The sequence below is a fragment of the Nocardiopsis listeri genome (assembly GCF_020741345.1).
GTDB lineage: Bacteria > Actinomycetota > Actinomycetes > Streptosporangiales > Streptosporangiaceae > Nocardiopsis > Nocardiopsis listeri_A.
This window is the reverse complement of the sequence record NZ_DYZD01000292.1, coordinates 1-49,392: the sequence shown is the minus strand read 5'-3', so window position 1 is coordinate 49,392 and position 49,392 is coordinate 1. Positions and strand designations below refer to the sequence as shown.

49 protein-coding genes and 1 pseudogene are annotated in these 49,392 nt (G+C 69.8%); 22 read left to right on the top strand and 28 right to left on the bottom strand.

Annotation, left to right across the window (positions count from 1 at the left end; genetic code table 11):
* The first annotated feature begins 53 nt into the window (after positions 1–53).
* Positions 54–770 carry a TNT domain-containing protein gene (locus tag K8V84_RS15710; RefSeq protein ID WP_304075573.1) on the top strand — a complete coding sequence of 239 codons (717 nt, stop codon included), beginning with the start codon at positions 54–56 and terminating at the stop codon, positions 768–770.
* On the opposite strand, the gene K8V84_RS15705 is transcribed toward K8V84_RS15710, so the two are convergent.
* On the bottom strand, positions 767–2,314 hold the full coding sequence (locus tag K8V84_RS15705; RefSeq protein ID WP_304075570.1) for an MFS transporter: 1,548 nt from the start codon (positions 2,312–2,314) through the stop codon (positions 767–769). The two genes, K8V84_RS15710 and K8V84_RS15705, sit on opposite strands and share 4 nt — an antisense overlap.
* Positions 2,315–2,383: 69 nt before the next feature.
* Here K8V84_RS15705 and K8V84_RS15700 point away from each other — a divergent pair, with 69 nt between their 5' ends.
* Positions 2,384–2,980 (top strand): TetR/AcrR family transcriptional regulator, encoded by a 597-nt coding sequence (locus K8V84_RS15700; protein WP_304075568.1) that lies wholly within the window; start codon positions 2,384–2,386, stop codon positions 2,978–2,980.
* A gap of 66 nt (positions 2,981–3,046) precedes the next feature.
* Here the strand turns inward: K8V84_RS15700 and purE are convergent, their stop codons facing one another.
* Positions 3,047–3,580 (bottom strand): 5-(carboxyamino)imidazole ribonucleotide mutase, encoded by a 534-nt coding sequence (gene purE, locus K8V84_RS15695; protein ID WP_304075565.1) that lies wholly within the window; start codon positions 3,578–3,580, stop codon positions 3,047–3,049.
* Complete coding sequence (locus K8V84_RS15690; RefSeq protein WP_304075562.1) at positions 3,577–4,734, bottom strand: 5-(carboxyamino)imidazole ribonucleotide synthase; 1,158 nt, start codon at positions 4,732–4,734, stop codon at positions 3,577–3,579. Before K8V84_RS15690 ends, purE begins: the two co-directional genes overlap by 4 nt.
* Positions 4,735–4,927: 193 nt before the next feature.
* Between K8V84_RS15690 and K8V84_RS15685 the strand changes: the two genes are divergently transcribed.
* Complete coding sequence (locus K8V84_RS15685) at positions 4,928–5,410, top strand: GtrA family protein (protein WP_304075580.1); 483 nt, start codon at positions 4,928–4,930, stop codon at positions 5,408–5,410.
* On the opposite strand, the gene K8V84_RS15680 is transcribed toward K8V84_RS15685, so the two are convergent.
* Positions 5,407–6,417, bottom strand: coding sequence for a CPBP family intramembrane metalloprotease (locus K8V84_RS15680; RefSeq protein WP_304075560.1), 1,011 nt, complete (start codon positions 6,415–6,417; stop codon positions 5,407–5,409). The two genes, K8V84_RS15685 and K8V84_RS15680, sit on opposite strands and share 4 nt — an antisense overlap.
* A 401-nt stretch (positions 6,418–6,818) precedes the next feature.
* On the opposite strand from K8V84_RS15680, the gene K8V84_RS15675 reads away from it, so the two are divergent.
* Entirely contained in the window at positions 6,819–7,958 is a 1,140-nt protein-coding gene (locus K8V84_RS15675; RefSeq protein ID WP_304075557.1) for an Mrp/NBP35 family ATP-binding protein, read from the top strand.
* A 162-nt stretch (positions 7,959–8,120) separates the two neighbouring features.
* Here the strand turns inward: K8V84_RS15675 and K8V84_RS15670 are convergent, their stop codons facing one another.
* From K8V84_RS15670 to sigE, 4 genes are all read right to left on the bottom strand, one after another.
* Positions 8,121–9,677, bottom strand: coding sequence for a S1C family serine protease (locus K8V84_RS15670; RefSeq protein WP_304075555.1), 1,557 nt, complete (start codon positions 9,675–9,677; stop codon positions 8,121–8,123).
* A gap of 62 nt (positions 9,678–9,739) precedes the next feature.
* On the bottom strand, positions 9,740–10,783 hold the full coding sequence (locus tag K8V84_RS15665; RefSeq protein ID WP_304075552.1) for a transcriptional regulator: 1,044 nt from the start codon (positions 10,781–10,783) through the stop codon (positions 9,740–9,742).
* Positions 10,780–11,439: an anti-sigma factor gene (locus K8V84_RS15660; RefSeq protein WP_304075578.1), complete on the bottom strand. Its 660-nt coding sequence runs from the start codon at positions 11,437–11,439 to the stop codon at positions 10,780–10,782. Before K8V84_RS15660 ends, K8V84_RS15665 begins: the two co-directional genes overlap by 4 nt.
* 2 nt (positions 11,440–11,441) lie before the next feature.
* Positions 11,442–12,035, bottom strand: a complete 594-nt coding sequence (gene sigE, locus K8V84_RS15655; RefSeq protein WP_304075549.1) for an RNA polymerase sigma factor SigE — start codon at positions 12,033–12,035, stop codon at positions 11,442–11,444.
* 287 nt (positions 12,036–12,322) lie between these two features.
* On the opposite strand from sigE, the gene K8V84_RS15650 reads away from it, so the two are divergent.
* Positions 12,323–12,913, top strand: a complete 591-nt coding sequence (locus K8V84_RS15650; protein ID WP_304075546.1) for an O-methyltransferase — start codon at positions 12,323–12,325, stop codon at positions 12,911–12,913.
* Positions 12,914–13,100: 187 nt separating this feature from the next.
* Here the strand turns inward: K8V84_RS15650 and K8V84_RS15645 are convergent, their stop codons facing one another.
* The 4 genes from K8V84_RS15645 to K8V84_RS15630 form a co-directional block, all read right to left on the bottom strand.
* Positions 13,101–14,615 carry a leucyl aminopeptidase gene (locus K8V84_RS15645; RefSeq protein ID WP_304075543.1) on the bottom strand — a complete coding sequence of 505 codons (1,515 nt, stop codon included), beginning with the start codon at positions 14,613–14,615 and terminating at the stop codon, positions 13,101–13,103.
* A 115-nt stretch (positions 14,616–14,730) separates the two neighbouring features.
* Positions 14,731–14,898 carry a DUF3117 domain-containing protein gene (locus K8V84_RS15640; protein WP_014909697.1) on the bottom strand — a complete coding sequence of 56 codons (168 nt, stop codon included), beginning with the start codon at positions 14,896–14,898 and terminating at the stop codon, positions 14,731–14,733.
* Positions 14,899–15,396: 498 nt separating this feature from the next.
* Positions 15,397–15,978, bottom strand: a complete 582-nt coding sequence (locus tag K8V84_RS15635; RefSeq protein ID WP_304075537.1) for a hypothetical protein — start codon at positions 15,976–15,978, stop codon at positions 15,397–15,399.
* 195 nt (positions 15,979–16,173) lie between these two features.
* Positions 16,174–16,743, bottom strand: coding sequence for a hypothetical protein (locus tag K8V84_RS15630; RefSeq protein ID WP_304075534.1), 570 nt, complete (start codon positions 16,741–16,743; stop codon positions 16,174–16,176).
* 62 nt (positions 16,744–16,805) lie between these two features.
* On the opposite strand from K8V84_RS15630, the gene K8V84_RS15625 reads away from it, so the two are divergent.
* On the top strand, positions 16,806–17,237 hold the full coding sequence (locus K8V84_RS15625) for a hypothetical protein (protein WP_304075532.1): 432 nt from the start codon (positions 16,806–16,808) through the stop codon (positions 17,235–17,237).
* 10 nt (positions 17,238–17,247) lie between these two features.
* On the opposite strand, the gene K8V84_RS15620 is transcribed toward K8V84_RS15625, so the two are convergent.
* From K8V84_RS15620 to K8V84_RS15610, 3 genes are all read right to left on the bottom strand, one after another.
* A complete protein-coding gene (locus K8V84_RS15620) occupies positions 17,248–18,024 on the bottom strand; it encodes a TIGR00730 family Rossman fold protein (RefSeq protein ID WP_304075529.1) in 777 nt (258 codons plus the stop codon).
* A 114-nt stretch (positions 18,025–18,138) separates the two neighbouring features.
* Entirely contained in the window at positions 18,139–19,203 is a 1,065-nt protein-coding gene (gene dapE, locus K8V84_RS15615) for a succinyl-diaminopimelate desuccinylase (RefSeq protein ID WP_304075526.1), read from the bottom strand.
* A 231-nt stretch (positions 19,204–19,434) separates the two neighbouring features.
* Complete coding sequence (locus K8V84_RS15610; RefSeq protein WP_304075524.1) at positions 19,435–20,271, bottom strand: 2,3,4,5-tetrahydropyridine-2,6-dicarboxylate N-succinyltransferase; 837 nt, start codon at positions 20,269–20,271, stop codon at positions 19,435–19,437.
* Between the two features lie 255 nt (positions 20,272–20,526).
* Here K8V84_RS15610 and K8V84_RS15605 point away from each other — a divergent pair, with 255 nt between their 5' ends.
* Positions 20,527–21,399: a hypothetical protein gene (locus K8V84_RS15605; RefSeq protein WP_304075521.1), complete on the top strand. Its 873-nt coding sequence runs from the start codon at positions 20,527–20,529 to the stop codon at positions 21,397–21,399.
* Positions 21,400–21,433: 34 nt separating this feature from the next.
* Positions 21,434–21,934 (top strand): VOC family protein, encoded by a 501-nt coding sequence (locus tag K8V84_RS15600; protein WP_369696638.1) that lies wholly within the window; start codon positions 21,434–21,436, stop codon positions 21,932–21,934.
* On the opposite strand, the gene dapC is transcribed toward K8V84_RS15600, so the two are convergent.
* Both dapC and fdxA read right to left on the bottom strand, forming a co-directional pair.
* Positions 21,844–22,953, bottom strand: coding sequence for a succinyldiaminopimelate transaminase (gene dapC, locus K8V84_RS15595; RefSeq protein ID WP_304075515.1), 1,110 nt, complete (start codon positions 22,951–22,953; stop codon positions 21,844–21,846). The two genes, K8V84_RS15600 and dapC, sit on opposite strands and share 91 nt — an antisense overlap.
* 144 nt (positions 22,954–23,097) lie before the next feature.
* A complete protein-coding gene (gene fdxA, locus K8V84_RS15590) occupies positions 23,098–23,418 on the bottom strand; it encodes a ferredoxin (protein WP_067603547.1) in 321 nt (106 codons plus the stop codon).
* Positions 23,419–23,600: 182 nt separating this feature from the next.
* Here fdxA and K8V84_RS15585 point away from each other — a divergent pair, with 182 nt between their 5' ends.
* From K8V84_RS15585 to K8V84_RS15575, 3 genes are all read left to right on the top strand, one after another.
* Positions 23,601–23,846, top strand: a complete 246-nt coding sequence (locus tag K8V84_RS15585) for a hypothetical protein (protein ID WP_304075513.1) — start codon at positions 23,601–23,603, stop codon at positions 23,844–23,846.
* Between the two features lie 163 nt (positions 23,847–24,009).
* On the top strand, positions 24,010–25,371 hold the full coding sequence (locus tag K8V84_RS15580; RefSeq protein ID WP_304075510.1) for a hypothetical protein: 1,362 nt from the start codon (positions 24,010–24,012) through the stop codon (positions 25,369–25,371).
* A 102-nt stretch (positions 25,372–25,473) separates the two neighbouring features.
* Positions 25,474–26,538: a site-2 protease family protein gene (locus K8V84_RS15575; RefSeq protein WP_304075507.1), complete on the top strand. Its 1,065-nt coding sequence runs from the start codon at positions 25,474–25,476 to the stop codon at positions 26,536–26,538.
* A gap of 39 nt (positions 26,539–26,577) precedes the next feature.
* Here K8V84_RS15575 and K8V84_RS15570 read toward each other — a convergent pair whose 3' ends face one another.
* Both K8V84_RS15570 and mshB read right to left on the bottom strand, forming a co-directional pair.
* Positions 26,578–27,147, bottom strand: a complete 570-nt coding sequence (locus K8V84_RS15570) for a hypothetical protein (RefSeq protein WP_304075505.1) — start codon at positions 27,145–27,147, stop codon at positions 26,578–26,580.
* Between the two features lie 59 nt (positions 27,148–27,206).
* Positions 27,207–28,073, bottom strand: coding sequence for an N-acetyl-1-D-myo-inositol-2-amino-2-deoxy-alpha-D-glucopyranoside deacetylase (gene mshB, locus K8V84_RS15565; protein WP_304075502.1), 867 nt, complete (start codon positions 28,071–28,073; stop codon positions 27,207–27,209).
* 110 nt (positions 28,074–28,183) lie between these two features.
* Here mshB and K8V84_RS15560 point away from each other — a divergent pair, with 110 nt between their 5' ends.
* The gene (locus K8V84_RS15560) at positions 28,184–30,379 is read left to right on the top strand and encodes a prolyl oligopeptidase family serine peptidase (RefSeq protein ID WP_304075499.1); all 2,196 of its coding nucleotides are present in this window, start codon (positions 28,184–28,186) and stop codon (positions 30,377–30,379) included.
* A gap of 347 nt (positions 30,380–30,726) precedes the next feature.
* Here K8V84_RS15560 and K8V84_RS15555 read toward each other — a convergent pair whose 3' ends face one another.
* Positions 30,727–31,386: a hypothetical protein gene (locus K8V84_RS15555; RefSeq protein WP_304075496.1), complete on the bottom strand. Its 660-nt coding sequence runs from the start codon at positions 31,384–31,386 to the stop codon at positions 30,727–30,729.
* A 359-nt stretch (positions 31,387–31,745) separates the two neighbouring features.
* On the opposite strand from K8V84_RS15555, the gene K8V84_RS15550 reads away from it, so the two are divergent.
* The 4 genes from K8V84_RS15550 to K8V84_RS15535 all read left to right on the top strand — a co-directional run bounded on the left by K8V84_RS15550 (position 31,746) and on the right by K8V84_RS15535 (position 34,314).
* Positions 31,746–32,141, top strand: a complete 396-nt coding sequence (locus K8V84_RS15550; protein ID WP_304075494.1) for a DUF3054 domain-containing protein — start codon at positions 31,746–31,748, stop codon at positions 32,139–32,141.
* A 67-nt stretch (positions 32,142–32,208) separates the two neighbouring features.
* Positions 32,209–32,910, top strand: coding sequence for an RNA methyltransferase (locus tag K8V84_RS15545; RefSeq protein ID WP_304075491.1), 702 nt, complete (start codon positions 32,209–32,211; stop codon positions 32,908–32,910).
* 53 nt (positions 32,911–32,963) lie between these two features.
* Entirely contained in the window at positions 32,964–33,599 is a 636-nt protein-coding gene (locus K8V84_RS15540) for a GNAT family N-acetyltransferase (RefSeq protein WP_304075488.1), read from the top strand.
* A 79-nt stretch (positions 33,600–33,678) separates the two neighbouring features.
* Positions 33,679–34,314 carry an N-acetyltransferase gene (locus K8V84_RS15535; RefSeq protein WP_304075486.1) on the top strand — a complete coding sequence of 212 codons (636 nt, stop codon included), beginning with the start codon at positions 33,679–33,681 and terminating at the stop codon, positions 34,312–34,314.
* A 143-nt stretch (positions 34,315–34,457) separates the two neighbouring features.
* Here the strand turns inward: K8V84_RS15535 and K8V84_RS15530 are convergent, their stop codons facing one another.
* From K8V84_RS15530 to K8V84_RS15520, 3 genes are read right to left on the bottom strand one after another with little or no spacing between them, the layout of a single operon-like run.
* Positions 34,458–35,204, bottom strand: a complete 747-nt coding sequence (locus tag K8V84_RS15530) for a succinate dehydrogenase/fumarate reductase iron-sulfur subunit (RefSeq protein WP_067603574.1) — start codon at positions 35,202–35,204, stop codon at positions 34,458–34,460.
* Positions 35,201–37,147, bottom strand: a complete 1,947-nt coding sequence (locus K8V84_RS15525; protein ID WP_304075482.1) for a fumarate reductase/succinate dehydrogenase flavoprotein subunit — start codon at positions 37,145–37,147, stop codon at positions 35,201–35,203. The genes K8V84_RS15530 and K8V84_RS15525 overlap by 4 nt, the downstream gene beginning before the upstream one ends.
* On the bottom strand, positions 37,148–37,798 hold the full coding sequence (locus K8V84_RS15520) for a succinate dehydrogenase cytochrome b subunit (RefSeq protein ID WP_304075577.1): 651 nt from the start codon (positions 37,796–37,798) through the stop codon (positions 37,148–37,150).
* 131 nt (positions 37,799–37,929) lie between these two features.
* Between K8V84_RS15520 and K8V84_RS15515 the strand changes: the two genes are divergently transcribed.
* The 3 genes and pseudogenes from K8V84_RS15515 (at position 37,930) to K8V84_RS15505 (ending at position 40,728) form a co-directional block, all read left to right on the top strand.
* Positions 37,930–38,931, top strand: a complete 1,002-nt coding sequence (locus K8V84_RS15515) for a LysR family transcriptional regulator (RefSeq protein WP_304075480.1) — start codon at positions 37,930–37,932, stop codon at positions 38,929–38,931.
* A gap of 203 nt (positions 38,932–39,134) precedes the next feature.
* Positions 39,135–39,323 (top strand): annotated as a pseudogene (locus K8V84_RS15510) (succinate dehydrogenase/fumarate reductase iron-sulfur subunit); the annotation flags it as partial.
* A gap of 283 nt (positions 39,324–39,606) precedes the next feature.
* A complete protein-coding gene (locus K8V84_RS15505; protein ID WP_304075478.1) occupies positions 39,607–40,728 on the top strand; it encodes a DNA alkylation repair protein in 1,122 nt (373 codons plus the stop codon).
* A 68-nt stretch (positions 40,729–40,796) separates the two neighbouring features.
* On the opposite strand, the gene K8V84_RS15500 is transcribed toward K8V84_RS15505, so the two are convergent.
* The 5 genes from K8V84_RS15500 to K8V84_RS15480 form a co-directional block, all read right to left on the bottom strand.
* Entirely contained in the window at positions 40,797–41,432 is a 636-nt protein-coding gene (locus K8V84_RS15500) for an MBL fold metallo-hydrolase (protein ID WP_304075475.1), read from the bottom strand.
* A 95-nt stretch (positions 41,433–41,527) separates the two neighbouring features.
* Complete coding sequence (locus tag K8V84_RS15495) at positions 41,528–42,523, bottom strand: adenylate/guanylate cyclase domain-containing protein (protein ID WP_304075473.1); 996 nt, start codon at positions 42,521–42,523, stop codon at positions 41,528–41,530.
* A gap of 131 nt (positions 42,524–42,654) precedes the next feature.
* Positions 42,655–43,176, bottom strand: coding sequence for a PH domain-containing protein (locus K8V84_RS15490; RefSeq protein ID WP_304075471.1), 522 nt, complete (start codon positions 43,174–43,176; stop codon positions 42,655–42,657).
* 88 nt (positions 43,177–43,264) lie between these two features.
* Positions 43,265–44,107 carry a biotin--[acetyl-CoA-carboxylase] ligase gene (locus K8V84_RS15485; protein ID WP_304075469.1) on the bottom strand — a complete coding sequence of 281 codons (843 nt, stop codon included), beginning with the start codon at positions 44,105–44,107 and terminating at the stop codon, positions 43,265–43,267.
* Positions 44,108–44,215: 108 nt separating this feature from the next.
* On the bottom strand, positions 44,216–46,777 hold the full coding sequence (locus K8V84_RS15480; RefSeq protein ID WP_304075575.1) for a phosphoenolpyruvate carboxylase: 2,562 nt from the start codon (positions 46,775–46,777) through the stop codon (positions 44,216–44,218).
* A 347-nt stretch (positions 46,778–47,124) separates the two neighbouring features.
* Here K8V84_RS15480 and K8V84_RS15475 point away from each other — a divergent pair, with 347 nt between their 5' ends.
* The 3 genes from K8V84_RS15475 to K8V84_RS15465 form a co-directional block, all read left to right on the top strand.
* Positions 47,125–48,735 carry an acyl-CoA carboxylase subunit beta gene (locus tag K8V84_RS15475; RefSeq protein WP_304075467.1) on the top strand — a complete coding sequence of 537 codons (1,611 nt, stop codon included), beginning with the start codon at positions 47,125–47,127 and terminating at the stop codon, positions 48,733–48,735.
* Positions 48,732–48,971: an acyl-CoA carboxylase subunit epsilon gene (locus K8V84_RS15470; RefSeq protein WP_304075464.1), complete on the top strand. Its 240-nt coding sequence runs from the start codon at positions 48,732–48,734 to the stop codon at positions 48,969–48,971. Before K8V84_RS15475 ends, K8V84_RS15470 begins: the two co-directional genes overlap by 4 nt.
* Before the next feature lie 88 nt (positions 48,972–49,059).
* A partial coding sequence (locus K8V84_RS15465; RefSeq protein ID WP_304075461.1) for a biotin carboxylase N-terminal domain-containing protein occupies positions 49,060–49,392 on the top strand: 333 nt, incomplete at its 3' end.

Sequence of the window (49,392 nt, the reverse complement as noted above, 5' to 3'; positions counted from 1 at the left end):
ACACAGAGCCCCAGGGCGACAACCCTGTGTAGTCGATCATCGAACGGAGTCCGATGTCCCTCTTCCGCGTGGTGGCCGCCACGAGCCTGACCCTCGCGCTCGGCGCCTCCCCTGCCCTGGCCGACGAATCCCTTCCCACGCCGCCGCTCACATCGACCGGCGAGTGCCCCGTGCTGGACCCACCACCCGGCGAAGAAGAGCTGGAGCGGTACCTGTGCGGGGACCCGAGGCTGGGACCGACCGAGCCGCCCACCGACGGCCCCGTCGGCGAACTGGTGCAGGGCTACGATCGGTTCGGGGGCCTCTCCCCCGCCGAGTTCCTGGACCGGTGGGCCACCGAGGACGGCTGGGACTACCCCGAGCACGACGGCTTCGTCGTGGACAACGGCGGCCCGCTGAAGGAACTCCAGGAACTGCCCGAAGGGTGGATGCTGGACCGTTTCGGCTCCCCCTGGGGTTCCTTCCTCGCCCCGGCCGGTGCCCCGTTCTCCGAGCGGGCCCTGCCGCCGGACTCCCTGAACACCTGGCCCGACGGGGCCGAGCACAACTACAACTGCTACGAGGTCGTCCTTCCGGTCGACGCCTGGGTGGGTCCGATCGCCCCGCACTTCGAACAGCCCGGCGGCGGTGAACAACTCCTGGTCCCTGCCGAGAGCGTTCCCGAGGCCGACGTCGAAGGCTACGTTTCCGTCAACGACCTCCTGGAATGGGACTACCTCGACCGGCGTCCCGCCGAGGAGTGCGTCTTCCCCGAGGAGTACGCCGCCTAGGAGCCGACCCGGGTGGACTCTGTTTCCGACTCGTGGTGCTCGGGTGCATCGACACCCGCCGGGATCCGACGCAGGGCCACCAGAACGGAAACGGCCAACACCACCAGCACGGTCGCGCCGGTGAGCGCGGCGGCGTTGAGGCCTTGCGTATAGGCGTCGAAGGCCGCCGCCAACAGGTCACCCGCCTCGGCCTCCGACAGGTGGGGCGCGGTGGTGACCGCGCCGGTCACGGTCTCCCCCGCAGGGCCCTCGACCCCGCTCATCGCCGAACGGTAGATACCCGTGGCCACCGTGCCGAGGGCGGCGATGCTCAGGGCCGCGCCGAGCTCCGCGCTGGTCTCCGACACCCCCGCGGCGGCACCGGCGCGCTCGGGCGGTGCGGTGGCCAGCACCAACGTGTTGGCCAGGGTTCCCACCACGCCGGCGCCCATGCTGATCAGCCCGTAGGCTCCGATGAACAGCGGCAGCGGCGTGTCCGGGCCAACCAGGGCGATCATGGCGAACCCGAAGGCTCCCACCGCCAGGCCGGTCGCCATGAGCGGAGCGGGGCGCACCCGAGGCGCCGACACGCTCCCCAGGGCCGCGCCCAAGGCGGTGGTGGCGAAGGTGGGCAGGGCCCACAAAGCGGCGTTCAGCGGGCTGAGCCCGTGCACGCTCTGTAGGAAGGTGAAGGTCAGCAGTCCCATCCCGGCCGCGGCGAAGGACACCGCGGCGTTGCCGCCGACCGACGCGCTGAAGGCGGGCCGGGCGAACAGTGTCAGGTCGATGAGCGGGTGCGCGGCGCGGCGTTGCCGCACCACGAACAGGGCGAGGAAGGCCGCGCCGAGCACCAGGGCCGCTCCACCCTGGGGCTCGACCCCGTGTTCGACGAAGCGCTTGGCCGCATGGACCAGGCCCAGCACCGCCACCAGGGACAACACCGCTCCGGGCAGGTCGAACCGGGCACCTCGGGGGTCACGCGTCTCCGGCACCAGGAAGGGCGCGCTCACCAGGAGCAGCACCATGAGCGGCAGGTTGATGAGGAACACCGAGCCCCAGGCGAAGAACTCCAGCAGGACTCCGCCGAAGATGGGCCCGGCGACCGCGCCACCGGTGAAGGCGATGGTCCAGGCGCCCACGGCGGTGGTCCGCTGCCCGACATCGGTGAACATGCCTCGGATCAGGGAGAGCGTGGAGGGCGCCAGGGTGGCCCCGGCCAGACCGAGCAGGGCGCGACCGGCGATGAAGAGTTCACTGCCCGGAGCGAAGGCGAGCAGGGCGGAGGCGACTCCGAAGAGCAGGGCTCCGGCGAGGAGCAGCCTCCGCCGCCCGATGCGGTCTCCGAGCGAGCCCATGGTGACCAGGAGCCCGGCCAGGACGAAGCCGTAGACGTCCATCATCCACAGCCACTGGGTGGCGGTGGGCTGGAGATCCCGGGCGATGGCGGGTGCGGCGACGAAGAGCACCGACAGGTCCATGGCGACCAGCAGCGCGGGGATGAGCAGGACGACCAGTCCGACCCAGGTCCGGGCGGTGGCGCGCGGTGGTGTGCGGTTCGCGTCCATGAGCCAGATCGTACGTACGTCAAAATCCACCGTCAATATGTACGTACGTCAAAATGCTACGGTGTGCGCATGAGTCAACGTGAGGACCTGCTGGCCGGCGCGAAGAAGTGCCTGGTCGAAAAGGGTTACAGCAAGACCACGGCCCGCGACCTCGCCGCCGCGTCGGGCGCCCACCTGGCCTCCATCGGCTACCACTTCGGGTCCAAGGACAACCTCATGAACACCGCCCTGATCGAGGCCAGCAGCGACTGGGGCGACGCCTTCGAGAAGGCCGTCCGCGACGCCGGACCCACCACCGCGGAGAACCGGACCCGCCTGCTGCTCGCCTCCCTGTTCGACACCCTCCCCGAACACCGCGATCTCATGGTGGCGAGTGTCCAGGCCTTCGCGCACTCCCAGTTCGACGAAGGGCTGCGCACCACCCTGGCCGCGGGGATCGTCGAGGGCCGACGCGAGCTCGGCGCCCTCATCCTCGGGATCCCCTCGGAGGAGGTCGACGACGCCACCGCGGCGGGGCTGGGCTCCATGGTCTACAACCTCGTCACCGGCTACGTACTCCAGTACCTGGTCGCCCCCGACTCCCTGCCCTCCGTCGATCAGGCCGTGGAGGGGATCCGCGCCCTCCTCCCTCAGGAGGACCGACCGCGCGAACGGACCACCCCATGAGAACCGGCTCCGGTCACACGAGCGCCCCGGTGTCCTCGTGGAACACCGGGGCCGGGCGAGCACCCGCTACATGCTGAAACCCATGGGCCTGTCGCCCTCGGCGACCTCGCGACGCAGCCGCTCGCCCTTGGCGTGCGCCTGCGACTTCAGCTCCTCCTGGAAACGGGCCATGCGCTCGGCCAGCTTCGGATCGTGCGCGGCCAACTGCCGCACCGCCAGCAGCCCGGCGTTGCGGGCCGCGCCCACCGCCACGGTCGCCACCGGCACCCCGGCGGGCATCTGCACGATGGACAGCAGGGAATCCATCCCGTCCAGGTACTTCAACGGCACCGGCACACCGATCACCGGCAGTGTGGTCACCGAGGCCAGCATGCCCGGCAGATGCGCCGCGCCGCCCGCCCCGGCGATGATCGCCTTCAGCCCGCGTCCGGCCGCCTCACTCCCGTAGGAGATCATCTCGTGCGGCATGCGGTGCGCCGAGACCACGTCGGCTTCGAAGGGCACGTCGAACTCACGCAGCGCCTCGGCCGCCTCGCGCATCACCGGCCAGTCGGAGTCGGAACCCATCACGATGCCCACCAGGGGCTCACCTTCGGTCACTTCTGGTCTCCTCGCAGGTAGTCGGCGGCGTCGCGGGCGCGCTCCAGCAGGTCCTCATGATCGTCGCCCATCACGGTGACGTGCCCGATCTTGCGGCCCGGACGCACGTCCTTGCCGTAGAAGTGCACCTTCACCTCGGGGTCCTTGGCCATGACGTGCAGGTAGCGACGGTAGATCTGCGGATCCTCACCGCCCAGCAGGTTGGCCATGACGGTGTAGGGGGCGTTGGTGCGCGGCGACCCCAAGGGCAGGTCGAGGACGGCGCGCAGGTGCTGTTCGAACTGGGAGGTGCGGGCACCCTCGATGCTCCAGTGACCGGAGTTGTGCGGACGCATCGCCAGCTCGTTGACGACCACGCCGGCGGCGGTCTCGAACAGCTCCACGGCGAGCACGCCGGTGACGTCCAGCGCGTGCGCGATCTCGATGCCCAGTTCCTGGGCGCGGGTGGCCTTCTCCTCGTCCAGCCCGGGGGCCGGCGCGATCACCTCGTGACAGACACCGCCGCGCTGCACGGTCTCCACGACCGGGTAGACCGCGACCTGACCATGCGGGGAGCGGGCCACCTGCACGGCGAGTTCACGGGAGAAGTCCACCTTCTCCTCCACCAGCAGCGGCACCTCCTCGGCGGCGGCGCGTTCCACGACCTCGCGGGCCTGGTCGGGGTCGGCCGCGACCCACACGCCCTTGCCGTCGTAGCCGCCGCGCGCGGCCTTGAGCACGACCGGCCAACCGGCCTCCTCCGCGAAGGCGGTGACGTGCTCCAGGGTGGTCACCGCCCGCCATCTCGGCGAGGGCGCGCCCAGTTCGGCCATGCGGGTGCGCATGCGCAGCTTGTCCTGGGCGAAGCGCAGGGCGTCACGGCCCGGGCGCAGCAGACCACCGGCCTCCTCGACGGCGCGCAGGACGGGTTCGGGCACGTGTTCGTGGTCGAAGGTGACGACGTCGTGCGCCTTGGCGAACGCCAGGACGTCGTCGAGCCCACGGTCGTCACCCAGGGTGACGTCGCCGCAGACCAGGGCCGCGCTGTCGGCGGGGTTCGCCGCCAGGACCGAGAAGTCCACCCCGAGACCGATGCCGGCCTGGTGCGTCATCCGGGAGAGTTGGCCTCCGCCCACCATTCCCACGCGAGGGACGATGCGGTTACGCTCGCTCACAGTTCCTCAACTCAATGCTCGTCAACCGCGGATGCGGGGCGGTCCCACACACGGTGGAACCTGGCCGTTCGGCTCGGAACCCGCGGCCGGGGTCTTCATCACGGCCCCGGCTAGAGTCTAGGGCGTGCGGACGGGCCGCCCGAGGGCCGCTCCCCGCGCGGCGAGACACCCCCAAGGACTGGAGGCGCAGCTCGTGCGCGAGTTCCTCACCCGGCACCCTCGCATCGCCGAGCCGGCGGCCGAGGTGGGCAAGTTCGGCTCGGTGGGCGCCCTGGCCTACGTGGTGCAGTTGGCCGTCACCAACCTGATGTGGGGTCTGTCCGACCTGCCCCTGCTGGTCGGACAGATCATCGGCACCTCTTGCGCGATCGCGGTCGCGTTCGTCGGCAATCGGTTCTGGACCTTCCGCGACCGGGCCCGCACCGGATACGGCAGGGAGACCCTCCTGTTCTTGGTGATGAACGGGGTCGGCATGCTCATCCAGGTCGGCTGCCTGGGCTTCGCGGTGTACGTGCTGGGCCTGGAGGGACAGTCGGCGAGCAATGTCGCCGGCAACGTCGTGGGGGTGGGTCTGGGCACGCTCTTTCGGTTCTTCTCCTACCGGACGTGGGTGTTCCCACCGGCCCCCGAGCCCGATCCCGCCCCGGGCCCCGAGCCCGATCAACGGTTCGGCTAGGAACGGACGACGCTGCGGGCGACGGCCCCGAAGCGGGGGGCGCAGCGCACCGCGAGGAACGAGTACAGCCCCACCTGGACGGCCGTGACGGCGAGGGTCAGCGGGGTGTCCACGCCCATCGGCAGCCCCGCTCCGATGACGACGCCGGTGCCCACCTCGGAGAGTCGACCCTCCAGGGCGCACCGGGTGAACTGGAACAGGCTGTTGACCATGTGCAGCCCGATCGCGGCCTCCAGGCCACCGGTGCGCCAGGTCAGCCAGGACATCCCCGACCCGAACACCACCAGGGACGCCGTGGTCCAAAGATGGCCCGGATGGGTGGAGGCGTACAGGGCGGCGAACAGGGTCCCGCCGGCGAGGATGGCCGGCCACGGCGAACGCATCACCTTGGAGAACGAGCTCCGACCATCGGAGGAGCCCAGCGAACCGACGAGCTGCATGACGAGCCCGCGCAGCGTGAACTCCTCGGCCGCCGACTGCAACGGCACCAGCAGGACGATGACCGCCATGGCCGCGAGCAGGACCTGGATCCCCTCACCGGTCCCGGCGGGTTCGGCCTCCACCGCCGCCGCGTCCGCCGCGGCCGCGGGCAGCAGCGGCACCAGGAACGCGCACACCAGCGCCAGGGCGAAGGCGATCAGTACACAGGCCCCCAGCCAGCGCCAGCGCATGCGACCGGTGACCGAGATGAGCGACCCGGTCCGGCGCCACTGCACCACACGGGTCACGAAGAACGCGAGCGGGATCAGTAGCGCTATCGACGCCAGCCCGAAGGCGAGACCGGCGATCTCGCCCAGGTTGGCCGATTCCAGCGCCAGACCACTGCCACCGAGGATGGCGACGATGGTCATCACGACCACGACACCGACCCACAGGAAGAACGACAGGACCGCGAAGACCCCGATCACCACGAGCGGCACCCACCACCGGAAGAACCGGTTGCGGGCCAACCTGTGGTAGGACTCACCCTCGGGGATCTCCGAGCGCGCGAACTCGTTCGTACGCACTGGACGCGGAGGTGGCCAAGCCCACACCGAGGGGTCCGGGGTCAGCGCCGGATGCCCCCCGGGCGGAGTCTGCCTCGCGCCCCCGGGAGGGCAGGCCCAGGTCTGCTCCCGGGACTGTTCGAGACCACCGGAAGCCCGCCCCTCCGGCCCCTCGGGCGCGGCGGGCCAGGACGAACCAGGCGGTGGCGGCACATTTCCCATCGTGCGCAGAGACTACTATCCGGCCGTGTATCGCCCGCGTTAAGTCCACGCCGTTATCTCCTGGTCACCGTACGGATCGGTGGGAACGTCACCCGTGCCCGCGTCGGAATAGCGGGACGCCGTGCGTCTGTTGAAAAGAATGGACCTGGGGGTCACACCACAGGCCGACCACCCCATCCCGCTGACCTACGATTGAGCACATGTCCTCCACACCATCCACCGAGCAGGTAAACGCAGCCCTGGCCACGGTGCAAGACCCGGAGATCCACCGTCCCATCACCGACCTCGGCATGCTCAAGAGCGTCGACATCGCCGACGACGGTGCCGTGCACGTCGGTATCTACCTCACGGTGGCCGGCTGCCCGATGAAGGGGCGCATCGAGAAGGACGTGACGGCAGCGGTGACCAAGGTCGCCGGCGTCACTTCCGTCAAGGTCGAACTCGACGTGATGAACGAAGAGCAGCGCAAGGAGCTCCAGACCAAGCTCCGCGGCGGCCAGGCGGAGAAGGAGATCCCCTTCGCCAAGCCCAGCTCGCTCACCAAGGTCTACGCCGTCGCCTCCGGCAAGGGCGGCGTCGGCAAGTCGTCCGTCACGGTCAACCTGGCCGCGGCCCTGGCCGCCGAGGGTCACAAGGTCGGTGTGGTCGACGCCGACATCTACGGTCACTCCGTGCCGCGCATGCTGGGCGCTTCGGACTTCCCGACCAAGGTCGAGGACATGATCCTCCCGCCCACCGCCCACGGCATCAAGGTCATCTCGGTGGGCATGTTCACCGAGGGCAACACGCCCGTCGTCTGGCGCGGTCCCATGCTGCACCGCGCCCTGCAGCAGTTCCTCTCCGACGTCTTCTGGGGCGACCTGGACGTCCTGCTGATGGACCTGCCCCCGGGCACCGGTGACATCGCCATCTCCGTGGCCCAGATGCTGCCCTCCGCCGAGTTGCTCGTGGTCACCACCCCGCAGCAGGCCGCGGCCGAGGTCGCCGAGCGCGCCGGCGCCATCACCGCGCAGACGCACCAGCGCATCGCCGGTGTCATCGAGAACATGTCGTACTACCAGCCCGACCCGGACTCCGAGCCGGTGTACCTGTTCGGCCAGGGCGGTGGCCAAAAGGTCGCCGACGCCCTCACCAAGACCCTCGGCGCGGAGATTCCGCTGCTGGGTCAGGTGCCGCTGGACACCCGTCTGCGCGAGGGCGGCGACGAGGGGCAGCCCCTCGTTCTGAGCACGCCCGAGGCCGAGGCCAGCAAGATCATCACGAAGATCGCCGACGGCCTGGTCGCCAAGCCGCGCGGGCTCGCGGGAATGCAGCTGGGCATCTCCCCCGCCGGTCGCTAGGGATCGGTTCCCGAACGGCTGGAGGACTGACGTACGGCCCCCGGGTCACCCGACCCGGGGGCCGTCGTGCCGCCGGGGGTCCGTAAGCGGACGCCCCCGCCATCGAAGATGGCGAGGGCGTCCCGACGTTCCTCGAACCGGAACCGTTCGGATCTTCCGTGACTACTCGTCGGGGCCCAGGGTGACCGTCACGGTCTCCCGATCCCGGTCGCGCTCGTACTCCAACTCGACCTCGTCGCCCGGGGCCTTGTCGCGCACCATCGCCTGCAGTTCACCGCCGGAGTTGACCCGACGGCCGTCGAAGGACACGACCACGTCCCCCGGTTCCAGTCCGGCCTGATCGGCGGCGCCACCCGACTCGACGGCGTCCGGGTCGTCCGCGATCACCGCGCCCACGACCGTGCTCTCGTGGTCGTAGGTGACGCCCAGTTCGGCGTAGGTCGTGGACTCCTCGCCGTGGTCGACCATCCGTCCGATGACCGTCTCCGCCTCGGTGGAGGGGATCGCGAAGCCCAGTCCGATGCTGCCCACCGGTTGGTCGCCGAGAGGTCCGCCGCCCATGCTATAGATCATCGAGTTCACCCCGATGACCCGACCCTGCATGTCGACCAGCGGCCCACCGGAGTTACCGGGGTTGATGGCCGCGTCCGTCTGGAGCGCGAAGAACTGGGTGTCGCCACCGTCCGGGCTCACCGGCCGGTCCAGTGCGCTGATGATGCCCTGGGTGACGGTGCCCGCCAGCCCCAGCGGAGCACCGATCGCGATGACCTCGTCGCCGACGATGGCCTCGTCGGAGTCACCGAACTCCAACGGATCGACCTCGCTGGGCTCCTCCAGTTCCAGGACCGCCAGGTCAGAGCTGGGGTCTGAGCCCACCACGTCGGCACCGCTGCTGCTGCCGTCGCTGTACTCGATGACGATCCCGTCGGCCTCCAACTCCGAGGACACGTGGTCGTTGGTGACGACGTAGTCGCCCTCGATGACGAAGCCCGAACCACCACCGCCGATCCTCGGGTCCGCGCTGCGCAACGACACCACGCTGGGACTGACCCGCTGGGCCACGCCCGCCACCGAGTCCGGGGCGCGCTCCGGCGCTTCGGGCGGGGGCTCGTTGATGTTCGGCCCCTGCTGTTCGGGTTTCTCAGAGGAGGAGTCGCCGAAGGGACCGACGAACGTGCCGATCACCCCGCCCGCCCCACCCGCGATCAGGGCGACCACGAGCATGCCGCTCAAGGCCATCCACGCGGGGATCCCGCGCCTGGGTCTGCCGGGTGCGGCGGCCGGCTGGTAGGCCTGCTGCGATGCGCCCGGAGGGACGGCGAAGTGACCGGGGCCCGAGGGGTTCTGATGGTGCGTCGTGCCCTGTCCGGACACCTGGCCCTGCCCCGGCGCCTGGAAGCGTTCCTGGTACGGGCCGGGGTTGTGGAAGGAACCTCCGTGACCGGTGGGGCCGCCCGGGGTCGGGCGACCACCGGGGTTGCCGGGTCCCGGAGGCGGGCCGGGGCTGCCCGGGGGCGGCGGGTTGCCCGGAGCCGGTGGTTTTCCGGGGCCCGAGGGTCGTCCCGCGTTGCCGACCGGAGGCGGGCCCTGGGGAGCACCCTGCCCCGGGGCGGACGCCGGAGGCTCCGACGCGCCCTGCTCGGGCGGTGCGCCGTTCGGGCGAGAGGTGGGCCGGTCCCATCCCCGGGTGGGTTCCGAACGGTCGTTCTCCTGGCTCAAGACCTGCTCCGTATGTCGCTTGGCTTTCCGCTCGGCACACAACGCGCCGACCGGGGCGGGACCTACACCAGCCCCAGCCGAGACAGACCTCGCTGAACCCGCGACCAGAACCCGGAGGCACCCTCCGGCCCGGGCAGCGCCGTCACCGCCGAGGAGGCCAGGTCGGCGGGGGCGTCGGCCAGCAGCGTGTAGACGAAGCCGTTCGCCTGCCACATGCTCTGGTACTGACCCACGTCTCCACCGAAGATCGTCTCGTGCCCTGTTGTGACGCCTGTTCCCCCCGAACCGGTTCCGACATATCCGTTCTGATCCGCCGAGAGGTGTTCCTCCCCCAGTTTCCCACGTTGTGCGAACACGGAGATCCGGGAGAGCCCGTCGGAGTAGACGGTGTGCACCACCCGTTGTTCCTCGTGGTGGGTCGACCTGGCGTCGACCAGGCGAAGGTTCCAGGTCAGGTGCTCCGGAAGCACCCAACCCTCGGTCCGCAGTTCCTCGCGTTCGGTGTGGTCGAGCGCGTCGCCCCAGGGTTCGTCGCCCAGGGTCCCCTCTGGCCAGTCCCGGTCACCGAGACTCAGTTCGGTGAGCCTGCTGCTGAAGGACGGCTCGCCGGCGGGATCGTAGACATCGCGGCCCAGGAGCAGGTCGGTCGCGTCGTCCACCCAGAACCGCCCCGCGACGGAGTCGTCGGCACGTCGGGCCTCCACCACCTTGGCGGTGCGCCCGTCGAGTTCCTCGGGTTCGGCCTCCACCACCCGGTAGGTGTGCTGGAGCATGCCCAGGAGACGCTCGTCGAGGGTCTCCAACGCGGAGGAGGAGCGCACCACGAACGGTTGCTCCTCCGCGCCCAGGGGGGCCATGGCCAGGCCCTCGCCCGGTCTGCTGACCACCCGCACGGCCAGATCCCCCTGAGGGCCCCGCAACCCGCGGACCGCCGTATAGGCCACCCTGCCGTCGGCCTCGGCGGCGCCGCGCAGCACCGCCATGCCGTCGTCCCCGCCGTCCGCGGGGATCTCGGACGCCTCGGGATGTACCGCCGCACTGCACAGCAGGACGCACAGCACCACGACGAGGGCGAAGACGGCGGAGCGGGTGCCCCCGCGCCTCACCGGGTCGTTTCGTTCGGGTCCGATGGTCGCTCCGAGGCCCTCGGCACTCCGGCGGGCCATGCGACGACCGGATCCGTGGCCGGGTCGACGACGGGGATCTGTCGGCTGGTCACCGCGTGTTCCACCGCGTAGTCGGACAGACGGGGCTCGACCACCGGAGCGTTCTCCGGGTTCTCACCACCGGCGACGAAAGCGCTGCCCAGCAGGGCGGTGGCCACCGCCAGACCCGCCACGGCGTAGCGACCGCCGGAGAAGTACGGCAACCGGACCGAGCCACCGTCCTCCGGTCGACGCACGGGGACGTACCGTTCGGGGCTGGTGCGCGGCTCGCGGCGCTCCGGGACGTTCTGGGGCGGTTCCTCGGGAGGGTTCCGGGTCGGTTCGCCGGGGAAGCCCCCGATCGGTCGGGACGAACCCAGTGGTGCGCTGGACCCGAAAGGGCCGTCCATCCCTGGTCCGGCCATGAGCCGGCCCATGAAGTCCATGTCCGGTTCAGGTTCGCCGAGACCGGTCAGGCGGCGCTTGAGTCGGCGCATCATGTCGGCCTCGAACCGGCATGGTTCGCACTTGGCCAGGTGGATGAGGGCACGTTCGTGTTCGGCGGCGCCCAGTTCCCCGTCGATGAGCGCCGAAAGACGCTCTCCGAGGTGGTCCATGCTCACTCCGCCTCCTTGTTCACGTTCGCCTGTGCCGCCAGGGAACGCCGGTGTTCGAGAGCACGACGCAGCTGCGCCCGACCTCGGTGGATGCGGCTGCGGACGGTACCGAGCTTGACGTCGAGCGTGGCGGCGATCTCCTCGTAGGAGAGCCCTTCGATGTCGCACAGCACGACGGGGGCACGGAACTCGGCGGGAAGGGCGTCCAGCGCGCTCTGGATGTCGGCGTCGAAGTGCCGGTCGTCGTAGCGCTGGGCGGGTGAGGGCTCACGGCCCTCAAGACGTTCGTCGGCGTTGTCGGCCAGGCCCTCGAAGCGGATCCGGGCCTTGCGCCGGGCCATGTCCAGGAAGAGGTTGGTGGTGATCCGGTGGAGCCACCCCTCGAAGGTTCCGGGGGTGTAGTTGGCGAGGGAACGGAACACCCGGATGAAGACCTCCTGGGTGAGGTCCTCGGCGTCGTGCTTGTTTCCGCTGAGTCGGTACGCCAGGCGGTACACACGGGGGGAGTGCACCCGAACGACCTCTTCCCAGCTCGGGGGTTCCCATGCCTCGAACTCGACGGCAGGGCCGGTCTCTGGCACCGCGGCTCCCTTCATCCCCGAGGCTTCGTGGCGATCAACGTGTTCAACGTCGAAAGGCACCGATTAAGTTCCCGCCGTCACGCTCGGAACTTCGCACTCGTTCAGGCTAGTCTTTTGACCAGGAAGAGCACCTGACCGCGACCATCATTCTACGGTGAGTGACGATCCCACCGGTCAGAGCGCAGGACCGTAAGGGAAACGCATGACCGTAAGAGAAATGGGAGGCCGTCATCAGCGCTGAAGAGAGCGTCGCTCGGACCGCGTGGGTTCGGACCGAACAGGCACGGTTCGAGCAGAACGCCATGGGCGACGGTCCCCTGGCGGACGCCTACGACACGGGACTGCGCTCCGCGGCCCCGCCGGTGGACGCCGCGACCGGAGCCGCCCTGCGGTTCCTCACCGCGGCCATCGGCGCGCGCTCGGTCGTGGAGCTCGGCACGGGCTGTGGTACCTCGGGCATCTGGCTGCTCCGCGGCATGGCGCCGGACGGAATCCTCACCACCGTGGACGTCAACGCCGCCTACCAGGACTACGCTCGCGCCGCCTTCGCCCGGGCCGGGTTCGGGGCCGGTCGCGCCCGACTGATCCGTGGATCGGCCCTGGAGGTGCTTCCCCGGCTCACCGACGGCGGCTACGACATGGTGTCGGTCGACGCCGACCAGGCGTCCTACCCCACCTACCTCGACGAGGCGCTGCGACTCCTGCGGCCGGGCGGCGTGGTGGTCTTCAACAACGTCATGGTCACCTCCAACGAACCCGACGGGCCGCTGCGCGTGCCCGACCAGGCGGAGGTCGCGGTGCGCGAGGTCATGCGCCGCATGCGCGAGGACGAGGAGTTCATCCCGCTCCTGATTCCGGTGGGCGAAGGTCTCCTGGCGGCGATCCGGCCCTGACCGCGGCTCGGACCGGGAGGCTTTCGGGCGGCGCGATGTCGATGGAACCGGAGTTGCCCCGATCACGGGAAGAGCATGCAGGGCTCGCCCGGCGCCACCACCGGTCCCTCGACCCGTGGAAAACCCACCCGCGCACGCTCACGCGTCGCGCAGGTGGGTTCGGTACGGCCCGTGTGAGGCGGAACGTCTACCTCTGGGCGAGCCAGCGCAGGAGGGTCCGGGTGCTGAAGGCGGTGCCGCCCTTGCTGAGCAACCCGCTCTCCTGCGTCGAACGGCCCGGACCGGCGATGTCCAGGTGCGCCCAGGGCAGGCCCCCGGTGAACTCGCGCAGGAACAGCGCGGCGTCCGTGGCTCCCGCCGGGCCGAACTCCGTGCCACGCGTACCGATGTTGGCGAGGTCTGCCACCCGGGACTTGGTGGTGGGCACGTACTCCTCGGTGAGGGGCATCCGCCACAACGGCTCCCCCGACGCTTCGCCGGCCTCGATCAGTTCCCCGGCCACGGCGTCGTCCGTGCTGTACAGGGCCCCCATACCGGTTCCCAGCGCGACCTTGGCCGCACCGGTCAGGGTGGCCACGTCGACGATGAGGTCCGGCTCCAGTTCCGAGGCGGCGTAACCCATGGCGTCGGCCAGGACCAGGCGGCCCTCCGCGTCGGAGTTGAGCACCTCGACGGTCTTACCCGTGTAGGTGGTGAGCACGTCGCCGATGCGGGTGGCGTCGCCGGAGAAGGAGTTCTCGGCCAGCGCGAGCAGACCGGTGACCTTCACCCGGGAGCCGACCGACGCCAGGGCGGAGAGCACCGCCAGGACGATCGCCGACCCGCTCATGTCGGTCTTCATCAGCGACATGTTGGCGTTGGGCTTGAGGGACAGACCACCGGTGTCGAAGGTGATGCCCTTGCCGACCAGCACCACGTGTGCGGCGGGTCCCGCCGCCCCGGACAGATCCTCGGGGGTGTAGGACAGCTGCACCATTCGCGGCGCGCGGGACGAACCCTGGCCGACGGCGAGGATCGCGCCGAAGCCCTCGTTCTGCAGGTCCTTCTCGTCCCAGACCCGCAGGGTCAGGCCCTTCGCCTCGGAGGTCTCCCGAGCGCGGGCCGCCATCCACTCCGGGTCCTTGGTCAGGGAGGGGGTGTTGATCAGGTCCCGGGCCAGGGCCGTGGCCTCGGCCAGGTGGGTGCCCAGGGCCAGGGCGTCGGTGAGGTGCTCGGTCTCGCCCACCACGTCGATCCTCGTGGGAGGACGCTGGTCCTCGGGGGTTCGGGAGGTCTTCAGCGTGAACGTGTAGGAGGCGAGCAGAGCGCCCTCGGCCAGCGCCGTGGCGGCCTCGGCCCGGCCGGTCGCGCCCGGCCAGGCCAGGGCGACGTGCTTGCTGCCCCGGGCGGCCCGGGCGAGGGTGGCGCCGGCCTTCCGGAGGTCGCCGGGGGTTCCCGAACCGACTCCGAGAAGGGCCAGGCCGACCAGTCCCCCGTCCCGGGTCACCGGGAACCGGGAGAACTCACCGGGCTTGCCGGTGAGCGTGTAGTGAGCGAACAGATCGGTGAGCGCGGCCGGAAGGACCGCCGCGAGTCCGCTGTCGGCGACCCCTTCTACCGGCTCCGGCCCTTCCTCTCCCGCGAGAACGGGGAGGACCAACAGGTCCGCGGTGGATTCGGCGAGGGTTCCCGTCAGGGGGTGGATCTCCGTGGCGAATGGCACAGGCCGCTCACAATCGTTCGCTCATCGTGGGAGGTGTGGAACCTCGGGGGTCATCAGGGCGTTCCGGCCCAGGTGGGGGACGAATCGGGTGTCGGAACCAACCGACGATTCCCTGTTATCCGACGACGCCCTGGAGCGCGTCCCGGAGTTCGGTCGCCTCATCGGGCGTCAATTCGACGACCAGGCGGCCTCCGCCTTCGAGCGGAACCCGCATGATGATGCCGCGACCCTCCTTGGTGACCTCCATCGGCCCATCACTGGTCCTCGGCTTCATCGCCGCCATGCCATTCCCCTTTCTAGGTGTTCCTCGCGGCCGGGGCCGACCCACAACACCGGCGCCGATCCACGTGCGTGTCTCGGCTCCGCAACCGTGGGCCGGTTCCGGGTGACTCGTGCCCGTGTGGCTTAAGGGACGTGAATCACTCTTCGCCCATTATCTCGGAGGTTGACCCCTGTGTGTGCGCCGGGCGACAGCCGGGCCACCGCCGTGAGCAACCGATAACGAGGAAGCTTTAGTCACTAAGGTTATATCGGTCCTGGCCGAAACCGGCTCGGACCGAGCCGGAGCGGGGCGGAGCGAGCGCACCCCTTCCGACTTCCGTCCCGGAGCGACGGCTTGAATCCGCCGTCGCACGGGCGGCTGGAACACGGGTTCACCTGGGAACTTCACGCGCGGGTCCACTCGGGTCGATCCGGGGCCATCCGAATTCGACCGGGCCCGCCGGCGGCAGGGGTCTTCCGAATTCACCCGGGACCCCGGGGGTCTACGCCGTCCCGGAACTCAGTCGAGGGTGCCGGTGGAGACCATCCGGGTCCCCTCCCTCGTGACCGAGGACCACTCGGCGTTGAGCCCCGAGTCCGAGGTCGGCCACAGCGTGAGTTCGGCCTCGTCGACGCACCTTTCTTCGGGGTCGGAGGTCTCGGTGTAGGTGTACACCAGTCGGTCACCGTCACGGGCCGACAACTCCAGGGTCCCGGAACAGGAGAAGGTGGTCCAGGCCGTGCTGCCGCGCTCGGCGCCTTCCTCGATCCGCACCTGGGCGTCCCATTCGGCGACCGGGTCGCCCTCGGTGTTCACCTGGTGCATCAGGCCCGACCAGGACCCGACGAACTCGTCGGGTTCGGAGGTGGCCGTGACGGGCGCCTGTTCCGAGTCGTCCAGGTAGACCCAGGTCGCGGCAGCGCCACCGACCACCAGGAGGAGCACGATGGCGGTGACTCCTACCCGGGTGAGCCGACGTCGACGCTTGCCGTTGTGCCGAGTCGAACGGGGTGGGGGCCAAAGGGCCAGTTGGCGCACCGGGGTGGCGGAATCCTCGGGCTCTTCGTCCGCGCCCGCCTTGAGTTCGGCAGTTGTGTCCATCCTCGCCATCCTCACGACGATCCGTCCGCTCCGACGGAGCGGGGGGTACGCATGTACAGCGAACGAGAATAGAGCACCCGAACGCTCGGGAAAGGGCCATGAGGGACGGATCGGGTGTGATGCACGGCATAGGCGACCGTGGGGTTCCGGCGTGACCGGAAGGGCCGGCAGGGCCCGGTCCGTAGTCGATGACGTCTACGCGCGGTCCGTTCGGCCCCGGTCCTTCCGACCGCCACCACCGACGGTCACGTCGTCGCCCGGGGGCGCGTACGCCTCCGGGTCCGGGGCGGCCTCCTCGGTCGCCCCGGAAGGCGCGGAGCGTTCCCCGGAGGGGTTCTCGGAAGCCGTGTCCTCCACCGACGCGCGCGGATCGGCGGCCGGGTTCTTCCCCGCCTCCTCGGACGGGGCGTCACCGGGCAGGTACGAGTCGGGGCCCGGCCCGGTGCCCTGGGGCACGTACGACGGGGCCGATCGCGCCAGGCGCCACTCCAGGTCCTCGATCCGCTCCTCGCGCTCGCGCAGCGTCGCGGTCAGCCGCAGCAGAAGCGCGTCGACCGCGCGCACGTGGTAGCCCCACAGCGCCAACGGCAGGAGCAGACCGCCGAGGTCGCGGGAGCCCACGGGCCCCTCCTCCGGAAGGTCGAGCGGGGGGAAGTCGGCCTCGAAACGGGCGAGTTGGCCACCCTTACCGAGCACGACGAAGACCACGCCGACGAGAACGGCGAGCGCGGCTACGGCCACCAGGATCATGATGAAGTAGGGCACGGGTCCGATCGTGCCACATGGTCCGCCGTCCCGGGAGTGGTGGACCGTGGGAGACTCGCCAGGTGCCCAACGAGCCTTTCCTGGTCCTGAGTCCCGACGCCCTCACCACCCTGAACGCCGCCGATCGCACCACGGATGAGGCGGTGATCGACGCCGGGCATCGGCCACCGACGGAACGGGTCGAGGAACTGGTCGCGGCCGGTCGCACGGTCCGGGTGCGCTGCGACCCCGCGTCCGAAGACCCCACGGGCGAGGCCCCGGGAGACGTGGCCGGGCGGGAGCGCCCCTCCGCACCGTCCACACCCGCGCCCGAGCTCGCGGGAACGGTGCCGGTGGACGTCGCGGAGGAGGTCGCCCTGGCCGCCGCCTACGCCTGGGCCGGGGCGCGCGTGTTCGTCACGCGGCACCCGGAGCGGGTCCGGCGCGCGCTGGACATGGTCGCCTCCATCCGGGACGAACGTCCACCCGCCGCCGTGCGCCGCGGTCTGGCCTGAACCGACACGATCAGGCGCTGGGACCGGGTTCGTCCCTCTCGAACCTGCTCTCCAGGTGCGCATGGGCCTGACGGATGGTCGCGATCACGTCGTCGGGATCGTCGGTCACGTGCAGCAGGTCCATGTCCTGCGGGGAGATCAGGTTGTGCTTGAGCAGGCTCGACTCGACCCACTCGCGCATGCCGCCCCAGAACTCGGTGCCCACCAGGATCACGGGGAAGCGGGTCACCTTCTTGGTCTGCACCAGGGTGATGGCCTCGAAGAGCTCGTCCAGGGTGCCGAACCCACCCGGCATCACCACGAAGGCCTGCGCGTACTTCACGAACATCAGCTTGCGCACGAAGAAGTACCGGAAGGTGACGCCCACGTCGACGTACTCGTTGAGGGACTGTTCGAAGGGCAGCTCGATGCCGAGCCCCACGGACATTCCGCCGGCCCGTTGGGCGCCCTTGTTGGCCGCCTCCATCATGCCGGGTCCACCACCGGTGATGGTGGCGTAGCCCGCTTCGGCGAGCTTGGCCCCCATCCGAACGCCCAGCTCGTAGTACTCGGTGCCCGGCTGGATCCGGGCGGACCCGAAGACGCTCACCGCGGAGGGCAACTCGGCCAGGAGCCCGAAGCCCTCCACGAACTCCGACTGGATGCGCAGGACCCGCCAGGGGTCGGTGTGCACCCAGTCGGAGGGGCCCCTGCGGTCGAGCAGGCGCTGGTCGGTGGTGGTGTCGGGGATGGCGCGGCCGCGGTAGGTGAGCGGACCGGCGCGCCTCACGTGTTCTTCTTCCGTCATGTTCGTAAAGCTATCCGCCCTGGCCCGCCTCACACTTGAACCACACGTGACCGATCGGTGGCCAGTGGTGGCCGATCCGGTTCCGACCTGCGACGACACGACTTCCGAAGGAGGTCAGCGGCGACCGGTGAGCCAGCCCACCATGCGCTCCTCGGCCTCACGGATCTGCGAGATCTTCGCGTACTCGTCGCGGGTGTGCGCCAGCATCGGGTCACCGGGGCCGTAGTTGACGGCGGGAACGCCCAGCTCGGAGAAACGGGAGACGTCCGTCCACCCGAACTTGGCGCGGGCCTCGCCCTCCCCCACCGCGGTGACGAAGGCGGCCGCCGAGGGGTCGTCCAGGCCGGGGCGGGCCGGGGCCGCGGAGTCGGTCACGGTCACCTCGAAGTCGGCGAACACCTCGCGCAGGTGCGCCTCGGCGTCGGCCGGGGACAGGTCGGGGGCGTAACGGTAGTTGACGCGGACCACGCACTCGTCCGGGATGACGTTGCCGGCGACGCCTCCCTCCACGGAGACCGCGTTGAGACCCTCGCGGAAGGTCAGCCCCTCCACCTCGGGCTGTCGCGGCGTGTAGGCGCGCAGCACGTCGAGGATCTCGCCGGCCTTGTGGATGGCGTTCTCGCCCATCCAGGAACGGGCGCTGTGGGCGCGCTTGCCGGTGGTCTTCACGTCGACCCGCATGGTGCCCTGGCAACCGCCCTCGATGACGCCGTCGGTGGGTTCCATGAGGATGGCGAAGTCGCCGCGCAGCGACGCGGGGTCGTTGCGGCTCAGTCGGAGCAGGCCGTTGCGGGAGGCGTCGACCTCCTCGTTGTCGTAGAAGACGTAGGTGACGTCGTGCACCGGCTCGGGCACCAGGGCGGCAAGTTTGAGCTGGACGGCCACGCCCGACTTCATGTCGGTGGTGCCGCAGCCGTAGAGGCGGTCGCCGTCGACGTGCGAGGGCACGTTGTCGACGATCGGCACGGTGTCGAGGTGACCGGCGATCACGATCCGGCGTGCGCGGCCCAGGTCGGTGCGGGCGACGACCGCGTCGCCGTCACGGGTGACGGTCAGGTGGGGCAGGGGGGACAGGGCGTTCTCGACCGCGTCGGCGAGGGCCTTCTCGTCACCGCTCTCGGAACGGATGTCCACGAGGGCGGCGGTCAGGTCCGCCACGTCCGAGGTCAGGTCCAGCATGGTGTCGCCCCGTTTCGGTTTGTGTGCAGGTGGTGTGGGTGCCGCGTGCGGTGCGCGCACACGACTCGTCGCCACCTTAGAACAGGAGACGCCCCTCCCGGATACCGGAAGGGGCGCCTCTCCGTCGTCTTGGGCCTGTGCTTGACTTCGGCGTGTTCGGGCGCCCCGAAGGGTCAGGAACCCTCGGTGCCCGAACGGCGACCCCCTGCGGACAAGGGGCTGCTCATGGGCCTAGGCGTTGACGCCGTGCTCGCGCAGGAGGTCGTTCAGGGCGAGCTTGTCGTGCTCCTGCCCCTCCTCCAGGCGCTTGAGCACCAGCAGGACCGGCATGCCGAAGTCGCCGCCGGGGAAGCTCTTGGTGCGGTTGGCGGTGACGCACACCGACCAGGCCGGGGCCTCGCCGCGGGGCAGCTCATCGCCCGTCTCGGCGTCGAAGACGCGCGTGGACGAGGTGAGGATGGTGCCGGCACCGAGCTTGGCGCCCTTGCGCACGCGGGCACCCTCGACGACCATGCTGCGCGAGCCGAGGAAGGCCTCGTCCTCGATGATGACCGGGGAGGCCTGCGGCGGCTCCAGGACGCCGCCGACGCCGACGCCACCGGACAGGTGGACGTTCTCGCCGACCTGGGCGCAGGAACCGACCGTGGCCCAGGTGTCGACCATGGTGCCGGAGCCCACGTAGGCGCCGATGTTGGTGAAGGACGGCATGAGGACCACGCCGGGGGCCAGGAAGGAACCCCAGCGGGCGATCGCGCCGGGAACGACGCGGACACCGTCGAAGCGGGTCTTCAGCGGCACGCGGTCGTGGTGGTAGAAGTCGCCGACCTGCGACTCCTTCATGTCCAGGACCTTGAAGCCGAGGAGGATGGAGCGCTTGGCGCGCTCGTCGACCACCACGTCGTCCGTGGCGGGGTCGACGAAGGCCACGCGGGCCTTGCCCTCGTCGATCTGGTCGATGGCGCCGGTGATGATCTCACGCGCCTCGGTGTGGCCGGGGGTCAGTTCGGAGCGCTGCTCCCAGAGTTCGTCGATCTGGTCGGGCAGCGGACTGGTGTACGAGCTGGTCATGTGAACACACGTTAGTCGCTCGGCGAGGGCCCGGGGCATGTGGCCCGCCCGCCCGCGCTGAGCGGTTGGCCACTCCCGACAACCGATTCCTCCGGGTTTCACGGATGCGCTGCCAAGCGCCTACTACAATGCGCGCAGGCACGCCGATCACCCTTTTCCGGTGGACCCTCCGGCGGGCCGGCGCACGGCCCCGTCCCCGCCTTCGCGCGAGGACGCCCATGTGCGTCCCACCCGTCCCCGATCCTTGGTTCGCCCGTGCCCAGTAAGCGCAGGAAGTTCTCCGCGTTCGCCAAGATTCTGTTCGCCCTGACCCTCGTTTGTGGTCTGCTCATCGCGGGGGCGTACTACGTGCTGACCACGTTCGAACCCCTGGACACCCAGGAACCCCCGGAACCGGGGTGCCGCCTGGACCTGTCGAACGGACGGTTCGACATGGAGCACGAACAGGCGCAGAACGCGGCCACCATCGGCGGGGTGGCCTTCAGTCGGGACCTGCCGACCCAGGCGGTGACGATCGCCTACGCGACCGTGTGGCAGGAGTCGCGCTTCTACAACATCGAGTACGGCGACAGGGACTCGCTGGGGCTCTTCCAGCAGCGCCCCTCCCAGGAGTGGGGCGACCCGGAGGAGGTCATGGACCCGGTGTACTCCAGTCGGGCGTTCTACGACGAGCTGACCGAGGTGCACAACTGGGAGAGGATGCCGGTCTACGAGGCCGCCCAGCAGGTGCAGCACAGCGCCGACGGGTTCGCCTACGACCAGCACGAGGCGCTGTCGGAACGGATGGCGGTGACCTTGGGCGGGGAGAACGGCGGCCAGGCGACCTGCTGGTTCGACCAGGAGACCGTGGAGTCCCTGCACAGCGGCGAAGCCGACATCGCCGGCGCCGAGGAGGCCATGGCGCAGGTGTTCGGCACCGACCCCGCCGAGCTGCCCCCGCAGGAGGATCCGGCCCACGGCGACCTGGGGTGGGCGATGGCCATGTGGGCCGTGGTGCACGCCGAGGAGTACGGCTTGAGCTCGGTGACCTACGAGAACATGCGCTGGCAGGCCTCCGACGGCCTGAACGACGGCCAGGCCTGGACCGAGGTGGAGGACGACACCGGCGGTCGCGTGGTCCTCGGCTAGGTTCCCACCCCATGGGTCGGGGAACCGTCGACCAGTGGGTCGTCAACGCCGTCGAACCGTCCGCCCTCACCCGTTTTCGGGCGTTCCTGCTCGGTGGTGCGCCGATGGCCGGGCGTACGTCGACGGGGTGCCCGGGCCGCTTCGGTCGCCCTGCCGAACCACCCCCGAGCCCAAGGCGGGGCCCGGCCGCGTTCACATGGACGTGCGAGTGGACGGCATCGTCGAGACCACGGAGCGGCTCCGTACGCGGGGTACGACCGTCGTGGGCGATGTGGTCACCGGCGAACAGGGGTCCTTCCAGGTCCTACGCGATCCGGAGGGCAACGGGTTCTGCCTGGTCCGACCGGCCTCTCCCCGAGTCGATGGCGCCGCCCACCACGGAGGCCCCCGCTCGCGGTGCCGGTCTCGGGTTCGAGACGGGGACGCGAGCGGGATCCCCGGAGGTCACCCGGCCAGACGGTCGACGGCGGCCTTGACGCGGTCGTCGGTGACGGTGAAGGCCACCCGGACGTGGCGTTCACCCGTCGGGCCGTAGAAGGCTCCCGGAGCGACCAGCAGGCCGCGTTCGGCCAGGGCTGCCACGGCGCCCCAGGCGTCGTGGTCCGGGTGGCTCGCCCACAGGTACAGGCCCGCTTCGGAGTGCTCGATCCGCCAACCGGCGCCCTCGAAGGCGTCGCGCAGCACGGTGCGGCGGGCACGGTAGCGCTCCTTCTGCTCGGCGGCGTGGTCGTCGTCGTCCAGGGCGGCCTTCATGGCGGCCTGTACCGGGGCCGGCACGATCATTCCGGCGTGCTTGCGCACCGCCAGCAGTTCCGAGACCAGTTCAGGGTCGCCGGCGACGAAGCCGGCGCGGTAGCCGGCCAGGTTGGAACGCTTGGACAGCGAGTGCAGCGCCAGCAGGTTCTCGTGCGAGTCGCCACAAACGTCGGGGTGCAGGATCGACACCGGTTCGGCCTCGCCCCAGCCCAGGTCGAGGTAGCACTCGTCGGAGGCGACGATGGCACCGCGTTCACGGGCCCAGGCCACCACCTTGCGCAGGTGGTCCTTGCCCAGCACGCGACCGGTCGGGTTGGCGGGCGAGTTCACCCACACCAGCTTCACCGGAGCGGGCCCCAGGGCGGCGAGCCCGTCGGTGGCCACCGGGGTGGCGCCGGCCATCCGCACGCCCACGTCGTAGGTGGGGTAGGCCAGCTCCGGCAGCACCACCGTGTCGCCCTGTCCCAGGCCGAGCAGGGTGGGCAGCCAGGCCACGAGTTCCTTGGAACCGACGGTGGGCAGCACTGCGCCGTCGGCCACGCGCACCCCGTGGCGGCGCTCGAGCCACCCCTGGATCGCGGCGCGCAGTTCGGGGGTGCCCCAGGTCAGCGGGTACCCCGGCGAGTCGGCGGCGGCGGCGAGCGCCTCGCGCAGGGTCGCCGGGACCGGGTCGACCGGGGTGCCGACGGACAGGTCGACGATGCCGTCGGGGTGGGCCGCCGCCGTCTTCTTGTACGGCGTCAGCCGGTCCCAGGGGAAGGTGGGGAGCCGGTCGGTCACCGGTCGCCGTTCACCCATCGGGGCACTCTCCATCCTGTTCGTGGTCCTTGCACAACAGCGTCGCGCCGACCCCGGGCGGGGGCCGACGCGACGCGTCACGTTCTGGTGGGCCTCATCACCACGCGACCTCTGCGCCAAGGGGAAGCCGTGGCGTCTTGGGCGCTACTCCGCCTGCGGAGGAAGCTTGGCGATGATCGGGTGGTCGCGGTCGATCTTGCCGACCTTGGAGGCACCGCCCGGGGAACCCAGGTCGTCGAAGAAGTCGACGTTGGCCTTGTAGTACTCCGACCACTGCTCGGGCAGGTCGTCCTCGTAGTAGATGGCCTCGACAGGGCACACCGGCTCACACGCACCGCAGTCAACGCACTCGTCCGGGTGGATATAGAGCATGCGCTCACCCTCGTAGATGCAGTCCACGGGGCACTCGTCAATGCACGCCTTGTCCAGCACATCAACACAGGGCTGCGCGATGACGTAGGTCACGTCGTACTCCTTGTCTCACCCCCGCTTGCCCACGGGGGAGGCGGGACTCCAGAGCCTCCCAGGGAAGCGGATGACTTGCGGGCGTCACCGGATCCGTGGGGCTCTGCAAGCTATTGGCACAGATGTCGTTCTCTTAGTATGGCGCTGGAGAACAGCCAGCGCACACTCGGGGGCCCGGATTCATGCACTTGCGCGGACGTCTGGTCCACAGAATCACCCACGACGACGTCGGTCGGCGTGTCTCACTGCGAATCACCCTCCCCGAAGGCGGCTTCACCGATATCGTCGGAGTCGTGGAGTCTTGGGCCGAAGGTGTTCTCACCCTACGTCGTCGGGACGACTCGATGGTGGAGGTCGCCGAGCACGACATCGCCGCCAGCCGTGTCGTTCCCCCCGTTCCCCCACGGCGGCGCGACAGGCGCCCCTAGACCCCGCACGCAGGCATTCTTCGACTCTTCCAGGGTAGGAGAGATTCAGTCCCGACGGCGGTTCCCCCCGACCGCGACCTCGGGTCGACAACGAAGCACCGCGCCCACACGTCCCGATCCCCGGACGGACGGGCACAAGGCACGCGGGGAGGTGGCGCCCAAGATGAGGGAGGCAGTCGCGTCCGCCCTCGCCGAACTGTCCCGGCGAGACGAGCGGGCCTCCGACATGGCCCGTCTGGCATTGGACACGCTCGCCCCCGAGCAGGACCTGCAACGCCTCAACCAGCACATCGTTCAGCGGTTCTGCTGGTACGAACTGCCCGTCCGCTTCCAGAACTCCCCCGACGACCAGTTGTTCGCGGTGCGATCCCTGGGCCACCTGTTCCAGCTGTTGCAGCTGTACCGCTACGCCAACGTGTGCTCCTCCCCCGAGACCACCACCCTGCTCAAGCTGTACGAGAAGGACCACACCGCCGGGCTGGCCATGTTCGAGCGACTCATGTGGGAGTCCGGGGTCGAACCCCCCGACCTGCCGGAGCTGACCTGGGGCACCGCCGTGGGCGACGTGGAGCTGAGCGCCCGTCGGGAGACCGCGGCCGCCCTCGAACTGGCGATCTCTCTGGGCGACATCCGGCCGGGCAAGCGCGGCTGGCGACCCGCCCAGGAGAGGTTCGCGCGCTCCTTCCTCACCAACCCGGACCATCGTGGTCTCAGCCGATTGGATCGGGTCCGGGAGGAACGGGTTCGCGCCTGGCTGTCGTCCTCGGCCCATCCACACCGGCAACGCCTGTGGCCGCTGGTGGGACAGATCATCGCGGGCGCGGACGTGCCGCGTGACGCGGAGTCCGCCATGGCCCCGCTGTGTCGACTGCTCGATCTGGCCTCGGAGGGGATCGCCCTCACCCAGATCGGCTACATCTCCCCGAGCGTGGTGCGGACCCTGTGCGAGGAGTTCGGTTGGCACGGCTCCCCGGACCCACCGCGCAGTGAGACCCACGCGACCCAGATCATCGCGCTGCACCAGGTGCTGCGCTCCATGCGCGCCGTGCGCCGTTCGGGGCGCAGGCTCGAACTGACCCGCCGGGGACAGCAGCTTCGTGAGGACCCCGAATCGCTGTGGCAGGCCGCGACCGAGACCCTGTGCCGCACCGGTGGCATACAACAGGCCTCCGCCGAGACCCTCCTGGGCATCCTGTTGACCCGCTCACCTCAAGGGCTGGGTTCGCACGCCCGGCGCGGTGACTCGGACGCCGAGTCCGCCGAGCGGGTGCTCATCGAGTCCGGGTGGCGTCCGGTGGAACCACCTGTGCCGGCCGGTAGGCACGCCGCGGCGCACCGCAGGGCCGCCGAGACGGCGTCGGACCAGGTGCGCGCCATGGTGATGGCGGTGGGATGGCTGTTGGAGGCCCTGGGCCTGGTCGTGGGCGACGAGAGCGTGGGACGCCGGGAGCTCACCCCCGTGGGGCGGGCGTTCGCGATCGCCTGCCTGCACAAGTCCGCCGTGGCTCCGCGCGCGGTGGTCTGAGGCCGGCTTTCGGGTGCCCCGCGGGATGCGGCACCCGCCGACGGGGGGTCCCGGACAGGCCCTAACCTGGAGCGCGAACCACCCGCGACCAGCAGGAGCATCATGCCCACGCCCGAACCGCCCCACAAGGCGGAACCCGACGACGCGACCGTGACCGGCACCGAGGGCGAAGGCCCCGGTGACCAGGCACGCGCCGCGGACCCGTGGGAACAGATGCCCGAGGACGCCCTGAACCGCGCCGGGGTCGGTGTGGCCGGTTCGGAGGAGCCCGAGGAGTCCGGTGGCTTCGAGGGCCCCGGCGGCGAGACGGGGGAGGCTTCCGACACCACGGAGGCCACGGACACCGAGGACAACGCCAAGGCCCCCGCCGCTCCGAGCCCGGCGGACTTCATGCCCAGCCCGTTGTTCGTTCTGGTGCTCGGACTGGCCGGGTTCGCGGGTTGGCTGTCCTGGCGCGCCATCGAACTGGAATGGGCCGCGGAGGACACCGCGGTCACCCCGCTCATCCCGCCACTGTTCATCCTGCTCGGCTGGATCGTGTCGGTGGCGGTGCACGAGTTCGGGCACGCCCTGGCCGCCCACCTGGCCGGCGACCGTTCCCTGCGCGGCTCCGCCTACCTGCGGTTGAACCCGTTCGGATACCGACAGGCCTTCGGCGGGCTGGTCCTGCCCGTGGCCTACCTGGGCCTGGGCGGCTTCGGTCTGAACGGCCCGCCCACCTACGTGGACTGGGACGCCGTCCCGGGCCGGGGTCGCCGCGTGATGGTGGCGCTGGCCGGTCCCCTGGCGAGCCTGCTGTTGTCGGCCCTGCTCGCGCTCACCGTCTCACTGCTGGTGCCGGCCGGGCAGGACAGCGTCAACTGGGCGATCTCCTCGTTGGCCTTCCTGGCCTTCGCCAACACGACCAGCGCCCTGGTGAACCTGCTGCCGATCCCCGGTCTGGACGGCTATCACGTCCTGGCGGCCTTCCGCGGTTCCAAGTGGACCGAGTTCGTGGTGGCCAACGGGCTGTTCTGCTCGATCGCCGTGTTCGCCGTGCTGTGGCTGCCGGGGGTCCGGGACCTGTTCGACACCCTCATCTACACGTTGTTCGAGCAGATCCTGCCCAACCCGACCATCTCCGGGATGATGTTCCACGGCAAGCTGCTGCTGCAGTTCTGGGCCTGACCGGCCCACCTCGCAGCGCCCCCGCTCCTTCGCGAAGGCTCACTCCTTCGATCCGCCCTTGGGCGGGTCGAAGGGGCTGTCGGGCATCCCGGGCTTCAGATCCGGCGGCGTCAGGTTGATCCCGCCGGCCGCCGACCTCGTCCCCTGCGCGGTGGCCGGCCCGCTCCGGGGGGTCGGCCCGGGCAGGGTGACGCTGCGCATCACTCCGGCGGCCAAGGCGACCATGGACCCGAACAGGTACACGTAGTTGACCGGCGCGGCGGAGAACACGATGTCCCCGCCCGGCAGGTAGCCGATCATGCCCAACAGGGACAGGACGTAACCGACCGCGAACCCGGTGGCGCCGGACTGGCGTCGGCTGCCCCACGCCGCCAGCCGGGTGAGGGTGTACAGCAGCACCAGGAACACCACCACCCCGACGACGGCCCCGGCCTGAACGGGGAGACCGAGCGGCCAGTGGTGGGAGAACCAGGACATCCCGAACCCGGACAGCACGCCCACCGCCGCCCCGGTCGGAAGCAGGACGAGGAACGACAGGACGGTCATCGCCGAGGACAGGAGGGCGGGCGGGCGACTCTGGGTCCCCGCGACGGATTCAGGTGTGGTCACGAAAGACGAGGGTAGGCGCTTCCCGGCCGTGGACGCGGCCGGGGCCCGGGAGCGGGCCGTCACAGCCCGGCGAACAGGTCGCTCTCGTAACCGTCTGCGTCGGCCTTGGGCGGCGACCCCATCAACAGCGTGAAGTACTCGACCGCGTCGATCTCCTGGGCGATGTCGTTGGACAGCGCGAACCGTTCCCCGTCCACGGTGATCTGGGTGGTGTGCGCGCGCATCGCCAGGGTCTTGGCGGCCCAGTGGTCGGTGGCGTCGATCCGGGTGGTGACGATCGAGTCGGGGGTGCCCCGGGCGATGTCGGAGACCTCGCGGGGCGGGGTGAAGGGCCCGACCTCCTCGTTCAGTCGGGCGATGGACTCCTCGATCCGGGAGACCGGCTGAGCGACGGCGTAGAGCTTGTCGACCTTCCAGGGCGTGCCCGGCAGGGCCCGTTCGTTGGCCTTGGCGCAGGCCCGACGGGTGACCCGGTGGGCCTGGATGTGGTCGGGGTGGCCGTAACCGCCGTGCTCGTCGTAGGAGACCAGGACGTGCGGACGCACCTCACGGATGATCTCGGCGAGCAGGCGGGCCGCCTCCTCCACGTCGGCGCCCCAGAAGGCCCTGGGGTGCTCGTTGGTGGGACCTCCCATCATCCCGGAGTCCCGGTAGTGACCGGGGCCGCCGAGGAACCGGTGATCGCGTACGCCCAGCGCCACACAGGCCTTGCCGAGCTCGCCGACCCGGTACTCGCCGAGCGTGTCGTCGCGTTCGGAGATCAGGTGGCCGAGCTCGGGCGGGATCACCTCGCCCTCCTCACCCAGGGTGCAGGTCACCAGGGTGACCTCGGCCCCCTCCGCCGCGTACTTCGCCAACGTCGCCCCCGTGACGATGCTCTCGTCGTCGGGGTGCGCGTGGACCATCATCAGTCGCCTGTCACTCACGTGCCGAACGATACCGTCCAGACAGGGTCCTTTCCCACGGAACACCCAGATCAGGGCAGGTCGGTCGACATTCGGAGCGCTCGGTGGATGCGATGGGACACAATCGGCCTATGAGCTTTCCTCGCCAACAGGCCCGGACCCAACGCTTCACGATCGGGGTCCCCCGTAACTTCCAGGTCTCCCCCGAGGGCGACCGCGTCACCTTCCTGCGCGGCCGGCACGGCACGGACAAGGCCACGTGTCTGTGGCAATACCTGCCCGACACCGGGGCGCTGACGCTCCTGGCCGACCCCACCGCGCTCGGTGCCGACGACGAGAACCTTCCTCCGGAGGAGCGCGCCCGCCGGGAGCGGATGCGAGAGCACGGTGGCGGCATCGTGTCGTACACGGTGGACGACGCCTTCACCCGCGCGGTCTTCACCCTGTCCGGCCGGGTGTTCTACGTGGACCTGGTCGGTGACGACTCCGACCCTCGCGAGCTTCCCGTGGCCGCCCCCGCCGTGGACCCCCGGATCAGCCCCGCGGGCGAACGGGTAGCCTACGTGCACAAGGGCGCGGTCCGGGTGATCGACATCGTCGACAACGGCGACGAGGACCGCGACCGTCTGCTGGTGGAGCCGCACGGCGAAAACGTCACCTGGGGTCTGGCCGACCTCGTCTCCGCGGAGGAGATGAACCGGATGCGGGGCTTTTGGTGGTCGCCCGACGGCGCGTCCCTGGCGGTGAGCCGGGTCGACGAGTCCGATGTGAACCGCTGGTTCGTCGGCGACCCCAACCGGCCCGACCAGGAGTCGCAGCCGCTGCGCTACCCGGCCGCCGGCACCGCCAACCCGGACGTTCGCCTGGCCGTGATCACGGTGCCCTCCCCCGTCGCCTACCGGCGCGACGGTCGCCCCGAACCCACGCCGATCGAGTGGGACCGTGAGGAGCTGCCGTACCTGCCCACCGTGGGCTGGACCAGTGGACCGGACGGCAACGCCACCCTGGTGTTCACCGCCCAGAGCCGGGACCAGGGGACCCTCGCCCTGTTCAGCGCGGACCCGGCGACCGGTCTGGTCTCGCGCACCCGCACCGAGAGCGACGACGTGTGGGTGGAGCTCATGCCGGGCGTCCCGGACTTCACCGCCTCCGGTGAACCGGTGTGGATCGGCAGGGAGAACGGCACCGGCGAGCGCCGGGTGTACGTGGGCGACAAGGTGATCAGCGGCGACTCCTACGTCCGTGCCGTCGTGGGCGTGGACGGCGACCGGGTGCTGTTCGCCGCCTCCCCCGCGGGCCGTCCCGGGGACCAGTCGTTGTGGCTGGCCGACACCCGTCAGGGCACGTGTGCGCCGGTTGAGCTGCCCGAGGGCGCCGACGACGGCCACGGTGGTCTGCGTGCCGGTCGACTGCGCGGCGACACCCTGGTGCTGCAGCACAGGTCGATGGACTTCAACGGGGTGCGGACCTACGTGGTGCGCAACGCGAGCACCGAGACCCGCCGCTCGTACGGCGAGATCGAGAGCGTCGCCGAGGTCCCGGAACTGCCGGAGCCGCGCGTGACGACCTGGCTCGCCGGAGAGCGGAAGATCCCCACGGCGTTGGTCCTGCCGTCCTGGTACCGCGAGGGCGAGGCACCGCTGCCGGTGCTGATGGCGCCCTACGGCGGTCCGCACGCGCAGCGGGTGCTCAACGCCCGTGGCGCCTACCTGTCCTCGCAGTGGTTCGCCGAGCAGGGTTTCGCCGTGCTCATCGCGGACGGCCGTGGCACCCCGGGCGTGGGTGTGGAGTGGGAGCAGGCGGTCCACCACGACCTCGCCGATCCGGTGTTGGACGACCAGGTCGAGGCGTTGGAGGACGCCGCCCGACGGTTCGACCACCTGGACACCTCCCGGGTGGGCATCCACGGGTGGTCGTTCGGCGGCTACCTGGCGGCGCTGGCCGTGCTGCGCCGCCCGGACGTGTTCCACGCGGCGGTGGCGGGCGCCCCGGTGATCGACTGGACGCTGTACGACACCCATTACACCGAGCGCTACCTGGGCCTGCCGCAGGAGCAGGAGGAGGTGTACGCGGGTTCGTCGCTGCTCTCGGACGCCGCGAAGCTGGAGCGTCCGTTGATGCTCGTCCACGGGCTCATCGACGACAACGTGGTGTTCGCGCACACCCAGCGGATGTCGGAGGCACTGTTGGCCGCGGGCCGCCCGCACACGGTGCTGCCGCTGGCCGGGGTGACGCACAGCCCGTCGGACCCGGTGACGGCGGAGAACCTGCTGCTGCTCCAGGTCGACTTCCTCAAGCAGAACCTCAAGGACGGCCAGGGGGCGTAGTCCTCCGGGGGTTCGAGCGGGTCCCGGCGCCGAAGCGGGCGCCGGGACCCGCCTGTGTCAGGGGCGCTCTGGGTGGGACCTCCGTCGTCTCCCGACGAGATCTCGCCCTCACGGGTGAACGACTCCCGGTGGCCCGGGAGCCGGTCCGCGTGCTTCGCGTGGACGGTCTTGAGCCCGATACGCCCCTCGGATTCCAGCGCCACGTACACCACAGCCATGCCGCCGGCCCCGATCCGCCCCACCGGCCGGTAGGGGCCGATCAGGCGGGGGTGGGGATGTGCTCATCGTTTCCTTTCACGACGTCGGGGGCCGGCAGAGCCGCCGTGTCCGTGCCACGTCGTCGGGGTTCAGAACCCGGGGCGTTCGGGAAGGATCTCGTCCTCGGAAGGGACGTGGAGGTCGATGGGCTCGTCGAAGTGGGCGAACTCAACCCGATAGCCGGACTCGTCGGGGAGCCCGGTCTCGGGGTCCTCTCCATCGAGGGCGACGTTCTGGTCGAAGTACAGCGGATAACCGGCCTCATCGACCCAGAACTCCAGCACGGCCTCCACGTCCCCGTGGTCCCCGTGGTCCTCTTCAAGGTAGGTGGCCGTGTAACGGTGTCCTGTCCGTTCCGCCAGGCGCCCCTCTCCGAGGACCTCTGCGGGCAGGTATTCCGTGGGGGTGGTTCCGGTGCCCTCATAGGTCACGTCGACCGGAGCCAGATAGGCGAACACCGAGTCGATGACCCCCTCCCACCGGTCGCTGGGATGCCCGTACGCAGAGCGCCGCTGTTCCTCGTCCCGGTAGTACACACGATCCGGCACTTCCTCGGGTTGGAGCGGCGTGTTGTCGAAGTGAACGACCTCCTCCAGGTCCGGTCCGATGGCCATGAGCCCACCGGTGATCATGTGAATGTCCAGGAGGAACGCCGGAACGGGTTCTCGGGTCTGGACGTAATGGTGCGCAAGCGTGTCACCGGGGCCACTAAGGTCACGGCCTGGACGGGGCAGGGGGTCGGTGGACATGGAGCTCTCACTTCCGGGTCGGGGGTGATCGGGGCAACGGGATCTGATGGCGTGTCCGGGCCGGTCAGCAGGAGGGTGGGGCATGAGCCCGTGTGGTGATGGGCGAGGTCTTCGGGGGCGAGGGGCGACACACCCGTGGACAGGACGGCGGCTCGGGTCATGGAGGTTCCGGGGGATCGAGTCGGACGGGGCACGGTGGAGGCGATCCGGGGGGCTCTGATGCCACTTCGTCACGTTGGGTTCACCTCGCCACTGTCCGTTTCCGGCCACGCCCCGTGCGGCGGCCGGGGACTCTCGACGCCGCCTTCCGGACGGCGACCCGGCGTGAGGGTCGCCGGGAGCGGGCCTAGCCTGGAGGTATGCGTTCGTACACCCCACTCCTGGCCCTGGTGACCGACCTGGTCTGCGTGCTCGTCTTCGTCGTGGTGGGCAAGGCCGACCACGCGACCGGTCTGGCCCCGGCCGCGGTGGCCGGGACGGCGTGGCCGTTCGTGGTCGCGTTGCTCGCCGGTTGGCTCGCCACCCTGGCGTGGCGCTCACCCTCCCGGATCTGGCCGACCGGAGTGTTCGTGTGGGCGGTGACCGTGATCGGCGCGATGCCGTTGCGCCTGCTCACCGGGGAGGGAGCGCCGCTCTCCTTCGTCGTGGTGACGTCGCTGTTCCTGGTGGTGACCATGCTCGGTTGGCGGACCGTGGCACTGTTGGTCTCCAGGAAGGGCCGGGCATCGGCCCGAACGGTCGGCCCGGAGGCGTGAGCCGGCCCCGATCGAGTGCGACCTTCGCCGGGACGACCGGGTACGGACCGTTCGTAAGCTGGTGTCGATGAACGAACAACCGGCCCCAGAAGCCAACTCCGACACCACCATCACGGGCGGTGAGGACGAGGCGCGCGAGGTCGGGGTGGGGCCCTGGCCCGGACCCTGGCCGGACGGCGACCACTACGACCCCGGGCTGCTCGCCGACGGCGACCGGCGCAACGTGGTCGACCGCTACCGGTACTGGCGTCGTGAGGCGATCGTGGCCGACCTGGACATGGTCCGCCACGACTTCCACGTGGCCGTGGAGAACTGGTCGCACGACTTCAACATCGGGTCGGTGGTGCGCACCGCCAACGCGTTCGGCTGCGCGGCCGTGCACATCGTGGGCAAGCGCCGTTGGAACCGACGGGGCGCCATGGTCACCGACCGCTACCAGCACGTGCACCATCACCCGGACACCGCTTCGCTGGTGGCCTGGGCGGCCGAACACGACCTGACGCTGATCGGCGTGGACAACCTGCCGGGCGCCGTGCCGTTGGAGACCTACCCGCTGCCGCGCAACGCCGTACTGGTGTTCGGACAGGAGGGCCCGGGACTGTCGGAGGAGGTTCGACAGGTGTGCGCGGCGGTGCTGTCCATCGCCCAGTTCGGTTCGACCCGGTCGATCAACGCGGGGGCCGCCGCGGCGATCGCCATGCACGCCTGGGTCCGGGCGCACGTGTTCGCGCAGCCCGTTCCCGACGCGGCGACCACACCCACTCCGTGATTCGTCCGTGATCTAACATGAACGGATCGCCCCCCTACCAGGAAGTAGCAAGGATGAGTCCGATCGTCACGTCCGTCGCTCGCGCCGCCACACTGGACGACGTCCCCGACCTCGCCCGTGTCCTCAGCAGTTCGCTGCACGACGACCCGCTCTTCCGTTGGCTCTTCCCCGACAACGAGAACCGCATGGCCAAGGTGCGTCGCTTCTTCGCCCTGACCACCGGTTACGGCTATGTCCCCGGCGGGGACACCCGCCTGACCGCCATCGCCGAATCCGAGGATTCCGTCCCGGTCCCCCGCGCCGTCGCGCTGTGGGCGCCGCCCACGAGCAACCCCGAGGGGCCGCTGGTGTCACTGCGCACCTGGCCGCACTGGGGGTCCCTGCTCGGACGCGGTCGGGTCGCCGCGTTCGTCCGGATCTTCGCCGAGTGGAAGATGGCCGCCCCACAGGAACCCCACCTGTACCTGGCCGGACTCGGAGTCGACCCGAGCGCGGCCGGCGCCGGGGTGGGCGGTGGGCTGCTCTCCGCCGGGCTGGACGAGGCCGACTCCCAGGGACTGCCGGTGTTCACCCAGACGCTCAACGACAAGAGCATCGGGTTCTACGAACGGTTCGGGTTCCGGGTCGTCCACGAGATCCCGCACGAGGACGTCGGGACCGGCTACTTCCTGTTGCGGCAAGCGTCCTGACCGTTCCCACCGAACCGCCCACCCGTGACGTGACCGTGATCTAGCATGTCGGTGACGACCTTCGGGAAGGACGGGACCGATGCCCGCGACGGCCAGCTCTGTGAAGTCGATTCGTACCGCCACCATGGACGACGTCCCCGCCATCGCACGGGTGCTCGGCCGTGCCTTCTACGGTGACCCGCTGTTCCGGTGGTTCTTTCCCGGGAACGAGACCCGCATGGCGCGTTCCATCCGGATGTGCGCCCTCACCGCGGGTTTCGATCTCGTTCCCGACGGTGAGGCCCACGTCTTCGAGACCGATGAGGACGGGCGCCGGGTGGTGCGCGGCGCCGGCCTGTGGAAGCCTCCCGGCGACGACGCCAAGGAGAACGCGACGATGCTCCGGTCCCTGCCGCATCTGGCGTCGATGCTGGGGGTACGGCACCTGCCCCGGGTCATGCGCTACATCGCCGACCTCAAGGGGTCGGTCCCCGAGGAGCCGCACTGGCACCTGAGGGCGATGGGCACCGACCCGGCCGCCCGTGGCACCGGCGTGGGTTCGAGCCTGCTGCGCGCCGGACTCGCCCAGGCCGACACCGACGGGGTCCCGGTGTACCTGTACACGACGAACCCGGCCAACATCGGCTTCTACGAGCGGTTCGACTTCCGCGTCGTCCGAGCCGTCAACGACCCGGACTTCCCCTCCACCTACTGCATGCTCCGCCCCTCCGTCTGACCCCGGTCGGGACCGCCCGGGTCCGTGGCATCGCGCGCCAGACACCGAGCAGGACACCGGGCCGCTTCGGCGGTCGAAGGAGTGAACGAGCAGGGGCCGCCTCCCGTTGGGAGACGGCCCCGACTCACGACCGGGGATCGGAACTAGCCGATGCCCTTGCCGAGCGAGCCCAGCAGGTCGCGGTTGAGCTGGGAGATGGTGTCCAGCGGGATGCCCTTCGGGCAGACCGCGGCGCACTCACCGATGTTGGTGCAGCCGCCGAAGTCCTCTTCGTCCTGCTGGTTGATCATCTTCACCACGCGAGAGGCGCGCTCGGGCTGTCCCTGCGGGAGCATGCCCAGGTGCGTGACCTTCGCGGCGGTGAACAGCATGCTGGACGCGTTCGGGCAGGCCGCCACGCACGCGCCACAACCGATGCAGGTCGCGGCGTCGAACGCGCGGTCGGCGTCCGGCTTCGGGATCGGGTTGGCGTGGGCGTCCGGGGCGGTACCGGTGGGCGCGCTGATGAAACCGCCCGACTGGATGATGCGGTCGAACGCACCACGGTCGACGACGAGGTCCTTCACGACCGGGAACGCCTTGGCCCGCCACGGCTCGACCGTGATGGTGTCGCCGTCGTTGAAGCTGCGCATGTGCAGCTGACAGGTGGTCGTGCGCTCGGGGCCGTGCGCCTCACCGTCGATCACGACGCCACAGGCGCCACAGATGCCCTCACGACAGTCGTGGTCGAAGGCGACCGGGTCCTCGTTCTCGAGCGTGAGCTTCTCGTTGAGAACGTCGAGCATCTCGAGGAAGGACATGTCCTCCGAGACGTCCGTGAGCTTGTACGTGACCATCCGGCCTTCGTCGTCACGGCCCTTCTGGCGCCAAACGCGCAGGGTGATGTTCACTTGTAACTCCGCTGCTTCATCTCGACGTACTCGTACTCCAGAGCTTCCTTGTGGAGCACGGGCTTGCTGTCAACGCCGGCGAACTCCCAGGCGGCGACGTAGGCGAACTCGTCGTCGTGACGCAGCGCCTCACCGTCGTCGGTCTGGCTCTCCGCCCGGAAGTGACCACCGCAGGACTCGCGACGGTGCAGGGCGTCGACGCACATGAGCTCACCGAGCTCCAGGAAGTCGGCCACGCGGTTGGCCTTCTCCAGAGCCTGGTTGAACTCCTCGTTGGTGCCGAGCACCTTGACGTCGCGCCAAAACTCCGCACGCAGCTCGCGGATGAGGTCGATGGCCTTGCGCAGACCCTCTTCGTTGCGCTCCATGCCGCAGTAGTCCCACATGATGTGGCCGAGCTCCTTGTGGAAGGAGTCGACGGTGCGGGAACCGTTGATGGAGAGCAGCTTGTCGATCCGGTTGGTGACCAGGTCCTTGGCCTCGACGGCGTCGGGGTGGCTCTCGTCGACCTTCTCGAACGGACCTTCCGCCAGGTAGTCGTTGATGGTGTTCGGCAGGACGAAGTAACCGTCCGCCAGACCCTGCATCAGCGCGCTGGCGCCCAGGCGGTTGGCGCCGTGGTCGGAGAAGTTGGCCTCACCGGTCACGAACAGGCCCGGGATGGTGCTCTGCAGATCGTAGTCGACCCATAGGCCACCCATGGTGTAGTGCACCGCCGGGTAGATGCGCATCGGAACCTCGTACGGGTTCTCACCGGTGATGCGCTGGTACATGTCGAACAGGTTGCCGTACTTGGCCTCGACGGCATCCCGACCCATGCGCTCGATGGCGGCCGCGAAGTCCAGGTACACGCCCAGACCACCGGGGCCGACGCCGCGACCCTCGTCGCAGACGTTCTTGGCGGCGCGGGAGGCGATGTCACGCGGCACCAGGTTGCCGAAGGCCGGGTAGATGCGCTCCAGGTAGTAGTCGCGCTCGTCCTCGGGGATCTGACGCGGGTCGCGGTCGTCGCCGCCCTTCTTGGGCACCCAGATCCGACCGTCGTTACGGAGCGACTCGCTCATCAGGGTCAGCTTGGACTGGTAGTCGCCGCTGACCGGGATGCAGGTCGGGTGGATCTGCGTGTAGCAGGGGTTGGCGAAGTACGCGCCCTTGCGGTGCGCGCGCCAGGCGGCGGTGACGTTCGAGCCCATCGCGTTGGTGGACAGGAAGAACACGTTGCCGTAACCGCCGGTGGCCAGGACCACGGCGTCGGCGAAGTGCGTCTCGATCTCACCGGTGACCATGTCGCGGGCGATGATGCCGCGCGCCTTGCCGTCCACGATGACCAGCTCCAGCATCTCGTGCCGGGTGTGCATCTTGACGGTGCCGGCGGCGATCTGCCGCTCCTGGGCCTGGTAGGCGCCGATCAGCAGCTGCTGACCCGTCTGCCCGCGGGCGTAGAAGGTACGGGAGACCTGCACGCCACCGAAGGAACGGTTGTCGAGCAGACCGCCGTACTCGCGGGCGAACGGAACACCCTGGGCGACGCACTGGTCGATGATCTCGACACTGGTCTGCGCGAGGCGGTAGACGTTCGACTCGCGGGAGCGGAAGTCACCACCCTTGACCGTGTCGTAGAACAGGCGGTGGATGCTGTCGCCGTCGTTGCGGTAGTTCTTCGCGGCGTTGATGCCCCCCTGCGCGGCGATGGAGTGCGCGCGCCGGGGGCTGTCCTGGTAGCAGAACGAGGAGACGTTGTAGCCCGCCTCGCCCAGGGTCGCCGCGGCGGAGGCACCGGCCAGGCCGGTGCCCACGATGATGACGGAGAGCTTGCGCCGGTTCGCGGGGTTGACCAGCTTGGCCGAGAAACGGCGCTTGTCCCAGCGCTCGTTGATCGGCCCCTCGGGGGCCTTCTCGTCCCGGATCGGGGAGCCCTCGGTGTAAAGGTCGGTGTCAGACAATTAACTCACCAGTCCAAAGGTGACCGCCAGGGGCGGAAGCAGGAACCCGACGGTCACGACCAGCGCGATCGCCACGGCCACGGCGTTGATCTTGCCCTGGCGCGCGGCGGTGTTGGCGCCCAGGGTGGCCATGCCACTCCAGATGCCGTGTCGCAGGTGGAAGCCGACCGCGATCACCGCGGCGATGTAGAACAGCGTCACGAACCAGAACTCGGGCTGGAAACCGTTCACGAGTCGCTCGTAGGGGCTGTCCGACTTGCCGCCGGGGGCGATCACGTTCACCGTCAGGTGCAGGATGTGGAAGATCACGAAGAGCGCGATCAGCACACCGCCGTAACGCATGGTGTAGGAGGAGTAGGTGCGCTTCACCCGCTTCTTCACCACGTAGCGCTGCTGACGCGCCTTGCGCGCGCGGATCGTCAGCACCGCCGCCGAATAGATGTGGATCAGGATGCTCGCGAGGAGAACGATCCGGAAGATCCACAGGAAGCCGCTCTCGGGCAGGAGAGGGTAGCCGATCTCACGGAGTCCGTGAGCGTAGCCGTCGAAGGCCTCCTGGCCCGCGAAGACTTTCAGGTTGCCGTACATGTGCGCGATCAAATACAGCACGAGGATCGCACCGGAGGTCGCCATCGCTGCCTTCAGCGCCACCGTGGATCCGTAGGCCGTAGACCGCTTCTTGGTCAAGGTACTGTTCGCCACAGCCTGTCACTTTAAATTCGAGTTAAGCCCGACGTCCAAGTCATCGCGACCCTAGTGTCCATAGCCTTAGGCTATCAACCATGCAGTTCCAGCAGCTCGCCTACTTCGTCGCTGTGGCCCGCACACGCCATTTCACCCGTGCAGCCGAGCTTTCACGCGTCGCTCAGCCGAGTTTGAGCAAACAGATCCGCAGCCTTGAGAAGGAGTTGGGTGCGCCGTTATTCAGTCGTGCCCGGGGAAACATCACACTCACGCCGGCGGGCGAGGCGCTGCTTCCGCTCGCCCAACGCATCCTCACCGACCTGGAGACGGCCCGTCGTGAGGTGGCGGAGCTGGCCGGCGTGCGGCGCGGCCGGGTGCGATTGGGGGCGACCCCGTCCCTGTGCGCGGGGCTGCTGGCGGACGTTCTCGCCGACTTCCATACCCGCTTCCCCGGGATCGAACTCCACGTGGAGGAGAGCGGCTCGCGCGACCTCATCCGCAACCTGGGCCGCGGCGAACTGGACATGGCCCTGATCATCCTCCCGCTGCAGAGCAGCGATCCGGACTTCTCCACCACCCCGATCCTGCGGGAGAACCTCGTGGTGGCCAGCCCCACCTCGGGGCCCGCGCCGAACGGGCGTGCCTCGATGCGCATCACCGAACTCCAGGGGCGACCCCTGGTCATGTTCCGGCGGGGATACGACGTTCGCGAGGCGACGCTGCGCGCCTGCCGCGCCGCCGGCTTCGAGCCGGAGTTGGCCGTGGAGGGCGGCGAGATGGACGCCGTACTGCGGTTCGTCGAGGCCGGCCTGGGGTTGGCGGTGGTGCCCAGCATGGTGCTGCGCAACCGGCCCGGCCTGCGAGGCACACCGTTGTCCCGCCCCCGCCTGCTGCGCACCGTGGCGCTGGCCCGGCGCAAGGACGTGGAACCCTCGCACTCCGCGGACGCGTTCCGCCGGCACCTGAACACCTACCTGCTGGCGATGGGTCCGGAGGACCTGGGTCCCGACCTGGAGGTCCTCATCTCCGCGACGGACGCCGGAGGCCCCCGGAACCGACATGGTGAGACGCCGGACGACGGACTGTCCACGTCCACCTGACACACCCGCCCCTTCCCTCGAACAACCGCGGGCCACCGGAACCACCGCCCCGCGACGAGGTGGAGGAGGGGCGCGGGCGTCGGCCGAGTACCTCACCGGGGAGGGCACGTCATGACCGAGCGGCCCTTTCCGGGTGTGGCGAGGCTCGGACGAGGGCGCGAGGTGGTCTTGGACCTACCGCACCGCCTGTAGGTCACCCGGCCTCCCAGGACGAGTTCGAAATGGGCTGTTGCGACGTCACCGAGTGCTGCACGGAGGGGATCCGCATCACCGGCAACGCGCTGATCCCGCTCGGGGAGCGTGTGGTGGACCGCGGGCACGACCCGTTGGTGTGGCCTGGTTCGACGATCGGGATGCGACCGAAGGGCACCCCGATCACGCCGGACATCCGCGACTCCGAGCCCCGGCGGGAGCGGGGCGGAGCCTGGATCGAAGGCCTGGGCGTCGGGCGTTCTCCCGCCGCCCCGACTCCGTTTCGGTGGAATCGGAGGAAGGGGCGCGGATCGTCCCTTGGAAGCGCCCGTGACCGGTGGTCGTTTTCGACGGTGGAATTTCTTCCTGTACTAGCGAAAAGGCCAGGGGAATCACCTTTGTCATGGCTTCGGGGAATTCTCGACTTCGTCGTAGGGGCGGGATAGCTTTGCCCTCCCCAGTCGACGGCGGGAGCGTGCGGGCATGGCCGGTGAACACAGCCTCAAGAAGCACTTCGACGGCGCGGCGGCGCGCAGGCTCGGTGATTCCATCCGGGCGGTGTTTCCAGGGTTCGACGTGGAATCCTACGCAGCGGAGGTCGATCGGGAGGTCGGTCCCCTGGAGCTCAAGGACCGGGTGCTCGTGATGGCGCGGGGCCTACGGGACCGACTTCCCGGGCACTACCCCGAGGCGGTCTCCGTCCTGGTCGCCTCGCTCAAGGCCCCCTTGGGCGAGGACGAGGGCATGTTCAACGAGGGGTTCCACCTCATGGCCGTGGCCCGGTTCGTGGAGGAGTACGGGCTGGAGCACCCGGAGTCCTCGCTGCCCGCCCTGGTGGAGATCACCAAGCGGCACACCGGTGAGTTCGCCGTCCGACCGTTCGTGCGACGGCACTACGAACCGACCATGGCGCTGATGCGCGCCTGCGCGGTCGACCCCGACCACAACGTGCGCCGGTTCGCCAGCGAGGGCATCCGGCCCCGGCTGCCATGGGCGAGCCGGCTCCCCGAGTTCGTCGCCGATCCCCTACCCGTGCTCGAAGTGTTGGAGGAGCTGCGCAGCGACCCCTCCAAGTACGTGCGCACGTCGGTGGCCAACAACCTCAACGACATCGCCCGTGAGCATCCCGACCTGGTCCTGGACCTGGTCGAGCGGTGGACCCGGGAGAGCCCCACCCCAGAGACCGCGTGGACGGTTCGGCACGCCCTGCGCACCCTGGTCAAGGAGGGCGATCAGCGGGCCCTGGCACTGCTCGGCGCCACCGGCGGCGAACACGTCCTCGCCCACGGACTCGCCCTGTCCCCTGGCGTGCTGGACCTGGGCGGGACCCTGCTGGTGCGGGTCGAACTGGAGAACACCGACACCCGCCCGCACATGACGGTGGTCGACTACGTGGTGCACCACGTCCGCGCCGACGGCTCCCGGGGCCGCAAGGTGTTCAAGTGGACCAAGGTGGAGCTGTGCTCCGGGGAACGTCGGTCCCTGGAGAAGAAGCACCCGGTGCGCCCGATCAGCACCCGCACCTATCACCCGGGCGAACACCTGGTGGAGGTCCAGGTCAACGGCCTGGTCAAGGCGTCCGCCGCCTTCGACCTCCACGTCTGAACGGTCGCCGCCTGACCGCGGCCGGGCCGACCCCGGCCCCGGGTTCGGCTCGTTCCGCGGGTCCCGGGTCAAAAGCCGCGCTGGGCCCAACCCTCCAGGTGGGCGGCGGCCTCGGCGATCGTGGTGGACTCGCCGTGGCCGGGGTGCACCACGGTGTCGCCCGGCAGGACCGTCAACTGGTCGCGGATGGAGGCGATGATGGTCGGAAAGTCCGACGACGGCTGGCCGGTGGCGCCTGGGCCGTCCGGGAAGAGCGTGTCCCCGCTGAACACCACCCCGAGCTCCGGGGCGTACAGGGACACCCCGCCCGGGGTGTGCCCCGGGGTGTGCAGGATGGTCAACTCGATCCCGCCCGCGGTCAGGGCCTCACCGTGCAACAACGGGGCGTCGGGTTCGCGGTAGGGGTGTACCTGCTCCCAGAGCTCGGCGTCGTCGGGGTGCAGCAGGATCGGGGAATCGGTGAGGTCGGCCAGGGCCACCGCGGCGTCGATGTGATCGCTGTGTCCATGGGTGCACACGATCGCCATGAGTTCGCGATCGCCCAGGCCTCGGGCTATGCGCTCGTGGTCGTGGGAGGCATCGATCACCACCGCGGTATCGTCGTCGCCGACGATCCACACGTTGTTCTCGACATTGGACTCGGAACCTTCCAAACTGAAGATCCCTGAGGTACGTAGCCGCTGGACGGGCGACTGGGAACTCACAGGCTCACCACCTGAACGTCTTACGGGGCAGGAGCTTCGAGCCTATCGGGCGCGGTCCCCTCGCACACGCTGTTCGGGTCGGCTTCACCGGTGTGTCAAGGGTTCGGGGCATCGAAGTCGCGGCGCAGCGTGTAGGGCTGGATCAGGCCGAGACCGTGCGCGTGCCGGGCCCTGACCTGCACCACCTGGATCCCCTCCACCCCTTCGAGGTTCTCGGCGAGGCCCTCGTCGATGAGGACGGTCCCTGGTCGGGCGAAGGAGGTGAGCCGACTGGATCGGTTGACCGTGGTGCCGAAGACGTCGCCGTGCAGGGTCAGCACCGGGCCGTAGGCCACGCCCACCCGCACGTCGGGGACCTCCACGTGGGTCTTGACCCCCGAGGCCAGACGCAGCGCGATGTCGGCCGCCTGGGTGGGCGAGTCGGCCACGAAGAGCACCTCGTCGCCGAGGGTCTTGACCACACGGCCGCCCCCGGAGGCGATGATGTCGGCGGCGGTCGCCTCGAAGCCCTCCACCACACCGGCGAGTTCCATCTCGTCGAGCTCGCGGCTGAGCGTGGTGAAGGAGACCAGGTCGGCGAAGCCCACGATCAGCGGGTAGTAGTTCGGGATGATGTCGCTGCCGTTGGACATCACGGCCAGCGTGCGCGCCGTGGACGCGGCCAGTTGCCGACGCCAGATGTGCAGCAGCAGGCGCTCGACGTCCGGCAGCAGCTCCTTGACCTGGTTCATCAGCGGACTGTTGGCCAGGTCCTCGCCGCCGTCCTGGAAGATGAGCGTGCTGAGGATGCTGGTCTGCCAGTCGGCCAGGCGGGCCATGGTCTGCCCCATCGCGCGGGCGAAGCGGACCACACCCTCCTCGTCGAGGACGCCCTCCTCCAGCAGGGAGTGGGCGATGCGCAGGGCCTCGACGTCGCTCTCGGCGAAGATGATCGTGTCGTCACCAAGGGTGGGAAAGCCCAGGGCACGCCAGACTCGGCCGGCGAGCTCGGGATCGGCTCCGGCGAGCTCGACCGCCTGTTCCCTGGTGTAGACCGCTTCTCCACCGAGTAGGGCGGACTCGATCGCTTTCGGGTCAGGACGCGACGGCATACGTTCTCTTTCACGGGACCTTCCCCGCCGGGCGGGGAGCAATCTCTATGGCACCGGCCCGGGGGCACGGCCTTGGCTCCGGTTTCAGCCTACTCCCACACCCCGTGGGGCCCGGGTGACGAAACCGCTGGTCAGCCCTGTGGTCCGGCCGGGTGGTCCGGCCGCTGGGCCGAGTTGACCTGGCGGTAGATCTCCGACTGGAACCACTGGGGTTCAGGCACCCTTTGAAGGACCATGCCCTCCTGTTCGGACGCCGACTGAATGGACAACGTTCCGTACCGCATGATCCGTTCCCACAGGGAGATGTTGAACGAGACGTCGTTCACCCTGGCGAGCGGCATGTCGCGGCCCTGCTTGGAGATGATGCCGTCGCGCATCATGAGCCGCCGGTTGGTGAGGATGTAGACGGTGGTCGACCACTTGAGCATGGGGACGAACCAGAGGGCCAGCGCGGCGACGACCCCGACGACCACCACGACGCCTCCGGCGATGAGGCTCCACTCCTCGCTCCAGGGAATGAAGAACAGTGCCGTACCCACCACCGCGATGATGACGAACAGCATCACGAACTCACCCGCGAGGACGGTCCAGTGTTGCCGTGCGACGTGGACGAGTTCCTCGTCGTCGGAGAGATAACGGTCCGCGATAGCCATACCGGTGATAATGACACAAGCTTCCGCGCCGCGGGAGACACGAATTCGTCCCTGTGGACGACTCTTCCGTGGCTCGGCGGCCCGCGGCTCAGCCACCGGGGCGCACGTGCACCACGTCTCCCACGCTCAACGCCTTCTCCCCCGTCGGTCCGGCCACCACCAGTCGGGCCTGGTCGTCCACCCGGGCGGCGGTGCCCTCCAACAGGCGGTCTCCGGGCAGGTGGACCCGGACCCGGCGGCCCAGGGTGACGCACACGCGGCGGTACTCGTCGGCCAGGCCACCGGCCTCGGCGTCCCCCGAGGCCGCGGCCCAGGCGACATAGCGTTCCTCGAACGCGGTCAGGACGGCGCGCAGCAGTTCGGCGCGCCCCACCTCTCCGGCCCCCTCGGCCCGCAGCGAGGTGGCGGTCTCCACCGGCAGGTCGTCCCGGTCCTGGGAGACGTTGAGGCCCATGCCCACCACCACTCCCACCCGGTCGGGGGCGGAGAAATCGGCCTCGGCGAGGATCCCGGCGAGCTTGCCGTCCCGGTCCTCCCCCGGGACCAGGACGTCGTTGGGCCACTTCAGTGCGGCCGGCACCCCGGTCACCTCGCGCACCGCGGCGACGGCGGCCAGCCCCATCAACGGGGACACCCATCCCAGACGTTCCGAGGGGACGGACGGCCGAACCAACAGCGAGAAGGTGAGGGCCGCCCGCGCCGGGGTGGTGAACCCGCGCCCCAGCCGCCCCTTCCCGGCGGTCTGGTGCTCGGTGACCAGCACGGTCCCCTCGGGCGCCCCTTCCTTGGAGCGGATGGCCAGGTCGGTGTTGGTGGAGCCGGCCTCGGGCACCACCTCCACGCTCCGCCAAAGTCCACCCGGCCGCACCACGGCGGCGGTGAGGGCGGTCTGGTCCAGAACGGGGATCTCGTCGCTGTGTTCACCGGTCATGACCCCATTACAGCAGCGCCGAGCACTCCATCCGTCGATCGCCCCGTTGGAAGGCGCTCGGGCCCCGCGCCCGGAGGGGACGCGGGGCCCGAGGACCTTCGGGGCCGGTCAGCCGGTGTTCTGGAGACCGGCGGCCACACCGTTGACGGACAGCAGGAGCAGCCGCTCCAGGTGCTGACCGTCCTGTTCCGACAGGGAGTCCGCCTCCTCGCCGCGCAGCGCCTCAAGGGCCCGCAACTGCAGGTGGCTGAGCGCGTCCACGTACGGGTTGCGCAGGTCGACGGCCCGGGACAGGATCGCCCGGTTCTCCAGCAGACGGCTGTGCCCGGTCACCTGCAGGACCAGGCTCCGGGTCAGGTCGTACTCGTTGAGGACCTTCTCGGTGAGCTCGGGACGGCCGCCCAGCGCCAGGTACCGCTCGGCGATGGTGCGGTCGGTCTTGGCCAGGCTCATCTCCGCGTTGTCCAGCAGCGACGCGAACAGCGGCCACTCCCGGTAGGCGGCCTGAAGGGTGGGCAGGTCCGCGACGGCGGCCAGACCGGTGCCGAGCCCGAACCAACCGGGCAGGTTGACTCGGGTCTGGGTCCAGGCGAACACCCACGGGATCGCCCGCAGGTCGCCGAGGCCCTTGGCCGCCCCACGCCGGGAGGGGCGCGAGCCGAGCCGCAGCTCTCCCAGCTCCTCCAACGGGCTGACCTGGGAGAACCACACCGCGAAGTCCTCGGTGCCGATCAGCTCCAGGTAGGCCTCCTGAGCGGCGGAGGCGATGGTGTCGGCGTGGGGGCGAAAGCGCTCGGCGGCGGCGCGTTCGCGTTCTTGCACCTCGTCGGTGGAGGCCATCAGGACGGCGTGGCCGACCTGTTCGATGTGGCGACGGGCGATGGCGGACTGCCCGTAGCGGGCGAAGATGACCTCGCCCTGTTCGGTGACCTTGAACCGGCCGTCCACCGAACCCGGGGCCTGGGCCAGCAGGGCACGGCTGGCCGGTCCGCCTCCGCGGCCCAGGGAACCGCCCCGGCCGTGGAACAGGGTCAGGCGCACGTCGTGTTCACGGGCCCATGAGGACAGTCGGGCCTGGGCGTCGTACAGGCGCAGGGTCGCGCTGACCGGGCCGACGTCCTTGGCGGAGTCGCTGTAGCCGAGCATGACCTCCAGACGACGGTCGTTGTCGACCAGCCGCTTCCGCACCTGGGGCAGGTCGAGCATCCCGGCCAGGACCTGGGGCGAGGCCTCCAGGTCGGCGCCGGTCTCGAACAACGGGATGACGTCCAGGACCGGCACCCGCTTGGGCGGCAGGGCGTAGGTGGCCAGCTTGTACACGACCTCGATGTCCTCGGCCGTACGCGTGAAGCTGACGATGTAGCGACGGCAGGCCTCCACACCGAAGCGCTCCTGGATCCAGGAGATGGTGCGCAGGGTGGCCAGCACCTCCTCGGTGCGTTCGGACAACTCGCCGCCCGCCTCCAGTTCGGCGAGCGCCGCAGCGTGCACCTCGCTGTGCTGGCGGATCTCCAGCTCGGCCAGGTGGAAACCGAACGTCTCGGCCTGCCACACCACGTGCTGGAGCTCGCCGTAGGCCTGTCGCGTGGCCCCGGCCGCGACCAGGGATTCCTGCACCAGACGCAGGTCGGCGAGGAAGGCGTCGGCGTCGGGGTAGGCGAGGTCGGCGTCGCGCTCACGGGTGGCGCGCAACCGCGCGGTGGCCAAAAGCAGCAACTGGCGGTGGGGCTCGTTGGGCGAACGCTTCCCGACCTCGGCCATCAGCGTCGGATAGGCGGCCTTGGCCTCGGTGAGGACGTCGAGCAGGCCCCGGCTCGCGGGGGTGAGGTTGGAGTAGGCGGTGAGGGTCCGTCCCACCTGCTCGCAGGCGTTCTCCAGGGCGCGCAGGACGTGTTCGGACTGGATGGTGATGGCCTCCCGGGTCACCTCGTGGGTGACGAACGGGTTGCCGTCGCGGTCACCGCCGATCCAGCTGCCGTAACGGACGAAGGGGGTGGCTCGGGGCGCGCGGGTGCCCGTGCCCTCGGGGTCGATGGCGGCGTCCAGGGTCCGGTACACCTTCGGCAGGGTCGAGAAGATCGTCTCGTCGAAGGCGGCCAGGGCCGTGCGCACCTCGTCCAGCGGGTCGAGCTTGGTGTAGCGAAGCTGCGAGGTCCGCCAGAGGAGGTCGATCTCCTCAAGCAGGCGACGGTGGGTCTCGGCCGCCGCGGTGCTGCCTTCGTGGGCGCCGTGCCAGGCGTCCAACTGGGCGCTGATGCGCAGAATGGAGGTGGACACGGCACGGCGTCGCGCCTCGGTGGGGTGGGCGGTGAGAACCGGGTGGAACTCCATGCCCTCGACGAGTTCGGTGAGCCGTTCCTCGCCGCCCCCGCTCTCACGGATGGCGCGCACCGCGGCGGCCAGGGACTCGTGGGGCGGGTTCGCGGCGTCGTCTCGCTCGCGCAGGGCGCGCATGCGCTGGTGTTCCTCGGCCAGGTTGGCGAGGTGGAAGTAGACCGTGAACGCGCGGGCGACCTGCTTGGCGCGTTCCAACGGCCAGGCGCCGACGATCGCGGTGATCTCCTCGGTGGTGACGGAGCCGTCACGGGCCCCGATCACGGCGTGGCGGAGTTTCTCGACATCGGCGAGCAGTTCCTCACCGCCGCTTTCGGCGAGGACCGTTCCGAGCATCTCGCCGAGCAATTTGACGTCATTCCTGAGCTGCTCGGGTACTTCCTGCCGGGCACTGTCACGTTCTGCGCTAACCGCTGTCATGAGGCCGACGATACCGAGATCGCCCCTGCGCACACACGGTCGGGGGTGTGTTCTCGCCCGCTTTGCCATCGCGTTAACAATTGTGTCGGGGACGAGTGAATTCACAGCGACTCACGCATTTTTCGGCATATCGCACGGCTTTCGCTCCCTTCCCGACCCGACGCACCCTCCGGGCTCCGGGTCCACCCGGAACCACCCGAACCGACACGTAAGCGAGGGGCACCCTCGGACCTACCGGACCCTCGGAGCTACCCTGGACGGTTATGGCCACCGAAGCCCCAGAACCGCTCTCCGCTTCCGAGATCGACATACACACGACCGCGGGCAAGCTCGCGGACCTGCAACGACGCAGGTACGAAGCCGTGCACGCCGGGTCCCGTCGCGCTGTCGAAAAGCAGCACGCGAAGGGCAAGATGACCGCGCGCGAGCGGATCGACGCACTGCTCGATCCCGGCTCGTTCGTGGAGTTCGACGCCCTGGCCCGCCACCGCTCGACCAACTTCGGGTTGGACGCCGACCGCCCGTACGGCGACGGCGTCGTGACCGGGTACGGAACCGTGGACGGACGCCCCATCGCGGTGTTCAGCCAGGACGTCACCGTCTTCGGCGGTTCACTGGGCGAGGTCTACGGTGAGAAGATCTGTAAAGCCCTCGACCACGCCCTCACCAACGGGTGCCCCGTGGTGGGCATCAACGAGGGTGGCGGCGCCCGCATCCAGGAGGGTGTGGTCGCGCTCGGCCTGTACGCCGAGATCTTCAAGCGCAACACCCACGCCTCCGGTGTGATCCCGCAGATCTCCCTGATCATGGGGGCCACCGCGGGCGGTCACGTGTACTCGCCGGCCCTGACCGACTTCGTGGTGATGGTCGACAAGACCTCCCAGATGTTCATCACCGGACCCGACGTGATCAAGACCGTCACCGGTGAGGACGTGTCCATGGAGGAGCTGGGCGGCGCCGCCACCCACTCCGGCACCTCGGGCGTGGCCCACTACATGGGCGCCGACGAACAGGACGCCATCGACTACGTCAAGACGCTCCTGTCGCACCTTCCCGACAACAACCTCGAGGACCCGCCGCCGCTGGCCCCCGAGGAGGACCTCGGCGACGAGGTCACCGACGGCGACCTGGCCCTGGACACCTTCATCCCGGACTCGGCCAACCAGCCCTACGACATCAAGCGGGTCATCGAGGCCGTCCTGGACGACGGTGACTTCCTCGAGGTGCACGAGCGCTTCGCGACCAACATCGTGGTGGGATACGGCCGGGTGGACGGACAGTCCGTCGGCATCGTCGCCAACCAGCCGATGAGCTTCGCGGGTTGCCTGAACATCGACGCCTCCGAGAAGGCCGCCCGGTTCGTGCGCACCTGCGACGCCTTCAACATCCCGGTGCTGACCTTCGTGGACGTGCCCGGGTTCCTGCCCGGCACCGACCAGGAATGGGACGGCATCATCCGTCGCGGCGCCAAGCTCCTGTACGCCTACGCCGAGGCCACGGTCCCCCTGATCACGGTGATCACCCGCAAGGCCTTCGGCGGTGCCTACGACGTGATGGGCTCCAAGCACCTGGGCGCGGACATCAACCTGGCCTGGCCCACCGCGCAGATCGCGGTCATGGGCGCCCAGGGCGCGGTGAACATCCTGCATCGGCGCACCCTGGCCGCGGCCGAGGACGTCGAGGCCGAGCGGGCCCGTCTGGTCGGCGAGTACGAGGACACCCTGTTGAACCCGTACACGGCGGCCGAGCGCGGCTACGTCGACGGGGTCATCATGCCCTCCGAGACGCGGACCCAGGTCGCCAAGGCACTGAAGGCCCTGCGCAACAAGCGCAAGCAGCTCCCGCCCAAGAAGCACGGGAACATTCCGCTGTGAGCGCGCCGAACCCGTCATCGGACAGACCACCGCACCTGGTCGTGGTGCGCGGCGAACCCTCCGCAGAGGAGCTCGCCGCGCTCACGGCCGTGCTCACCGCCCGCGCGGCGGCGGCCCGTGCCGCCGCCGAGAAGGACGGGCCCGAGCGGTCCACGTCCGGATGGCGCGACCGATCGCGCGGTACGCGCACCCCCTTGCGCCCCGGCCCCGGCGCCTGGCGCATGAGCACGAGATGAGCCCTGACGTGCTCCTTCGTTCCCTAGACTCTTCGTTGAGCGGTCGGCGCGTGATCCGCTCCGCGCCCCAGCTGGAGGTTTTCCCATCGTGCGCAAAGTACTGATCGCCAATCGCGGTGAGATCGCCGTACGTATCGCCCGCGCCTGCCGTGACGCCGGTATCGAGAGCGTGGCCGTCTACGCCGAACCCGACCTGGACGCCCTGCACGTCAGGATCGCCGACCAGGCCCATTCCCTGGGCGGGTCCACTCCGGCCGACTCCTACCTGGACATCGACAAGCTCCTGGCCGTCGCCGCCACCACCGGCGCCGACGCCGTGCACCCCGGGTACGGGTTCCTGGCCGAGAACGCCGACTTCGCCCAGGCCGTCATCGACGCCGGCCTGACCTGGATCGGTCCGCCCCCGGCGGCGATCACCGCG

What these genes read in the sequence shown, in the direction of transcription:
- K8V84_RS15710 (WP_304075573.1), top strand. Translation starts at nt 54, where the DNA reads ATGTCCCTCTTCCGCGTGGTGGCCGCCACGAGCCTGACCCTCGCGCTC.
- K8V84_RS15705 (WP_304075570.1), bottom strand. Translation starts at nt 2,314, where the DNA reads ATGGACGCGAACCGCACACCACCGCGCGCCACCGCCCGGACCTGGGTC.
- K8V84_RS15700 (WP_304075568.1), top strand. Translation starts at nt 2,384, where the DNA reads ATGAGTCAACGTGAGGACCTGCTGGCCGGCGCGAAGAAGTGCCTGGTC.
- K8V84_RS15675 (WP_304075557.1), top strand. Translation starts at nt 6,819, where the DNA reads ATGTCCTCCACACCATCCACCGAGCAGGTAAACGCAGCCCTGGCCACG.
- K8V84_RS15660 (WP_304075578.1), bottom strand. Translation starts at nt 11,439, where the DNA reads ATGGACCACCTCGGAGAGCGTCTTTCGGCGCTCATCGACGGGGAACTG.
- sigE (WP_304075549.1), bottom strand. Translation starts at nt 12,035, where the DNA reads ATGAAGGGAGCCGCGGTGCCAGAGACCGGCCCTGCCGTCGAGTTCGAG.
- K8V84_RS15650 (WP_304075546.1), top strand. Translation starts at nt 12,323, where the DNA reads ATGGGCGACGGTCCCCTGGCGGACGCCTACGACACGGGACTGCGCTCC.
- K8V84_RS15640 (WP_014909697.1), bottom strand. Translation starts at nt 14,898, where the DNA reads ATGGCGGCGATGAAGCCGAGGACCAGTGATGGGCCGATGGAGGTCACC.
- K8V84_RS15635 (WP_304075537.1), bottom strand. Translation starts at nt 15,978, where the DNA reads ATGGACACAACTGCCGAACTCAAGGCGGGCGCGGACGAAGAGCCCGAG.
- K8V84_RS15620 (WP_304075529.1), bottom strand. Translation starts at nt 18,024, where the DNA reads ATGACGGAAGAAGAACACGTGAGGCGCGCCGGTCCGCTCACCTACCGC.
- dapE (WP_304075526.1), bottom strand. Translation starts at nt 19,203, where the DNA reads ATGCTGGACCTGACCTCGGACGTGGCGGACCTGACCGCCGCCCTCGTG.
- K8V84_RS15610 (WP_304075524.1), bottom strand. Translation starts at nt 20,271, where the DNA reads ATGACCAGCTCGTACACCAGTCCGCTGCCCGACCAGATCGACGAACTC.
- dapC (WP_304075515.1), bottom strand. Translation starts at nt 22,953, where the DNA reads ATGGGTGAACGGCGACCGGTGACCGACCGGCTCCCCACCTTCCCCTGG.
- K8V84_RS15585 (WP_304075513.1), top strand. Translation starts at nt 23,601, where the DNA reads ATGCACTTGCGCGGACGTCTGGTCCACAGAATCACCCACGACGACGTC.
- K8V84_RS15580 (WP_304075510.1), top strand. Translation starts at nt 24,010, where the DNA reads ATGAGGGAGGCAGTCGCGTCCGCCCTCGCCGAACTGTCCCGGCGAGAC.
- K8V84_RS15575 (WP_304075507.1), top strand. Translation starts at nt 25,474, where the DNA reads ATGCCCACGCCCGAACCGCCCCACAAGGCGGAACCCGACGACGCGACC.
- K8V84_RS15560 (WP_304075499.1), top strand. Translation starts at nt 28,184, where the DNA reads ATGAGCTTTCCTCGCCAACAGGCCCGGACCCAACGCTTCACGATCGGG.
- K8V84_RS15555 (WP_304075496.1), bottom strand. Translation starts at nt 31,386, where the DNA reads ATGTCCACCGACCCCCTGCCCCGTCCAGGCCGTGACCTTAGTGGCCCC.
- K8V84_RS15550 (WP_304075494.1), top strand. Translation starts at nt 31,746, where the DNA reads ATGCGTTCGTACACCCCACTCCTGGCCCTGGTGACCGACCTGGTCTGC.
- K8V84_RS15545 (WP_304075491.1), top strand. Translation starts at nt 32,209, where the DNA reads ATGAACGAACAACCGGCCCCAGAAGCCAACTCCGACACCACCATCACG.
- K8V84_RS15540 (WP_304075488.1), top strand. Translation starts at nt 32,964, where the DNA reads ATGAGTCCGATCGTCACGTCCGTCGCTCGCGCCGCCACACTGGACGAC.
- K8V84_RS15535 (WP_304075486.1), top strand. Translation starts at nt 33,679, where the DNA reads ATGCCCGCGACGGCCAGCTCTGTGAAGTCGATTCGTACCGCCACCATG.
- K8V84_RS15515 (WP_304075480.1), top strand. Translation starts at nt 37,930, where the DNA reads ATGCAGTTCCAGCAGCTCGCCTACTTCGTCGCTGTGGCCCGCACACGC.
- K8V84_RS15505 (WP_304075478.1), top strand. Translation starts at nt 39,607, where the DNA reads ATGGCCGGTGAACACAGCCTCAAGAAGCACTTCGACGGCGCGGCGGCG.
- K8V84_RS15495 (WP_304075473.1), bottom strand. Translation starts at nt 42,523, where the DNA reads ATGCCGTCGCGTCCTGACCCGAAAGCGATCGAGTCCGCCCTACTCGGT.
- K8V84_RS15490 (WP_304075471.1), bottom strand. Translation starts at nt 43,176, where the DNA reads ATGGCTATCGCGGACCGTTATCTCTCCGACGACGAGGAACTCGTCCAC.
- K8V84_RS15485 (WP_304075469.1), bottom strand. Translation starts at nt 44,107, where the DNA reads ATGACCGGTGAACACAGCGACGAGATCCCCGTTCTGGACCAGACCGCC.
- K8V84_RS15480 (WP_304075575.1), bottom strand. Translation starts at nt 46,777, where the DNA reads ATGCTCGGAACGGTCCTCGCCGAAAGCGGCGGTGAGGAACTGCTCGCC.
- K8V84_RS15475 (WP_304075467.1), top strand. Translation starts at nt 47,125, where the DNA reads ATGGCCACCGAAGCCCCAGAACCGCTCTCCGCTTCCGAGATCGACATA.